Here is a 55,991-nt window from a genome sequence, read left to right on the forward strand (position 1 = left end):
CGACCATTCGCGATGTGGCGCGGGCGGCAGAGGTCTCGATCGGCACCGTCTCCCGCGCGCTGAAAAACCAGCCCGGCCTGTCCGAAGCCACGCGTGCGCGCATCGTCGGGATCGCCCAGCAGCTCGGCTACGATCCCGCCCAGCTGCGGCCGCGCATCCGCCGGCTCACCTTCCTGCTGCACCGCCAGCACAACCGCTTTCCCGCGAGCCCGTTCTTCTCGCACGTGCTGCACGGCGTGGAGGACGCGTGCCGCGAACGCGGCATCGTGCCGACGCTGCTCACGGTCGGCCCGAACGACGACGTGCTGCGCCAGATGCGCCCGCACGCGCCCGACGCGATCGCGGTCGCCGGCTTCATCGAGCCCGAGACGATCGAGGCGCTCGCCGCCACCGGCCGGCCGCTCGTGCTGATCGACCTGTGGGCGCCCGGGCTGCGCTCGGTCAACATCGACAACGCGACGGGCGCGGCGCTCGCGATGCGCCACCTGCTCGCCACCGGCCGCTCGCGGATCGCCTTCATCGGCGGCTCGGCCGCGCACTACAGCATCGCGCAGCGCGCGATCGGCTACCGGCGCGCGTTCTTCGAAGCCGGGCGGCTGTTCGATCCCGCGTACGAAGTGACGATCGACGCGGGGCTCGACCCGGACACGGGCGCGGCGCGTGCGATGGAGCAACTGCTCGACGCGCCCGGCCCGCGGCCCGAAGCCGTGTTCGCATACAACGACGCGGCCGCGCTGGCCGCGCAGCGCGTGTGCATCGCGCGCGGCCTGCGGATTGCGGACGACATCGCGATCGTCGGCTTCGACGACATCCCGGCCGCCGCGCACGCGAACCCGCCGCTCACGACGCTCGCGGTCGACAAGGAAGCGCTCGGCCGCCGCGGCGTCGAGCTGCTGCTCGCCGACGCGCCCGAGCGCACCGAGATTTCCCTGCCCGTCGAGCTGATCGTGCGGGCCAGCAGCCAGCCCGCCGGCTCCCCGGCACTCGATACCGTAACGGCCACCGAATCATGAACATGCCCCCGGTCCAACCCTGCACGGCCGCGCCGGCCGCCCACACGCCCGCCGTACCGTTCGTCGCGAGCTTCCGCGATCCGTCGTTCCTGCTGTCGCACATCGAAGACACGCTGCGCTTCTACGCGACCAACGCATTCGACCCGACCGGCGGCTTCTACCATTACTTCCGCGACGACGGCAGCATCTACAACCGCACGTCGCGCCACCTCGTCAGCACCTGCCGGTTCGTCTTCAACTACGCGATGGCGTACCGCCACTTCGGCGATCCGCGCCACCTGGACTACGCGCGCCACGGGCTGCGCTTCCTGCGCGACGCGCACTGGGACGAAGCGCTGCAGGGCTACGACTGGGAACTCGACTGGCGCGACGGCGGCAAGCGCGCGACGCTCGACGGCACGCGCCACTGCTACGGGCTCGCGTTCGTGCTGCTCGCGGCCGCGCACGCGACGATGGCCGGCATCGACGAAGCGCGCCCGCTGATCGCGGCCACCTACGAGCTCGCCGAGCATCGCTTCTGGGATGCGGCCGCGGGCCTCTACGCGGACGACGCGACGCCGAACTGGATCGTGTCTTCGTATCGCGGCCAGAACGCGAACATGCACATGACGGAAGCGCTGCTCGCCGCCTACGAGGCGACCGGCCACCTCACGTATCTCGATCGCGCGGAAAAGCTCGCCTCGCACATCACGCAGCGCCAGGCCGCGCTGTCGGGCGGCCTCGTGTGGGAGCACTACCATGCGGACTGGTCGGTCGACTGGGACTACAACAAGGAAGACAGCTCGAACATCTTCCGGCCGTGGGGCTTCCAGCCCGGGCACCAGACCGAATGGGCGAAGCTGCTGCTGATCCTCGAGCGGCACCGCCCGCTCGACTGGCTCGCGCCGCGCGCGGCCGAGCTGTTCGACGCGGCGCTCACGCACGCGTGGGACGCCGATCACGGCGGCCTCTGCTACGGCTTCGGCCCCGACTTCACGATCTGCGACCACAACAAGTATTTCTGGGTGCAGGCGGAAACCTTCGCGGCGGCCGCGATGCTCGGCGCGCGCACCGGCAGCGAACGCTTCTGGGACTGGTACGACGAGATCTGGCGCTACAGCTGGGCGCATTTCGTCGATCACCGCTACGGCGCGTGGTACCGGATCCTCACCTGCGACAACCGCAAGTACAGCGACGAGAAGAGCCCGGCCGGCAAGACCGACTATCACACGATGGGCGCCTGCTACGACGTGCTCGCGACCCTCGCGCGCGCGCAACGCAGCGAGCCGACGCAATGAGCGGCGGCACGTTTCCGGCTTTCGTGTCGGCGGGCGACATCCTGACCGACATGGTGCGCGCGGGCGACGCACAGTGGACGTCGGTGCCGGGCGGCGCCGGCTGGAACGTCGCGCGCGCGGTCGCGCGGCTCGGCGTGCCGAGCGCGCTCGCCGGCTCGATCGGCGAAGACTGCTTCTCCGACGTGCTGTGGCACACGAGCGAAGCGGCCGGCCTCGACCTGCGCTTCCTGCAACGGGTCGCGCGGCCGCCGCTGCTCGCGATCGTCCACGAGACGCGCCCGCCCGCGTACTTCTTCATCGGCGAAGCGAGCGCGGATCTCGCGTTCGACCCGGCGCGGCTGCCGGCCGGCTGGACCGAGCACGTGCAATGGGCGCATTTCGGCTGCATCAGTCTCGTGCGCGAACCGCTCGCGGGCACGCTGGCCGCGCTCGCGGCCGACCTGCACGCGCGCGGCGTGAAGATCAGCTTCGATCCGAACGTGCGGAACCTGATGACGGCCGCGTACCGGCCGACGCTGGAGAAGATGGCCGCCCTCGCCGACCTGATCAAGGTGTCCGACGAAGACCTGCGCCATCTGTTCGGCGACGACGGACCCGACGCGATCGCGGCGGTGCGCGCGCTGAACCCGCGGGCGGCCGTACTCGTCACGCGCGGCGCGCAAGCCGCGACGCTCTACGCCGACGGCGACGTGCACGAAGCCAGCCCGCCGCGCGTGGAGGTGGCCGACACCGTCGGCGCGGGCGACGCGTCGATCGGCGGCCTGCTGTTCAGCCTGATGGCCGCGCCGCAGCGCGGCTGGCGCGAGCATCTCGCGTTCGCGGTGACGGCCGGCGCCGCCGCGTGCCGGCACACGGGCGCGCACGCGCCGACGCTCGACGAGGTCGTCGCGCTGCTCGAAGGATGAAGGGACGTTGAAGGAACGACGCCGGCAGTACGGTGGCCGATCGCCGATCGGTCACCGATAAGCGGCGCTGTACATGTTGCGCCGCAGTGCTACGATGAAGTGTCCTTTTCGCGGGAGAGCACGATGGACACGAACACGTTCACCAAAGGCATCTATACGGCCAAGGCGCATACGCACCGCGCGGACAACGGCGAGTTTCAGGGCTACGTGATCCTCGCGCGGGACGACGGCGACGAGACGGAGAACATGCGCTACGACGTTCACACGACGAGTTCGAGCGAGGAAGAAGCGTTCGAGGAGGCGAAGGCGCTTGCGCACCGGATCCTCGGCGAAATCGAGCTGTAACGCGCGAACTGTCATGCGCGCGCCGCGGCCCGGCCGCGCCGTCTTCGGCTCAGAGCAGCCGCGCCACCATCGAGACCAGCATCGTCAGCACCAGCGTCGACATGAACGGGAACGGGTAGCGCCGCCCGCCGAGCGTCAGCGTGACGTCGCCCGGCATCCGCCCGATGCCGAGCTTGCCGAGCCACGGCCAGCAGCGCGTCAGGATCATCACCGCGATGAACGTCGTCAATAGCCAGCGGAGCATGTGCGTTCCATATGAAAACAGGCCCTGGCCCGTCAGAGCGCGTGCGAGCGGTCGCCGCGCGCGAACGCGTCGAGCGTGCCGTCGATCCCGCGCGAAAACGCGATCACCTTGAACAGCTCGCCCATCTCGGCTTCCGAGATCAGCTTCTGCACCGCGTTCGCGGCCGGCAGGAACGCGCGGACGTCGGACGGATCGATCGCGGCCAGCGCGTCGGTGATGCCCGCGTTCAACAGGAAGCGCGCCTGCGACGTGTAGCCGAGCAAGTCGACGCCGGTGGCGACCGCCGCCTCGTAGATGCCGGTGAATTCGACGTGCGCGGTGAGGTCCTGCAGGCCCGGGTAGACGAACGGATCGTCGTGCGCGTGGTGACGGTAGTGGCACATCAGCGTGCCGCGGTCGCGCTGCGGATGGTAGTACTCGTGCGCGGGAAACCCGTAGTCGATGAGCAGCACCGCGCCGCGGCCGAGCATCGTGCAGACGGTGCGCGTGAACGCGAGCGCGGCCTCGTGCGTTTCGGTCAGGTAGCCGTCGCCGACGTCCAGCGCCGCGAGCACCGCCGGCAGGCCGGCCGCGCCGATCGGCCGGTCGTCGAACACGAACGCGTGCCGCGCGTCGAGCGCGACGCCGCGCTCGCGCCACGCGCCATCCGCCTTCGCGAAGAGGCGCACCGGCATCGCATCGAGCACTTCGTTGCCGACCACGACGCCGTCGAACCGCTCGGGCAGCGCGTCGAGCCAGCGCACCTTCGCGGCCAGCGCTGGCACCGCGGCTTCGATCGTGTCGCGCTGCCGTTCGCGCAGTTCGCCGGACAGGTCGACGATCAGGTATTCGTCGAGTTCGGCGCCGAGCGCGTCGAGCGCCGCGAGCAGCCCGGCCGCGAGCTTGCCGGTGCCGGCGCCGAATTCCATCACGCGGCGCGTGCCGCTCGCCGCGAGCGCCTCGGCCACCGGTTGCGCGAGCGTCTGCGCGAACAGCGGCGACAGCTCGGGCGCGGTGACGAAGTCGCTGCCGTCGTCGGCGCGGCGGCCGAACTTGCGCGCGCCGCCGCTGTAATAGCCGAGGCCCGGCGCATACAGCGCGCGTTCCATGAAGCGGTCGAACGACAGCCAGCCGCCGGCCGCCGCGATCTCGTCGCGCAGTTGCGCGGCGAGGGTTTCGGACTGCGCGAGCGCGTCAGGGCCGGGAGCAGGTAAACTAGCGGGTTCGTGAGCTTTCGGGTTCATCCCGGCATTGTAAATGACCGTTTCAGCCGATACCCCACGCGTGGTGCTCGTCACGGGCGCCCTGGGCAGCGCGGCCGACGCCGCGTCGATCGGCCGTGCGCTCGCGACGGGCTTCGCCCGCCGCGGCTGGGACGTCGCGCTGCAGCGCAGCCATGGCGCGCCGCGCGCGGCCGCCGACGCGCTCGTCGCCGAAGTCGCGGCGCTGGGCCGCCGCGCGGCCGTGCTCGACGCCGATCCGGCCCTGGAAGCCGATGCCGCGGCCCTCGTCGCCGCGTGCGGCGAAGCGCTCGGCCGGCCCGCGTGCGCGGTGTTCGTCAGCGCCAGCGCCGGCGCCGACGACGCGCACACGGTGGACGGCGCGTCGCTCGCCGCCGCGCTCGCCCGCAACGTGACGGCGCCGCTCGCGCTGGCCCGCGCGCTCGCCGATGCGACGCCCGACGCCGCACGCGACGACGAAACGCTGCGCGCGTGCGCGATCCACGTGCTGGATCAGGCCCTGTTTCACCCGGCACCGGCGCAGCTGTCGCACGCGCTGATGCAGGCCGCGTTGAACCGCGCGACGTCCGCGCTCGCGCTGGCGCTCGCACCGAAGGTGCGGGTCGCGGCGCTCGTGCGCGGCCACGCGCCGCACGCGGACGACATCGCGGCGGCCGCCTGCTATCTCGCGAGCGCGCCCGGCGTGACGGGCGCGACGCTGACCGTCGACGGCGGCGAGCACCTGGTGCCGCCCGCCGCCGGCCCGAATGAATGAACCGCGCGGGCGCGGCCTGAGCGCCGCCGCCCGCGCCGCTTTGCGTGCGCGCACGCCAATTTGACTGGGACGACCATGTTTTCCGCTCTCCTGCACCCCCGCCTCGCGGATTGCCGCAGGCTCTACCTGCGCGACTACGAGGTGCACATCAACATCGGGGCCTTCGAACACGAGAAGCGCGGCGAGCAACGCGTCGTCATCAACATCGACCTGTTCGTGCCGCTCGCGCTGTCCACCCCCGTCGACGACCGGCTGCATGAAGTCGTCGACTACGACCTGATGAAGCAGAGCGTCGCGCAGAGCCTGGCGCGCGGCCACATCCACCTGCAGGAAACGCTGTGCGATTCGATCGCCGCGCACCTGCTGGCGCACGACACCGTGCGCGCGGTACGTGTCCGTACCGAGAAACCGGACGCCTATCCGGACTGCGACGCCGTCGGCGTCGAAGTCTTTCGCATCAAGGACGAGGAGCGCCAATGAACGCCCCCCACATGAACGACACGGCGGCCGACGCTGCCACGCTGGACGACGCCGCCGCGCCGGCCGGCCGCCCCGCGCTGACACGCCGCGAGCAGAAGGAAGCGTACGAGAACAACAAGCTGTTCAAGCGGATCGTGCGCCAGGTCGGCCAGGCGATCGGCGACTACAACATGATCGAGCAGGGCGACAAGGTGATGGTGTGCCTGTCGGGCGGCAAGGACAGTTACGCGATGCTCGACGTGCTGCTGCGCCTGCGCGAGCGCGCGCCGATCGACTTCGACATCGTCGCGGTGAACCTCGACCAGAAGCAGCCGGGCTTCCCCGAGCACGTGCTGCCCGAATACCTGAAGCAGGTCGGCGTGCCGTTCCACATCGAGAACCAGGACACCTACAGCATCGTCAAGCGGCTCGTGCCGGAAGGCAAGACGACCTGCTCGCTGTGCTCGCGGCTGCGCCGCGGCATCCTGTACCGCGTGGCCGGCGAGCTCGGCGCGACCAAGATCGCGCTCGGCCATCACCGCGACGACATCGTGCAGACGCTGCTGCTGAACATGTTCTACGGCGGCAAGCTGAAGGGAATGCCGCCGAAGCTGCAGTCGGACGACGGCAAGAACATCGTGATCCGCCCGCTCGCGTACGTGAAGGAAACCGATCTCGAGAAATACGCGGAGCTGCGCGAATTCCCGATCATCCCGTGCAACCTGTGCGGCAGCCAGCCGAACCTGAAGCGCGCGGAAATGAAGGCGCTGATCCGCGAATGGGACAAACGCTTCCCGGGCCGCGTCGACAACATGTTCAACGCGCTCGCGAAGGTCGTGCCGTCGCACCTGATGGACACGACGCTGTACCCGTTCCAGTCGCTGCGCGCGACGGGTGAAGCCGATCCGCAAGGCGACATCGCGTTCGACGAGGAACCGTGCGCATCGGGTGACGACGCGGCGGCGCCGGGCGCCGCCCAACCGATCTCGATCGTCCAGTTCGACGACCTGTAAGCAGGGCCGGAACACCCGCCGAAACCGGGGCCGGCGGCCTCGTTTCGGCGTTGTCGCCCCGCTGCGACAGGCCCGGAGCGACAAGGGCCGCATGCTAAAATGGACGGCTTCGAACTCTGACCCACGCGCGCGCCATGAATATCGTGATTTTGGCGGCAGGCACCGGCAAGCGCATGCGTTCCGCGCTGCCGAAAGTGCTTCACCCGCTGGCCGGCAGGCCGCTCCTCTCCCACGTCATCGACACCGCGCGCACGCTGCAGCCGTCCCGGCTCGTCGTCGTCGTCGGCCACGGCGCCGAGCAGGTTCAGGCTGCGGTCGCCGCACCCGACGTCCAGTTCGCGGTGCAGGCAGAACAGCTCGGCACCGGCCACGCGGTGCGCCAGGCGCTGCCGCTCCTCGATCCCGCCCAGCCGACGCTCGTGCTGTACGGCGACGTGCCGCTCACCCGTGCGTCGACGCTGCAGCGTCTCGTCGATGCCGCGCGCGACGGCCGCTACGGCATCCTCACCGTCACGCTCGACGACCCGACCGGCTACGGCCGCATCGTGCGCGACGCGTCCGGCTTCGTCACGCGCATCGTCGAGCAGAAGGATGCGTCGCCGGAAGAGCTGAAGATCGCCGAGATCAACACCGGCATCATCGTCACGCCGACGGCGCAGCTGTCGATGTGGCTCGGCGCGCTGAAGAACGAAAACGCGCAGGGCGAGTACTACCTGACCGACGTCGTCGAACTCGCGATCGAGGCCGGCTTCGAGGTCGTCACGTCGCAGCCCGACGACGAATGGGAAACGCTCGGCGTGAACAGCAAGGCGCAGCTCGCGGAGCTCGAGCGCATTCACCAGCGCAACGTCGCCGACGCGCTGCTCGTCGACGGCGTCACGCTCGCCGATCCGGCGCGCGTCGACGTGCGCGGCACGCTGCGCTGCGGCCGCGACGTGTCGATCGACGTGAACTGCGTGTTCGAAGGCAACGTGACGCTCGCCGACAACGTGACGATCGGCGCGAACTGCGTGATCCGCAACGCGTCGGTCGGCGCGGGCACGCGCATCGACGCGTTCACGCACATCGACGGCGCCGAACTCGGCGCGCACACCGTGATCGGCCCGTACGCGCGGCTGCGCCCCGGCGCGCAGCTCGCGGACGAAGCGCACGTCGGCAACTTCGTCGAGGTGAAGAACGCGGTGATCGGCCACGGCTCGAAAGCGAACCACCTCACGTACATCGGCGACGCCGACATCGGCGCGCGCGTGAACATCGGCGCGGGCACGATCACCTGCAACTACGACGGCGCGAACAAGTTCCGCACCGTGATCGAGGACGACGTGTTCGTCGGCTCCGACACGCAGCTCGTCGCGCCCGTGCGCGTCGGCCGCGGCGTGACGATCGCCGCCGGCACGACGATCTGGAAGGACGTCGCCGAAGGCGTCCTCGCGTTGAACGAGAAGACGCAGACCGCGAAGAGCGGCTACGTCCGCCCGGTCAAGAAGAAGAGCTGAACCTTTTGCGGGCGCCCACGCGGCGCCCGCTTCGACTGACAGGATTGACCATTCATGTGCGGCATTGTCGGCGCAGTTGCGCAGCGTAATATCGTTCCGGTGCTGATCGAAGGATTGCGGCGCCTCGAATACCGTGGCTACGACTCGTGCGGCGTCGCCGTGCTCGAGCCGGGCGCACCGAAGCGCGCGCGCAGCGTCGCGCGCGTCGCCGATCTCGACACGCAGGTGCGCGACACGCACCTCGAAGGCACGACGGGCGTCGCGCACACGCGCTGGGCCACCCACGGCGCGCCCGTCACGCACAACGCGCACCCGATCTTCTCGTCGAACGCGCTCGCGCTCGTGCACAACGGCATCATCGAGAACTTCGAGCCGCTGCGCGACGCGCTGCGCGCGAAGGGCTACGAATTCGTGTCGCAGACCGACACCGAAGTGATCGCGCACCTCGTGCACAGCCTGTACCGCGGCAACCTGTTCGACGCGGTGCGCGAAGCCGTGCAGCAGTTGCACGGCGCGTATGCGATCGCGGTAATCCACAAGGACCAGCCGCACACCGTCGTCGGCGCGCGCCAGGGTTCGCCGCTCGTCGTCGGTCACGGCGACGGCGAGAACTTCCTCGCGTCCGATGCGCTCGCGCTCGCGGGCAGCACCGACCGCTTCACGTTCCTCGAGGAAGGCGACGTGTGCGAGCTGTCGCTCGACGGCGTGACGATCGTCGATCGCCACGGCGCCACCGTGCAGCGCGAAATCCGCGTGGTCAGCGCATACGGCGGCGCGGTCGAGCTCGGCCCCTATCGCCACTTCATGCAGAAGGAAATCTTCGAGCAGCCGCGCGCGATCGGCGACACGGTGCCGCAGACGGAAGCCTTCGACGCGACGCTGTTCGGCGACGCCGCGCCCGCCGCGTTCGCGAACATCGACAGCCTGCTGATCCTCGCGTGCGGCACGAGCTACTACTCGGGCCTCACCGCGAAGTACTGGCTCGAATCGATCGCGAAGATCCCGACCCAGGTCGAGATCGCCAGCGAATACCGCTATCGCGAGTCGGTGCCGAACCCGCGCCAGCTCGTGCTGGTGATCTCGCAGTCGGGCGAGACGGCCGATACGCTGGCCGCGCTCAAGCATGCGCAGTCGCTCGGCCACACGCACACGCTCGCGGTCTGCAACGTCGCGACGAGCGCGATGGTGCGCCTGACCGAAATGCAGTTCCTGACGCACGCGGGCACCGAGATCGGCGTCGCATCGACGAAGGCGTTCACGACCCAGCTCGTCGCGCTGTTCGTGCTGGCCGCGACGCTCGGCAAGCTGCGCGGGCACGTCGATGCCGCGCAGGAAGCGCAGTTCCTGAAGGAGCTGCGCCACCTGCCGGCCGCGCTGAACAGCGTGCTCGCGCTCGAGCCGCAGATCATCGCGTGGTCGGAGGAATTCGCGCGCAAGGAAAACGCGCTGTTCCTCGGCCGCGGGCTGCATTACCCGATCGCGCTCGAAGGCGCGTTGAAGCTGAAGGAAATCTCGTACATCCACGCCGAGGCCTATCCGGCCGGCGAACTGAAGCACGGGCCGCTCGCGCTCGTCACGGAAGCGATGCCGGTCGTCACGGTCGCGCCGAACGACACGCTGCTCGAAAAGCTGAAGTCGAACATGCAGGAAGTGCGTGCGCGCGGCGGCGAGCTGTACGTGTTCGCCGATGCCGACACGCAGATCGTCAACGACGACGGCCTGCACGTGATCCGGATGCCGGAGCACTACGGGCAACTGTCGCCGATCCTGCACGTCGTGCCGCTGCAGCTGCTCGCGTATCACACCGCGTGTGCGCGCGGCACCGACGTCGACAAGCCGCGCAACCTCGCGAAATCGGTGACGGTGGAGTAATACGCGGCGACGGGAGGGCCCCTCGCCGGGCCCTCCTGACCGCTTGCGGATGTGAGGCAGTCCGTTTGGCCAGGTAGAAATATGTACCACGTAGTGGTATATAACCCTGTGCTAACTCGACCGGCTCGACATGTCTGCTTCCGTACGACGCGTCTTCAAGACGAAGTGGTTTCACAAGGCAGCCGGGAAAGCGGGAATCGCCGATGGCGAGCTCTGCCGCGCGGTGCGGGAACTGGTCCGCGGCCAGGGCGTCGATCTCGGCGGCAACGTCTGGAAAAAGCGCCTCGACGGCAATCGGCAGCGCGGGATCGTGCTGGGCAAGGTCGGGCACACGTGGGTGTTCGTGTTCCTGTTCGCGAAATGCGACCGCGACGACATCGACGCATGCGAACTGCGCGCGTTCAGAAAGCTCGCCGCGGACGTAGGTCGACACACCGACGGCGACATCGCGACGCTGGTCGCACTGAAAGAGCTTGTGGAGATTTGCAATGGCTAAGAGTCGATTCAAGAGCGATGCGACGGAGGCGATCCACAGCGCCGCGTCCGGCCTGTATCGTGCGCAACTGATCGACAAGAAGACGATGCGGGAATACGACGATCTCTGCATCGAAGCCGCGCCGCAGTTCGATCCGGAAGCGATCGCCCGCATCCGCAAGTCGGTCAACGTCAGCCAGAGCGTGTTCGCGCTCTACCTGAACACGACGACGTCGACGATCCGCCAATGGGAACAGGGCGACAAGCGGCCGAGCGGCATCGCCGCGCGCATGCTCCAGATCGTCGAGAAACACGGGCTCGAGGTGTTCTCCTGAGCCGGCTTCCCCGAATGCCCCTGCACGGCCCCGACCGGACGCGCCGCAACGAATATGACGGAGAGACAATGGTAAGACTGTTTGGATGCGGATTGCTGGCGCTGACGTTCGCGTCGACGGGCTGGGCCGCCGAGCACTATGTCGAGGTCTGGAACCCGCCCGAGGCAAGGCAGCCGGCAGCGCGTACGCCGGATGCCCGTACGCCGACTGCCCATCCGGGCGCCGACGCGCGCACCGGCAAGAGCGCGGAGAAGCACGCGAGCGCCACGCCGAAAGCCGCCGCGAAACCGCCCAAGCGCCGCGTCGCGCAGGCCGTGAAAGCGGGCTCGCACCGCCCGGCCGCCACCGCGACCGAAACCCGTGCCGCCCCGCGCCCCGTCGCGCAACCCGCGCCCGGGCGTCTCACGGTGATGCAGCCGGCCGCACCGGACGCGACGCGCGCGCTCACCTTCTCCGACATCCCGCGTCAATACACGCCGGACGGCAACGTGCTGCAGGTCGGCACGCACGGCCGCTCCGCGGAGGTGACTCGATAATGGAAGCGCAGACCTACCACGGCTACCAGATCTGGGGCCACGCGATCCTGCAGCAGGACGAGATCATGCAGCCCGAGCGCTTCGCGGCGAGCGGCACGATCACGCAGAACAACCGGCTCGTCGAGGCGTCGGGCGTGCTCGGCGTGTTCGACACCGAAGACGACGCGCGCGATGCCGGGCTCGAATGGGCACGCGCGTGGATCGACAACCACAGCTGACCGAGCGCAGGCGCGTCGCGCACCGCAAATGAAAGAAGGGGCGTCCATGACGCCCCTTCTTTCATTCGAACCCGGAAACCCGGCAACACTCACGCAGCGGCGTGCGGCGGCCTCACCGTCTGCTGCGGCCGGCCGACGAGCCGTGTCAGCACGACGATCGCCACGAGCGTCGCGACGTACGCGGCGATCTGGATGCCCGCCGGCCGCGCGGTATAGCCGATCAGCGTATGCAGCGCCTTGCCGACGATGCTCGATTCCTTGAGCAGCCACGACGTGTCCCAGACCGCATCGCCCCACGACGGCACGAGGCCGGCCGCCAGCAGGAAGCCGACGCACTGGCTCGCCATGCCCGCGGCGAGCAGCACGATCAGCGCGTTGGTGACGGAGAACAGGCGCTTCAACGGAATCTGCAGCAGGCCCGCATACATCGCGTAGCCGAGCCCCGCCCCGCCGAGCACGCCGAGCAGCCCGCCGACGATCATCTGCGGCGTCTGGCCCGGATCGCCCGCCGCGATCCCGTACAGGAACAGCACGGCCTCGGAGCCCTCGCGCAATACCGCGACGCCGACCACGATCGCGAGCCCGGTCAGCGGCCGGCTGCCGGCGGCGACCGCCCGGCCGACCTCGCCCATGTGCAGCGCCATTTCGCGGCCGTGCCGGCTCATCCAGATGCAATGCCACGCGAGCATCAGCGTCGCGACGAACATCACGCCCGCGTTGAAGACTTCCTGGCCCATGCCCGAAGCCCATTGCGAGATCACGTCGGCGAACGCCGCGATCAGGCCGGCGCCGACCACGCCGCCGACCAGCCCGCCGCCCACCCACCAGCCGCGCCGCGGCACGCCCTTCGTGGCGGCCATCACGATCGAGACCACCAGCGCGGCCTCGAGCACTTCACGAAAGACGATCAGGGCGGTAGACAGCATGTCGGTATCGGCTTACTTGACGGTCAGGTGCGTCTTCGACTGCGCTTCGTGATACTCGTCGTGGAACTCGTAGGTCCCCGCCTTCAGCGGCCCGACCAGGATCTCGACCGACTTGCCGGCCGGCACGACCTTCTCGGCCTTGAAGTCGTCGCTTTCGAATTCTGCGGGCGTCGCGTCGAGGTTCTTCACGACGAATTTCACCTTCTTGCCAGCGGGAATCGTCACGCCATCGGGCGAGAACTTGTGGTCCTTCAACGTCAGATTGACGACGTCGTCGGCAGCGAAGGCGGACGTTGCCGAGGCGCCCAGCAGGGCCAGTGCGAAACCGATAGCGAAACGGGTCATGTGCGTAATGATTTGAAATGGTTTGAAATATCGAAGGGAATCGATACTAAGATCGATTCGCATTTTCACCTCGGAGTACCCTTACTCCGCTCAGGGAGATCGTGGGCAGTCGATCCCGCACGCCCGTTGCCACGCAAGGCTCCGCCGGATTTCGCCGATAATGGGCGATCGTCAATCGGGAAAAATTCGGACTGACGCGCGCACGCGAATGGCTATTCGTCAGACCTCAGCATTACAAATGGCTGATGCGATGCACGTCGCCGCATGCAGCGCTTGACCTTCCCACCATGGCAAGCTTCATGCTGAACCTATTCGTCAACCATCAACCCGGGAGAACACGATGGAATTCGAAGTCCAGGACATGACCTGCGGCGGCTGCGCCAACGCCATCACGCGCGCGGTGACGGCCGCCGACCCCGCCGCGAAGCTCGACATCGACGTCGCGGCGAAGATCGTCAAGGTCGACTCGGCGCAAGGCGCCGAGCGCGTGCAGTCGATCATCGAGGCCGCAGGCTTCCATCCCGCGTTGCGCGCCGCGTAACGCGCACCGAAGGCCGCGGGCGCGGCGCCGCACGGCGACGCGCCCGCCCCCGCCCCGGTAGCGCGTCAGCGCAGCCGGATCAGCGTCGACTTCAGTTCGGTGTACTTCTCGAGCGCATGCAGCGACTTGTCGCGGCCGTTGCCCGACTGCTTGTAGCCGCCGAACGGGAAGTTCATGTCGCCGCCCTCGTCATAGCAGTTCACCCACACGGTGCCCGCACGCAGCCGGCGCGACACGTCGTGCGCGGTCGTCAGGTTCGACGTCCACACGGCCGCGGCCAGCCCGTATTCGGTGTCGTTCGCGATCCGCACGGCTTCGTCGACGTCGTCGAACACGATCACCGACAGCACGGGCCCGAAGATTTCCTCGCGCGCGATCTTCGCATCGGGCTTCACCTCGAACACCGTCGGCTCCACGTAGAAGCCGCCCGTTTCCGCGTTCACGCGCGCACCGCCCGTGACGAGCCGGCCTTCGCCGCGCCCCGCTTCGATGTAACCCAGCACGCGCTCGAGCTGGATGCCGTCGACGATCGCGCCCATCGATACCGACGGATCGAGCGGATTGCCCGGCACGTACGCGCGGGCGGCCGCGACGAGCTTCTCGATGAACGCGTCCTTGATGTCGCGATGCACGAGCAGCCGCGAGCCGGCCGTGCACATCTCGCCCATGTTGTAGAAGATCGCGCCGGCCGCCGTCTGCGCCGCGCGGTCGAGATCGGGGCAATCGGGCAGCACGATGTTCGGCGACTTGCCGCCGAGCTCGAGCCACGCGCGCTTCAGGTTCGACTGCGCGGCGTACTGCATGATCAGCTTGCCGACCGCCGTCGAGCCCGTGAACGCGATGCAGTCGACGTCGCGATGCAGCGCGAGCAGCTTGCCCGGTTCGCCCGCGCCCGGCACGACGTTGAATACGCCGGCCGGAATGCCGGCTTCGAACGCGAGCTGCGCGACGCGGATCGCGGTCAGCGGCGATTTCTCCGACGGCTTCAGCACGACGCTGTTGCCGGCCGCGAGCGCGGGGCCGAATTTCCATGCGGCCATCAGGATCGGGAAGTTCCACGGCACGACGGCGGCCACCACGCCGACCGGCTCGCGCGTGACGAGACCGACGAGATGATGATCGGCCGGCGCGACCTCGCCGCCGACCTTGTCGATCGCTTCCGCAAACCATTCGACGCAGTACGCGGCGCCCGGCACGTCGACCGTCGTCGTGTCACCGATCGGCTTGCCCGCGTCGAGCGTCTCGAGCAGCGACAGTTCGTCGAGATGCGCGCGCATCAGCGCGGCCCAGCGCAGCAGCACGGCCTTGCGCTCGCGCGGATTCAAGCCGGCCCACACACCCGCGTCGAACGCGCGGCGGGCAGCCGCGACGGCCGCGTTCACGTCCGCTTCGCCGCAGTCGGCGACCTTCGCCAGCACGCGGCCGTCGATCGGGCTCACGCAGTCGAACGTCTTGCCGCCGTGCGCGTCGCGCGACGCGCCGTCGATGAATGCGCGCCCTTCGATCTCGAGCGACGCCGCCTTGTGTTGCCAGTCAGCCAAAGTCAACTTGTTCATCAGGATGCCTCAATGTTGTGGCATTCGCGATGCGGCACGCCGTGCGCGTGGCACGCTGCCGGCCTGCAGCGAATGCGGTGACGCGCGGTCAGAAGGTCGCCGGCGAATTGGCCGAGACGACCTCGCAGATCAGTTCCGCGCTGGGATTGCGAAAACGATGCGGCAAACGGCTCTCGAAGTAGTAGCCGTCTCCGGGGTCGAGCAGCCACGTCGCACTATCGACTGTCAGCTCGAGCCGGCCCGACACGACGACGCCGCCCTCGTGCCCCGCGTGCACCAGCATCTCGGGCCCCGTGTCGGCCAGCGGCTGGTAGATCTCGCGCAGGATGCACATGTTGCGATCCTTCACGTTCGCACCGACCAGATGAAACGCGAGCGACTCGTTGCCGAGGTTCGGCATCTCGTCGCGACGCGACACGACCGCGCGCGATTCGACGAGCTCGAACGTGAAGAATTCCGCGAGACTCATCGGGATGCATTCCAGCAGCTTCTTCAGCGAGCCGACCGACGGGCTCACGCGGCCCTGTTCGATCAGCGAGATCGTGCCGTTGGTGACGCCGGCGCGCTTCGCGAGTTCGCGCTGCGACAGGCCATGCTTGTTGCGCACGAAACGCAGGCGCTCGGCGACTTCGGTGGACATCGATTCGGTTTCGGACACGATAAGTGCGATGACAAAGTGAAACGACGCGGTGGACTGCCGTTGAATATTCTAATCACTTTATGCCGCACATCAGCGGGGAAAACCCTGAAAGGCGTTCGAAATAATGGACACCGTGTCGATTATTCCTTTTATGAATCTTTTGTTTTCACGCTCGGGAAAGCCCTGATGCAGGACCTTAAAAAAACATTTGACGCCGTTATTGGCTCGTATATGCTGGCTCTCAGGTCAGCGTCATCAGGCTTTCACAGGCATCGAAAAGCGTTATCGCAACGCAACAATTCGGTGCCCCCGAATGTAAATGATGCGGGGCCGGCACCTTGATTATTTTAAACGCCCAGCGCGTCGAAACGATCGGGTGTTCAATACTTTCAACAAACCAGTCGAGTGTAATCGTGAGAGTCCGTGGCCCTCTGGTGAGGTGGGATCGAGGCGATGTGCGAAGTTTGCGCAGCGCCGTTCCCGCTTCCGACGGCAGTTGCGGCTGGCATAGTCCTCGCCTGCTTCACCTGTCGATCTACACCATCCTGTCCCGTCGTTCCGTTCGGCGCCACAACGCCGTTTCCGCACGCGCATTCGTCGCCGTCGATACCGACGAAGTGGCGTCGCTGCTGCCGTAGCGCCTCTCCTTTCTTCACGTCGTTCGTTTTTTCTGTCGATTCGCCAACCGCATCGTCCGTGCGGTGACGGCACGCGTTCGCGCATACGTTGCGCGTCGCGGATCGCGATGAAACGAACGACGGCCTGACCGTCGCGCGCAGCGCGGATCGCCACGCCATCCCGTTGCGCCCATTCACCAGCGGCCGTGCGCCTTGCGCCCGGCTGCGGGGTCGTGTCGCGCCTGCGTTTTGCCGCATCCGGCTCGGTGCACGTCACGTCCCTACGGATTACTGAAGACGTCATGGAAAGGAAACCTCTCGTCGGTATCACCGCCGACCTCACCCAGATCGGCGCACACGCGTCGCATACGGTCGGCGACAAGTACGTCGCCGCGATCGTCGACGGCGCGCATGCGCTCGCGATGGTGCTGCCGGCCCTCGGCGAGCGCCAGTCGAGCGCCGACGTGCTCGACGCGGTCGACGGGCTGCTGTTTACCGGCAGCTACTCGAACGTCGAGCCGCATCTCTATGGCGGCGAACCGAGCGCACCGGGCACGAAGCACGACCCGGCGCGCGACGCGACGGCGCTGCCGCTGCTGCGCGCGGCCATCGTCGCCGGCGTGCCCGTGCTTGCCGTGTGCCGCGGCTTCCAGGAGTTGAACGTCGTCTGCGGCGGCACGCTGCACCAGCGCGTGCATGAAGTGCCCGGCTTCGCCGATCACCGCGAGGACGACGACGCGCCGATGGACACGCAATACGGCCCCGCGCACGTCGTGCGCCTGACGCCCGGCGGCAAGCTGCATGCGCTCGCCGGCGGCCGCGACGAAGTGCACGTGAACTCGCTGCACAAGCAGGGCATCGCGCAGCTCGGCTCCGGCCTCGCCATCGAGGCGGTCGCGCCGGATGGGTTGATCGAGGCCGTGAGCGTCGTCGACGCGCCGGCTTTCGCGCTGGCCGTGCAGTGGCATCCGGAATGGCGGCATGCGCAGGACCCGCTGTCGAGCGCGATCTTCCGCGCGTTCGGCGATGCCTGCCGCGCCCGCCGCGCCGCCCGCACGCGCGCCATGGCCGCCGCCGCGCTCGCCTGAGCGCGCCCACCAGACAACGAGAACAGACATGCAAGACATCGAAGACTTTCTGAAGCAGCACCGGATCACCGAAATCGAAGCGATCATTCCCGACATGGCCGGCATCGCGCGCGGCAAGATCACGCCGCGCAACAAGTTCACGTCCGGCGAATCGATGCGCCTGCCGCAAGCCGTGATGGTGCAGACCGTCACCGGCGACTATCCGGAAGACGGCTCGCTCACCGGCGTGACCGACCCCGACATGGTGTGCGTGCCCGACACGTCGACGATCCGCCTGATCCCGTGGGCCGTGGACCCGACCGCGCAGGTGATCCACGATTGCGTGCACTTCGACGGCTCGCCGGTCGAGATCTCGCCGCGCTACGTGCTGCGCCGCGTGCTCGACCTGTACAAGGCGAAGGGCTGGAAACCGGTCGTGGCGCCGGAGCTCGAGTTCTATCTGGTCGACATGAACAAGGACCCCGACCTGCCGCTGCGCCCGCCGGTCGGTCGCACGGGCCGCCCTGAAACAGGCCGCCAGTCGTATTCGATCGAAGCCGTCAACGAATTCGATCCGCTGTTCGAGGACATCTACGAATACTGCGAAGCGCAGAACCTCGACATCGACACGCTGATCCACGAAGTCGGCGCCGCGCAGATGGAGATCAACTTCATGCACGGCGACGCGCTGTCGCTGGCCGACCAGGTGTTCCTGTTCAAGCGCACGGTGCGCGAGGCCGCGCTGCGTCACAACATGTACGCGACGTTCATGGCCAAGCCGATGGAAGACGAACCGGGCTCGGCGATGCACGTGCACCAGAGCATCGTCGACGAGGAAACGGGCCAGAACCTGTTCACGTCGCCGGAGACCGGCGGCGCGACGTCGATGTTCTACAACTACCTCGCGGGGCTGCAGAAGTACACGCCGGCGCTGATGCCGATCTTCGCGCCGTACATCAATTCGTACCGCCGCCTGTCGCGCTTCATGGCCGCGCCGATCAACGTGCAGTGGGGCTACGACAACCGCACGGTGGGGTTCCGCATTCCGCATTCGGGCCCGGCCGCGCGCCGCATCGAAAACCGCATCCCCGGTGTCGACTGCAATCCGTACCTCGCGCTTGCGGCGACGCTGGCGGCCGGCTATCTCGGCATGACGCAGCGCCTGGAGCCGACCGAGCCGCTGGTGAGCGACGGCTACAGCCTGCCGTACCAGCTGCCGCGCAACCTCGAGGAAGGGCTGACGCTGATGGCCGCGTGCGAGCCGCTCGGCGAGATCCTCGGGCCCAAGTTCCTCAAGGCGTATTTCGCGCTGAAGGAAACCGAATACGAAGCGTTCTTCCGCGTGATCAGCTCGTGGGAACGCCGCCATCTGCTGCTGCACGTGTAAGCGTGCCAACCGCATACGGAATCACGGAGGAAACATGACTTACCGCAACGAATCTGCCTGGGTCCAGCCGGCCGCGCCGAGCGCCGCGGCCGCCGCGCCGCGCGCGACGCAGGCGCGCACGACCGCCGAATACCGCGCGCTCGACGCCGCGCACCACATTCACCCGTTCTCCGACATGGGCGCGCTCAACCGCGCCGGCAGCCGCGTGATCGTGAAGGCCGACGGCGTCTATCTGTGGGACTCGGACGGCAACAAGGTGATCGACGGGATGGCCGGCCTGTGGTGCGTGAACGTCGGCTACGGCCGCAAGGAGCTCGCCGACGCCGCGTATCGCCAGATCCAGGAACTGCCGTTCTACAACACGTTCTTCAAGACCACGCATCCGCCGGTGATCGAGCTTTCCGCGATGCTCGCGGAAGTCACGCCCGCCGGCTTCAACCACTTCTTCTATTGCAACAGCGGCTCGGAAGGCAACGACACCGTGCTGCGTCTCGTGCATCAGTACTGGCGCGTGCAGGGCAAGCCGCAGAAGAAGGTCGTGATCTCGCGCAAGAACGGTTACCACGGTTCGACGATCGCGGGCGGCACGCTCGGCGGGATGGGCTACATGCACGAGCAGATGCCGTCGAAGGTCGAGCACATCGTGCACATCGACCAGCCGTATTTCTTCGGCGAAGCGGCAGCCGGCGAAACGCCTGAAGCGTTCGGCCTCGCACGCGCGCAGCAGCTCGAAGCGAAGATTCTCGAACTCGGCGCGGAGAACGTCGCGGCATTCATCGGCGAGCCGTTCCAGGGCGCGGGCGGCGTGATCTTCCCGCCGTCGACGTACTGGCCGGAGATCCAGCGGATCTGCCGCAAGTACGACATCCTGCTGGTCGCCGACGAAGTGATCGGCGGCTTCGGGCGCACCGGCGAATGGTTCGCGCATCAGCATTTCGGCTTCGAGCCGGACCTGATCACGATGGCGAAGGGCCTGACGTCGGGCTACGTGCCGATGGGTGCGGTCGGCATTCACGAGCGCGTCGCGCGCCCGATCATCGACAACGGCGAATTCAATCACGGCCTCACGTACTCGGGGCACCCGGTGGCGGCGGCCGTCGCGGTCGCGAACCTGAAGCTGCTGCGCGACGAGGGGATCGTCGAGCGGGTGAAGACCGACACCGGCCCGTACTTCCAGGCGCTGATGCGCGAAACCTTCGCGCGTCATCCGATCGTCGGCGAAGTGCACGGCCACGGGATGGTCGCGAGCCTGCAACTGGCCGAAGCGCCGGCCGAACGCCGCCGCTTCGCGAACGGCGGCGACGTCGGCACGATCTGCCGCGACTTCTGCTTCAACGGCAACCTGATCATGCGCGCGACCGGCGACCGGATGCTGCTGTCGCCGCCGCTCGTGATCTCGCGCCAGGAAATCGATGAACTCGTGTCGAAGGCGAAGAAGGCCGTCGATGCCACCGCCCGGCAACTGGGCGTTTCGTAACGGTTTTGCCTACAGGCGTGCGGCGGGCGCCGCACGCCGCCATCACTCAAGGGAATTCCACCATGCGTGCCTGCATTCTTCGCCAAGCCTGTTCCGTCGCCGCCCTCGCCGCCGCGGCCGCGCTCACGTCGGTCGCCAGCCCGTCGGCGCATGCCGACGAGCTGAACGTCTACAACTGGTCCGACTACATCGCGCCGGACACGATCCCGAACTTCCAGAAGCAGACGGGTATTCACGTCAAGTACGACAACTACGACAGCGACGACACGCTCCAGGCGAAGCTGCTCGCCGGCAGTTCGGGCTACGACATCGTCGTGCCGACCTCGAACTACATGGCCAAGCAGATCCAGGCCGGCGTGTACCAGAAGCTCGACAAGTCGAAGATTCCGAACCTCGCGAACCTCGACCCGCTGCTGATGAAGATGATCTCGGATGCCGATCCGGGCAACCAGTACGGCGTGCCCTGGGCGTACGGCACCGACGGCATCGGCTACAACGCGCAGGCGGTGAAGAAGGCGCTCGGCGACAAGGCGCCGGTCGACAGCTGGGCGCTGGTGTTCGACCCGGCCAACATGGAGAAGCTGAAGAGCTGCGGCGTGTCGTTCCTCGACCAGGCCGTCGACGTGTTCGCCGCCACGCTGCAATACATGGGCAAGGACCCGAACAGCAAGAACCCCGGCGACTACCAGGCCGCATTCGAAGTCCTGAAGAAAGTCCGCCCGTACATCACCCAGTTCAACTCGTCCGGCTACATCAACGACCTCGCGAACAACGACGTGTGCGTCGTGCTCGGCTGGTCCGGCGACGTCGGCATCGCGCACCGTCGCTCGGCGGAAGCGAAGCGTTCGTACGACATCAAGTTCTCGAATCCGAAGGAAGGCGGCCTGCTGTGGTTCGACGTGATGGTGATCCCGAAGGATGCGCCGCATCCCGAGAGCGCGCTGAAGTGGATCAACTACATTTCCGATCCGAAGGTCAACGCGGCGATCACCAACACGGTGTTCTACCCGACCGCGAACAAGGCCGCGCATCAATTCGTCACGCCGGCCGTCGCGCAGGACCCGACCGTCTATCCGCCTGAAGACGTGCTGAAGAAGATGGTGCTGATGAAGCCGATGCCGGCCGACATCCTGCGCCTCGAGAACCGTCTGTGGGCCCAGTTGAAGACGGGCCACTGATCGCCATGCATCACGGCGGCGCAGGCATCGCGGTACGCCTGCCCGCCTGAAATTCGCGGACCTCCGTCCGCTCGCGCGCGCCGCGCGCCCTGTTCCATCCGGCACGAGCCGTTGCTCGCGAGTCGCGTTGCGCGCCTCGCGCGGGGACGCTCACGCCTGCAATCCGTGAAGAACGAATGGTGACTCCCATGCAATCGATACCCTCTTCCGCTGCTGCACGCCAGACCCAACCGGCCGCCGCGCCCCGTACGCAAAACGACGCGTTCGTGCGCATCGAAAACGTCGTGAAGAAATTCGGCGACAGCACGGCCGTCGACAACGTGAACCTGACGATCGCGAAGAACGAGCTGTTCGCGCTGCTCGGCAGCTCGGGCTGCGGCAAGTCCACGCTGCTGCGCATGCTCGCCGGGCTGGAAACGGCCACCTCCGGCAAGATCTTCGTCGACGGCGAGGACCTCGCGTCGCTGCCGCCGTACCGCCGCCCGGTCAACATGATGTTCCAGTCGTACGCGCTGTTCCCGCACATGACGGTCGAATCGAACGTCGCGTTCGGCCTGAAACAGGAAGGCACGCCGAAAAACGAGATCAAGGAACGCGTGGCCGACGCGCTCGCGCTCGTGCAGATGAGCAAGTATGCGAAGCGCAAGCCGCACCAGCTGTCCGGCGGCCAGCAGCAGCGCGTCGCGCTGGCCCGCTCGCTGGTGAAGCGCCCGAAGCTGCTGCTGCTCGACGAGCCGATGTCCGCGCTCGACAAGAAGATCCGCCAGAAGACCCAGCTCGAACTCGTGAACATCATCGAGAAGGTCGACGTGACCTGCGTGATGGTCACGCACGACCAGGAAGAGGCGATGACGATGGCGAGCCGCCTCGCGGTGATGAGCGAGGGCAAGATCGTGCAGATCGGCTCGCCCGGCGAAGTCTACGAATACCCGAACAGCCGCTTCTCCGCCGAATTCATCGGCTCGACCAACCTGTTCGAGGGGCGCGTGGTCGAGGACGAGCCCGATCACATCTTCGTCGAAAGCGACGACCTCGAAACGCGCATGTACGTGAGCCACGGCGTGACCGGCCCGCTCGGGATGCCGGTCGGCATCTCGGTGCGCCCGGAGCGCATCCACGTATCGCGCGAGAAGCCGGGCTCGAAGCACAACTGGGCGCGCGGCGTCGTCACCGACATCGCGTACATGGGCAGCTATTCGCTGTACCACGTGCGTCTGCCGAGCGGCAAGACGGTGGTGTCGAACCTGTCGAGCTCGCACCTGATGAACGACGGTGCGCCGGCGTGGAACGACGACGTGTTCGTGTCGTGGTCGCCGGCCAGCGGCGTCGTGCTGACGCAGTGAGGACGCCACGATGAGAACCTCCGCTTCCACTCCTTCCGCGCCGGTGTCGGCCGGCGCCGCGCGCACCGGCGCGGGTCATGCCCGCCGCGGCCGCTTCGCCGCGCTGTCGCGCTTCCTGCCGTCGGGCCGCGGCGTCGCGATCGGCGTGCCGTTCCTGTGGCTGGCCGTGTTCTTCGCGCTGCCGTTCGTGCTGGTGCTGAAGATCAGCTTCGCCGACCAGGTGATGGGCATCCCGCCGTACACGTCGCTCGTCGAGATCAAGGACGGCGTCGTGCACTTCGCGCTGCAGATGTCGCACTACGCGTTCCTGCTGCAGGACGACCTGTACATCGCGACCTATCTCAGCTCGCTGAAGATGGCCGCCGTGTCGACGGTGCTGTGTTTGCTGATCGGCTATCCGATGGCGTACTACATCGCGCGCTCGGAGCCGAACCGCCGCAACGTGCTGATGATGGCCGTGATGCTGCCGTTCTGGACGTCGTTCCTGATCCGCGTGTACGCATGGATCGGCATCCTGAAGGACGACGGCCTGCTGAACCACACGCTGATCGCGCTCGGCATCATCCACACGCCGCTGCGGCTCTACCACAGCGATGCGGGCGTCTATATCGGCATGGTCTATTCGTACCTGCCGTTCATGGTGATGCCGCTCTATGCGCACCTCGTGAAGATGGACCTGACGCTGCTCGAAGCCGCGTACGACCTCGGCGCGAAGCCGTGGGTCGCGTTCACGCGCATCACGCTGCCGCTGTCGAAGAACGGGATCATCGCCGGCAGCCTGCTGGTGTTCATCCCGGCGGTGGGCGAGTACGTGATCCCGGAGCTGCTCGGCGGCGCCGACACGCTGATGATCGGCCGCGTGATGTGGGATGAATTCTTCAACAACATGGACTGGCCGATGGCGTCCGCGGTGACGGTCGCGATGGTGCTGCTGTTGCTCGTGCCGATGGCGCTGTTCCAGTACTACCAGGTCAAGGAACTGGGAGACGCGAAATGATCAAGCCGAGCAAACCGCTGTCGACGGGCGTTCTCGCCTTCGGCTTCCTGTTCCTGTACATCCCGATCATCAGCCTCGTCGTGTACTCGTTCAACGAGTCGAAGCTGGTCACGGTGTGGTCCGGCTTCTCGCTGAAGTGGTACGCGGCGCTGCTGGACGACGACGAGCTGCTGACGGCCGCGTGGCTGTCGCTGAAGATCGGCCTGCTGACGGCCACCGCGTCGGTCGTGATCGGCACGTGGGCCGGCTTCGTGCTCGCGCGCTTCGGCCGCTTCAAGGGCTTCACGCTGTACACGGGGATGATCAACGCGCCGCTGGTGATTCCCGAGGTGATCCAGGGGATCTCGCTGCTCTTGCTGTTCGTCGCGCTCGAGCAGATGTTCGGCTGGCCGAAGGGCCGCGGGATGCTGACGATCTGGATCGGCCACGTGATGCTGTGCGTGTCGTACGTGGCGATCATCGTGCAGTCGCGCGTGAAGGAGATGAACAAGTCGCTCGAGGAAGCCGCGCTCGACCTCGGCGCCACGCCGCTGAAGGTGTTCTTCGTGGTCACGCTGCCGCTGATCTCGCAGGCGCTGCTGTCGGGGTGGCTGCTGTCGTTCACGCTGTCGATCGACGATCTGGTGCTGTCGGCGTTCCTGTCCGGGCCGGGGTCGACGACGCTGCCGCTGGTGGTGTTCTCGCGCGTGCGGCTGGGGCTGAACCCGGAGATGAATGCACTGGCGACGCTGTTCATCACGGCCGTGACGATCGGCGTGATCGTCGTGAACCGGATGATGATCGCGCGCGAGCGTCGCCGGATGGCCGACTTGAAGGCCGCGTTCGCGGCGGCTTGACCGCTCGTCTCCCGCTTCGAGGATAACAAGCACTGCAGACAAGCAAGGCGCGCTGCCCCAGGGGGGGACGCGCGATTCGATCCCGATTTGACAGGCGCACGACTAGGAGAATCCGCAATGAAGAAGAAACTGATCTGCCTGCTGGTGGCCGGCGCGTTGCCGGGCATCGCGCTGGCCGGTTCGACATCCGCCGAAATCAAGGCGCTGCAGGCGCAGGTCGCGGCGCTGCAGAAACAGATGAAGGCGATGCAGGCGCAGCTCGCCGCGAAGCCGGGCGGCGCGGGTGTCGTCGCGGCGTCCGGCGTGAACGGCGGTGCGGCCGGCGGCGACAACGCCGTCGCGGTCGCCGCCGACCCGGGTTCGCCGGATTACGGCCGCGCACGCGCGACGCTGACCAACGACGAGGTCAGCGAAATGAAGCAGCAGATCGCGAACCAGCAGCTGAAGGTCGACTCGCTGACCGACGCGGCCAACACCGGCCCGCTCGCCGGCCTGTCGGTGACCGGCTACATCGATCCGACCTACATCTACAACCGCGCGGCCGGTACGTCGTCGTTCCTGTTCGCGAACCACGAGAACGCGTACAACTACTTCAACAGCACGTTCGGCGATCTCTACCTCGACATCAAGAAGACCTTCGGCGTCGGCCCGATGGCGCCGTCGGCCGAGATCACGTTGATGCCGAACCGCGGCAACGGCATCACGCTGCTGCAGAACTCGCGCGGCTCGATCACCGACAACCTGCTGAACACGGCAGTGATCAACGTGCCGATCACCGCGGAAACGACGCTGGTCGCCGGCCTGATCCCGAGCTTCGGCGGCTACGAAGTGCAGCAGTCGAACCAGATGCTCACGCTCACGCACAACCTGCTGTACGATTTCTCCGATCCGGGCAGCTACGTCGGTATCGGCGCGAACTACACGAAGGGCGCCTGGGCGTGGAAGTTCTTCCTCGGCAACGAGCAGTACCGCACCTACGGTTCGGTCACGCAGACGGGCACCAATGCGCTCGGCGACCCGATCACCACCAGCAACAAGGTGCCGACCTTCACCGCGCGCGCCGACTACACGTGGTCGAGCGCGCTCGATCTCGGTGGGTCGTTCAACATCGGGCGGCAAACGCTGTCGTCTGCTGCTGTAACAGATCCAACGACTGGTCAGCAAATTGGCACTAACTATGGTCCGGGCGGCGCGGCGCCAAGCGCGTACGGCTCGTTCTTCTTCGGCGAACTCGACGCGACCTACACGCTCGCCGACATTCAGTACAACGCCGAAGTCGACTACGGCCGCCAGCAGCATGCGGCGTTCAACGGCGGGCTCGCGCAGTGGTACGGGCTGTCGCTGCTCGCGCACCGCAAGTTCAACGCGCCGGTAGTCGGCCGCATGGGCGTGACGCTGCGCTACGACCTGCTCGCGAACTCGAAGAACGGCGGCGGCGGCGGCGGCATCGCGCTGAACGGCAACGGGATGGACCCGAGCAACGGCTTCGGCGTCGACGCGGACTGCCTGGCGCAGTCGAAGGCCGGCGGCGGCCTGGGCTTCGAGTGCAAGGGCGCGGTGCGCCAGGACGTCGCGCTCGACCTGCTGTTCTATCCGACCCAGCAGATCACCGTGAAGGTCGAATACCGGCACGACTGGGCGAACAACAAGGTGTTCCTGCGCAACGACGGGTCGTACGGCAAGTCCAACGACCTGCTCGCGACGCAGTTCATCTATTCGTTCTGATGCGGCACGCGCGGGGCGCCGTGCCGCACGCACGGCGTCCCGCGCCGTTTTCAGGGTGGCTGCGCGCACTGTGCAGCCTTGTCGAGGGAGTCGGTTTCATGACGCAGTCTTTCACCCGCCGCGCCGACGCGCTCGCGCGCGACTCGTACTACGAAGCAACGGCCACGCGGCCGTTGGCCGACGATCCGGTCCTCGAGGATGCGATCGACGTCGACGTCTGCGTGATCGGCGCCGGTTTCGCGGGCCTGTCGACGGCGCTCGACTGCCGCGCGCGCGGGCTGTCCGTCGCCGTGATCGATGCGCAGCGGCCCGGCTGGGGCGCGTCGGGCCGCAACGGCGGCCAGGCGATCACCGGTTTCGCGAAAGACGAGGTGATCGAGCAGCAGCTCGGCGCCGATGGCGCGCGCGCCGCGTGGTCGCTGTCGCTCGACGGCGTCGCGCTGATCGCCGAGCGCATCGCGCGCTACGGGATCGACTGCGACTTCACGCGCGGCTACCTGACGGTCGCGACGAAGCCGCGCCGCATCGACGACCTGCGTGCGTGGATGAACGCCGCGACGTCGCGCTGGGGCCATCCGTCGCTCGCGTGGCTCGATACCGGCGAGATCCAGGCGCGCATTGCATCGACGCGCTATCTGGCCGGCGTGCACGATCCGCTGTCGGGCCACCTGCATCCGCTCAAGTACTGCCTCGGCCTTGCCGATGCCGCACGCCGCGAAGGCGTCGCGCTGTACGCACACACGCCGGCGCTCGACGTCGTGCGCGGCGCCCGGCCGGTCGTGCGCACGCCATCCGGCGAAGTACGCTGCCGCTTCGTCGTGGCGTGCTGCAACGCGGGCCCCGGTGGCGTGCTGCCGGCCGCGACCGCCGCGCGCATCGCGCCGATCGCGTCCTACATCATCGCGACCGAGCCGCTCGGCCGCGCGCGCGCCGACGCGCTGATCGCCCGACGCGAAGCCGTGTGCGACAACAACTTCTTCCTCGACTACTTCCGGCTGTCGGCCGACCACCGGATGCTGTTCGGCGGCCGTGCGAATTCGGCCGGCGCGTCGCCCGCGGCGCTCGCCGAAGCGATCCGGCAGCGCATGGTCGGCGTGTTCCCGCAGCTCGGCGACGTGCGCGTCGACCACGCGTGGGGCGGCTTCGTCGACGTCACGCGCAACCGCGCGCCGGATTTCGGCGCGATCGATCCGAACTTCTTCTACGTCCAGGGCTTCAGCGGCCACGGCGTCGCGCTCACCGGCATCGCCGGACGCGCGGTCGCCGGCGCGATCGCGGGCGACACGCGCGCGTTCGACCTGTTCGCCCGCCTGCGTCACCGGCGCTTTCCCGGCGGCGATGCATGGCGGCAACCCGCGCTCGAACTCGGGATGCTGTACCACCGCGTGCGCGAGCTGTTCTGAGCCCTTTCACTCCGCTTTCCTGATCATGCAGACATTCGCCAACCAGCCGCACGTCGCGTCGTACTACGCGGCGACCGCCAACGACACGACCCGCCACGCGCCGCTCGCCGGCACGACCGACGCCGACGTGTGCGTGATCGGCGCGGGCCTCACGGGCCTGTCCGCCGCGCTCAACCTCGCCGAGCGCGGCCATTCGGTGACCGTGCTCGAAGCGTCGCGGGTCGGATGGGCGGCGAGCGGCCGCAACGGCGGCCAGTTGATCGGCGGCTTCGCGTGCGACATCGACACGTTCGCGCAGTTCATGCCGGAAGGCGACGTGAAGCGGATCTGGGACATGGGGCTCGAAACGCTGTCGCTCGTGAAGTCGCGCATCGCTCGACACGCCATCGACTGCGCGCTGGTGCCCGGCTACCTGACCGCGGCCAACACCGGGCGCGACGCCGATGCGCTGAAACGCTGGCGCGACGAAGCCGCGAAGCGCTTCGGATACGACCGCTTCCACTTCGTCGAAGCCGACGAACTCGGCGACTACGTGCAGTCGGCGCGCTATTGCGGCGGCCTGTACGACCCCGACAGCGGCCACCTTCATCCGCTCAATTACACACTCGGCCTCGCGCGGGCGGCGACCGACACGGGTGTGCGCATTCACGAGGACAGCTGCGTGACGCGCGTGCGCGACGTGGCGGGCGGCCACGTCGTCGAGACGAGCGGCGGCAACGTGCGCGCGCGCTTCGTCGTGCTCGCCTGCAACACCTACGTCGGCACGCTCGCGCCCGCGCTGTCGAGGAAGATCATGCCGGTCGGCACCTACGTGATCGCGACCGAGCCGCTCGGCGAAGCGCGCGCCGCCGCGCTGATGCCCGCCCGCGCGGCGATCTGCGACAGCCGCTTCGTGCTCGACTATTTCCGGCCGGCGCCCGACACGCGGCTCGTGTGGGGCGGCAAGGTCAGCTATTCGACGCGCGAGCCGCGCGATCTCGCGGCGGCGATGCGCGCCGACATGCTGAAGACGTTCCCGCAGCTCGCGGACGTGAAGGTCGACTATGCGTGGGGCGGTTTCGTCGACATCACGATGAACCGTGCGCCGCATTTCGGCCGCATCACGCCGACCACGTACTTCGCGCAGGGGTTTTCGGGGCACGGCGTGAACACGACCGCGCTCGCGGGCAAGCTGATCGCCGAGGCGATCGACGGCCAGGCGAGCCGCTTCGACCTGTTCGACAAGATCCGGCATCGCGACTTCCCCGGCGGCGAGGCGCTGCGCACGCCGGCGCTGGTGCTCGCGATGAGCTGGTACCGGCTGCTGGATGCGTTCGGCGTGCATTGAGCGCCGCGCGGCATCGCCGCGCAGAAGCAGAACGGCCGCTCGTATCGAGCGGCCGTTCGGTCCGGCAGCAGGATTGGCGTGGCGCCGCCGCGCGTCAGTCGGTACCGTACTTCGGCGAACGCGGCCCGTACAGCAGCCCGTTCGGCGGGCCGGCCGACAACAGCCGGCTGCTCGTCAGCCCGGCCACGTCATGCGCTTCGTCGGTCAGCGAATGCGCGACCTGCTTGACGGCCGCCTGCACGAGCGCCCCGACGATGCCGAACGCATTGACGCTCATATTGTTGCCGACTTCCTTGCCGGTCGCGCGGCCCTCGCCCTGCCACAGCACGTCGCCGTTCTTCAGGTCGACGAGCTTCGCCGACGCGGAAACGATCGTCGTGCTGTCGACCAGCTGGTAGACGGAGCCGTACTGCGTGATCTTCGAATACAGCGCAGCGTCCGCGCCGAAGATCTCGCGCAGCTTCGCCGGCGACGTAGCCTGGATGTCGGTCGCGTTCGTCAGGCCGTTCTGCTTGAACGTCTCGTCCATCACCGCGACGGGCACCACGTAGTAGCCCGACTCGGCGAGCGGCAGCGTCATTTGCGACAGCACGCCGTAAGTCGCGCCGACGTCGGTGGTTTCGTTGACCGGCGGCAGCACGAGGATCGAGCGCGGCTGGCTCTTCTTGAACGCCGTGTAGTCGGGACGTTGCACCGGCTGCGCGCACGCGCTCAGCAGCGCGGCGATCGACAGCGCAAACAGCAGCTTGAATGAAAGTGTCTTGAACATGGCGGGCGTGTCACTGTTTGGCAGGATTCGAATCGGCGTTCTTCTGACCGGCAACGGTCTGGCCCGCGGCCGCCGCATTCGCGGCTTTCGATGCACCGGCCTTCTTCTTCATCAGGAAATCCATATACGCGGCGGATTCCGGGAACAGTTGCTTCTCGGCCTGCAGTTCCTGCTCGGCCTGCTGCTCGTTGCCGACGCTCGCATACAGCATCCCGAGATGCGCATGGAAACCCGGCGGCGGCGTATGGCCCTTCGCGCGGATCTCCTGCAGCGCTTTTTCGAGCGCGTCGATCTGCTGCTGCGGCGCCTGCTGCCCCTTGAAGTATTCGTACACCTGCGGCTGATAGCCGGTCCACTGATACAGCGGCGGCGTGGTCGGCGCCGCGCAGCCCGCGAGCAGCAAGGCGGCCGCCGTCGCCGGCAGCCAGATTCCCCGTTTCATGGTCTTGTCTCTTCTGGTTGGTGAAATGATTCGTGCGCGCCGTATCGCGCGCGGCACTTATTGCGCGGCCTTCAGCACGCCGGCGTCGACCTGGTCGACGAGATGGTTCACGGCTTCCTGGATCGCGAGGTCCAGCACCTTGCCGTTGAGCGTCGAGTCGTAGCCGGCCGTGCCGCCGAAGCCGATCACCTCGCGGTTCGACAGGCTGAACTCGCCCGCGCCCTGGCTCGATGCGATGACTTCCGACGTCGTCGTGTCGACGATGTTCAGGTTGACCTTCGCGTACGCGACCTGCGTCTTGCCGCGGCCGAGAATGCCGAACAGCTGATGATCGCCGACGTCCTTGCGGCCGAACTCGGTCACGTCGCCGGTCACCACGTAGTTCGCGCCCTTCACGGCCTGCGCCTTCTTCATGAAGCCCGCTTCCTGCCTGATCTCGTCGAGGTTCTCGCGATCGAGCACGTTGAAGCGGCGGCTCTGCTGCAGGCGCGTGACGAGGATCGTCTTCGCCTGTCCGCCGAGGCGGTCGATGCCGTCGGAGAAGATGCCGCGCATGTAGCTCGAGCGGTTGTCGAACTTGCCGACGGCGATCGCGACGGGCTTGCCCGCGTACGGCTTCTGCGCGCTGCTGACGGCCGGCACGTCGAGCGTGCGCGACGATTCGGTCGCGCAGCCGGACAGCGCCGCGACGACCGCTGCCGCCACGAGGACGGTGCGTCGTGTCTGAATGTTCACTGCGGGTCTCCTTGCTGGAAAAGAGGGCACTGCGCGGGGCACGCGCACGCGTTCATCGCCGATTCGGCGATCGCGGCAAGTCATGGAGGAACGCGCGCAACGGATGCGTCACGGCGAAAAGCGGATGGGTAATGCGATACGCGCCTGCATCGCGCGCACGGATGATTCCGTTATTCTGATTACTGCGCTGTTGATCGCGCATGGTCGGCCCCGTATATGATTTTTCGCGATCATATCAAGCCTGTTTATCAAGACGGCCTATCTTGATAATAATTGACGATTTTCACGCTTATATCGAATAGGCGATCCATTCACGCGTAAAGCCTTGCAGGCATGGGCTCGCGCGACACGCGATCGATACCCGCCAGTCGTCCGTGTCGATATCGGCGGATTAACGATCGATCCGGCGATACCGACACACGTTAATCCGCCTCTTCGATCCGAACGATCGATATCTCGAAAATACGCCGTTCGGCATACCGGCCGCACGCGCGCGTGCATCGGCGCAAACGCGCGCGTGGTTTCCCGGTTCCTGCTAATCGGCCACCTTCTGCCGCATCGTCACGAATTCCTCGGCCGCGGTCGGATGAATGCCGATCGTGTCGTCGAACTGCGCCTTCGTCGCGCCCGCGCGAATCGCGATCGCGATGCCCTGGATGATCTCGCCCGCCTCGCGGCCGACCATGTGCGCGCCGACCACGCGCTGGCTGTCGCGCACGACGACGAGCTTCATCAGCGTGCGCTCGTCGCGGCCCGACAGCGTGTGGCGCAGCGCCTTGAACGACGTGCGGTAGATGTCGACGTCGCCCAGCGTACGACGCGCATCGGCTTCGGTCAGGCCGACCGTCGCGACCTCCGGCTGGCTGAACACGGCCGACGGCACGTACGCGTGGTCGACCGCCACGCGCGACCCGCCGAACAGCGTGCGCGCGAGCAGCCCGGCGTCGCGCGTCGCGACCGGCGTGAGCTGCGGCCGCGACGTGACGTCGCCGATCGCGTGAATCGACGGCACCGACGTCGCCGAATATGCATCGACGGCAATCGCGCCGCGCGCATCGAGCAGGATGCCCGCCTGCTCGAGCCCGATCCCGTCGACATTCGGCACGCGGCCGGTCGCATAGAGCACCTGATCGTACGGCCCGTGCCGCGCGTCGCCGACCTGCACGAACAGCGTGCCGTCATCTGCGCGCTCGATCGATTCGATCACCGCGCGCGCATGAATCGTGACGCCCTGCTTCGTCATCTCGTCGGTCAGGAATTGACGCACGTCGTCGTCGAAGCCGCGCAGGATTTGTTCGCCGCGATAGAACAGCTCGACGTGGCTGCCGAAACCGTTGAAGATGCCCGCGAACTCGACCGCGATATAGCCGCCGCCGACCACCGCGATGCGTTTGGGCAGCGCCGCGAGCGACAACGCCTCGCGCGACGTGATCGCATGCTCGATGCCGGGCCGCGGCGGCAGCGACGGCCGCGAGCCGGTCGCGATCGCGATGTGGCGCGCGCGGATCGTACGCTCGCCGATCGCGACGGTATGCGCATCGACGAGCGTCGCGCGGCCGGCGTGCATGTCGACGCTCGATTGCCGCAGCAGGTTGATGTAGATGTCGCTCAGCCGGTTGATCTCGCGATCCTTCGCGGCGATCAGCGCGGACCAGTCGAGCGTGCCGGCGCCGAAGGTCCAGCCGAAGCCCTTCGCGTCGTCGACTTCGTGCGGGTAGTGCGACGCGTAGACGAGCAGCTTCTTCGGGATGCAGCCGCGCAGCACGCAGGTGCCGCCGATCTGCTCCTCTTCCGCTATGCCGACGCGTGCGCCGTATGACGCGGACATGCGCGCGAGCCGCACGCCGCCCGAGCCGGCGCCGATGACGAACAGGTCGTAGTCGAAATCCATCGCATTCCCTCATCGCAGTTCGGATGGAGGGACGATAGCAAGATTCGGGAATTCGTGCGGCGCGTGGTGCGTGCCGCGCGCTCAATAAAAAACGGCGAGAGACGAGGCCTCTCGCCGGTCAAACCGGCTGGCGGTTGTGCCATGCGTCACCGATCGACCGCATGCCCGACCTGCCGATTGCGCGGCACCGGCCGGCCCGGGCACGCGAAGGGCGCGCCCGCGGCCCGACCGGCCGCCATGCTCATGCCTGCGACGTGTCGCTGCCGTCCGTCGCCTGCGTATCGTCCGCCTGCTGCGGCTGCTCGTCCTTCTTCTCGAGCATGCCTTCGATCGCCTCCGCGCCCTTGAAACCGGCGACGGCCGCGGCCGCCTTGGTCAGGAGGCCCGCATCCGGATCCAGCTTTTCCGCGCCTTCGACGGCGGCGACTGCGCCGGCGATCTCACCCACGACATTCAGGATACCCATCGTCATCCCCTTTCAAGAAAATCGTGAGCGCATCGTCCCACGAAAGAAACCGGCGGACCGTGTTTGTCATCGCCGGATACACAAGTTACGCACCAGGCCGGCCGCGCTCGCGAAGCGCCACCGGAACGACGCACGCGCACGCCGGACGGCATGCCACGCGCGATGCACGCAGCGTAGCGGAAAGCCCTCGCGCGGACTGTAAAAGTATGTTCTGGATTGCCGACGGATCGCTTACGGCGCGGGACTTCCGCAATGGAGCGGCCGCCGAATAGTCGTGCGTGCGTATGAAGCTCGCATGACGAAAAAAAAGAGGCCCCTCGCGGAGCCTCTTCGATGCGTGTCGGACGAAGCCGGCGCGTGCGTTCCGACGTTCGTCAGAAGATATTGCGCAGGCCGATCGCGATGCCCGTCTGGTTGCTGCGGCCGGGCAGCTCGACGTTCGCCGCGCCGTTCGTCTTGTTGAAGTCGACGGTGCCGTAGATTTCGGTGCGCTTGCTCAGCGCGTACTCGGCGATGCCGACGATCGCGTAGCGGTTGCCGCTCGCGAGCGTGCCGTTCGTGGTCATCGCATTGCGCATGTGGTCGTAGTAGAACGCGCCCGTCAGCGTCAGCGGCGCGCTGACCTGCCAGCTCACGCCCGCGAACGGACCGTCGTCGATGCGGCCCGTGCCCTTCGCGACCGGAATCGACTGCTGCGCGAGCAGGCTGTCGACGAAGCCCGTGTCGTCCTTCGAGCGTAGGTAGCCCGCGTAGATCTTCGCCTTGCTGAACGCGTACACGACGTTCGCGTGGTAGATCGTCTGCTTGCGCGCCGAGTTGTCGCTGTTCTGCTGCGCACCGGCCGCGATGCTGAGCGGGCCCATCACGTACGACAGCGACACGCCCCACGCATTGCCCTTGCCGAGCGAGCCCGGAATCTGGCCCGAGAAGCCGCCGGCGCCGGTCGATTCGTAGTTGGTGCCGGTCGAGTACATCGCCTTCGCCGTCAGGCCATCGAACTTGCCCGTGTACTTGATCTGGTTGTCCGCATACAGTCCGCCGCCGAGTGCGACCGGCAGCCACGCGTTTTCGAGGTAGTTGCCGACCGTCAGAGGATCGTAGGTGTCCGACAGCAGGTCGAACAGCGGCGTCTTCTGGCGGCCGAGGGTCACCGTGCCGTACGGGCTCTGCAGGCCGACGTACGCCGCGCGGTTGAACAGGCGGCCGCTGTCGGCGAACGCGCCGTTCTGCAGGTTCACGCCGCTCTCGAGGTTGAACACGGCCTTCAGGCCGCCGCCCAGGTCTTCCGTGCCGTAGATGCCGAAGCGGCTGTTCGTGATCGCGCCGTTGGTCATCGACAGCAGGCCGTCGTTCTTGGCGTTGGCGTTGGTCAGGTAACGAATGCTGGCGTCGGCGACGCCCCAGAGCGTGACCGAGCTTTGTGCTGCTGCGTACTGGCTGGCGAAGGCCAGCGCCGCGCCCCCTGCGATGACTGCGAGTCGGGTGGTCTGCTTCATGAGCTTTCCCTTTTGTAGGTGTCTCCATTCATGGCCGGCCGCGTGCGCAGCCGGGTGGCGATCGCACACGTTCATGGCGTGCGCGATGTGGGCTGAATCATAAGACCAGTGCGAACGCTGAAAGAAATTGAAATACGCGGCAATCGCGCGATTGTCGTCCGGGAACAACGGTTCCCGCGCCGGGTCTGTCTCGCGCGAGGGCGGGAGGGTGCGCGATGGCGCCGGCGGACACGTGCGGCGCTGTAAGGTTCGGCGATGGTGCGGTGCGGTGCGGTGCGGTGCGGTGCGGTGCGGTGCGGTGCGGTGAAATGGTCGGTGCGATCGTTGCGACCGGCTTGCCGCTTGCCGCTTGCCGCTTGCCGCTTGCCGCTTGCGACTTGCGGCTTGGGGTTGTCCGATTGCCGCCTGCCGTCAGGCCGTTTGCGCCGCCCCGTCGCTGCCGGCGCCCGCGTCGCCGTTACCGTCCCCGCCGCCCGCGCCGCCGTTCCCCGCGCGACGCCACGCCCGCCGCACGATCTCCGCGAACGCGCCGACGAGCAGCAGCACGGCGCCCCACAGCGCGATGTCCGGCACGAGCCGCGTCACGAGGCCGCCGACCACCGCGCCGGCCAGGAAACAGAAACTGATCGTCGCGAGCAGCGCCGAGTCGTGCAGCGCCCCCGCGTCGTAGCGCGGGATCAGCCCGACGAACAGCTTCTGCGCCGCACGCCGCAGGTTGCCGGTCGTCATCACCGACGTGTACGACAGTTCCTCGAGATGGGTGAACGACAGCGTCTGCAGCGTCGCGACGAACGAGATGCCCGGAATCAGCCATGCGCTCGACGCGCCGACGAGACCGCTCGCGGCGACGCCGAGAAACGCGATTTCGACGATCAGGCTCACGAACGCCGTATGCCGCATCCAGCCGCGCCCCGCGGCGAGGCCGAGCAGGTGCGCGACGAACACCGCGAGCACGAAGCCGCCGAGCGGCGGTACGTGATGCAGCGCCGCGGCCCATTCGCCGGCCGACAGGTTGATGCCGAGCAGCGCGACGTTGCCGGTCATCGTGTTCGCGAACACGTGGCCGTGGCCGACGTACGTGTACGCGTCGAGATAGCCGCCGGACAGCGTCAGCAACGCGGCGACAGTGAGATTGCGGCTGGCGCCGTCGAGATCCATCGATCCTCCCGTGAAAAGTCGCGCCAGTATCGCGCACGGGAGGGCGGTTGTGCGCAGCTCACTGCCCGATGCCCGTGAGCCCGATCAGCGCGCCGCCCGCGAGCAGCCACAGCGGATGGATGCGCGTGCGCCACGCCAGCACCGCGCACGCGGCCGTGATGCCCCACTGGATCGCGGTGCGGTTCGACGCCTCGGAAATCAGCACCGCGCTTGCCGCGACGAGCCCGGCCGTCACCGGCATCATCCCCTGCTGCACGTAGCGGCGCCACGGCCGATCGCGAAAGCGCTCCCACGCATGCAGCGCGAGCACGGTGACGATCGACGACGGCCCGAACTTCGCGAGCGACGCGACCAGCAGCCCGGCCCAGCCGGCCACGTGCCAGCCGACCAGCGACACGATCATCATGTTCGGCCCGGGCGCCGCCTGGGCCAGCGCGAACAGCGCGGTGAACTCGTGCGCGCTCATCCAGTGATGCACGTCGACGACCTGCCGCTGCATCTCCGGCAGGATCGTGTTGCCGCCGCCGAACGCGAGCAGCGACAACTGGCTGAAGATCGTCGCGATGGCGATCAGCGTATCGCTCATGGCCGGCCCTCCTGTTGCGAGCGGGGCGCGTCGGGCGCCCCCTGCGTGCCGGGCGCGGCAGCCGGCGCCGGCCGCGGCGTGCTCCCATCGCGGCGGCGCGATGCGAGCCAGATGCTGACGGGCGTCAGCACGAGCATCGTGATCAACAGCGGCATGCGCAGCACCGCGATCGCGACGAACGCGAGCGCCGCGATCGCCGCCGCCGTGCGCGGCGCCCGCAGCAGCGGCTTCGCGACCTTCACGGCCATCGCGACGAGCAGGCCGGCCGCCGCCGCGGCAAGCCCCGCGAACAGGTGCTGCACGCGCGGATCGTTCTGCGTCTTCGCGTACAGCACGCCGAGCGCGACGACGACGAGCGTCGGGCCCGCAATCAGCCCGAGAATGCCGGCGAACGCACCGGCGACGCCGCGAAAGCGCATGCCGACGGCGACCGACAGGTTGATCACGTTGCCGCCCGGCAGGAACTGGCACAGGCCGAGCAGATCGGTGAATTCGTCGGCGGAGAGCCACTTGCGCTCGTCGACGATCGTGCGCCGCGCGAACGGCAACGCGCCACCGAACGACATCAGGCCGAGCGACAGGAAACCGGTGAACAGCTGGGCGAGGCCGACGCTGCGAGGAGACGCGCCAGGCGGCGGGGAAGCGGGCGGCGAGGCGGGCGGAAAGGCGGATTGCATGGGGTCCTCATCAAACGGTGAACCGAGGTTACCGCCGTTCAGGATTCCGGCAAAACGATTTTATCGGCGCGCCCTTGTGATCTAGAATCACAAGCATGGCACGCGATCTCCCACCCTTTTCCGCGCTTCGGGCCTTTGAAGCCGCGGCACGACATGAAAGCTTCAGCGCCGCCGGCGACGAGCTGCATGTGACTCACGGTGCCATCAGCCGGCAGATCGCCGGGTTCGAGGCGTGGCTCGGCAAGCCGGTGTTTCACCGCTACGGCAAGCGCGTGAAGCTCACCGACGAAGGCCGCCGCTACCTGGACACCGTGCGCGCGGCCTTCGACAGCATCGCGCTCGCCACCGAGCAGTTGCGCAACACCGGCGCGGCGCGCGTGCTGCGCATCAACGCGCTGCCGACCTTCGCGATGAAATGGCTGCTGCCGCGCCTGTCGCGGTTCCAGCGCGACGTGCCGAACGTCGAGCTGAAGCTGTCGACGTCGAACGCGCCGCTCGACACGCTGAACGGCTTCGACGTCGCGATCCGCCGCGGCCCCGGCCACTGGCCGAACTGCACGAGCGGCCACTTCCTCGACGAAAGCGTGATTCCGGTGTGCAGCCCGGCGCTGCTCAAGCGGGCGCCGATCACGCGCGCGGACGATCTCGCGCGGCACGTGCTGCTGCATTCGGATACGCGGCCGGAAGGCTGGCGCGACTGGTTCGCGGCGGCCGGCGTGACGATGAAGGGGCGCAAGCGGCAGTCGTTCGATCACTTCTACCTGGCGCTGCAGGCGGCCGTCGACGGGCTCGGCGTCGCGCTCGGCCCGCTGCCGCTGATCGACGACGAGCTCGCGAGCGGGCGCCTGGTGATGCCGCTCGACGGGCCGCGCATCGCGACGCGCAGCTACTGGTGGATCGCGCCGGGCGCGCCGGCCGACGATCCGCTCGTCGCGCAGTTCTGCGCGTGGCTGCAGGGGCAGTCGAATACCGGCGCATGAAGGCGCGCCCGCGGGCGGCATTGCACCGCCCGCTCCCGAATCAGACCACCGGGCCCGGTTCCTTTTCCTTGCGCAGGATCGCGTACAGGATGATCGCGCCGAACGTCGCGGTGCCGATCCCGCCGAGCCCGAAGCCGCCGATCTTCAGCGAGAAGTCGCCGGCGCCGAGCACCAGCGTGACGGCCGCAACGATCAGGTTGCGGTTGTCGGAGAAGTCGACCTTGTTGACGACCCAGATCCGCGCGCCCGTCACCGCGATCAGCCCGAACACCACGATCGACACGCCGCCGAGCACCGGGCCCGGAATCGTCTGGATCACCGCGCCGAACTTCGGCGAGAAGCCCAGCCCGATCGCGATCAGCGCGGCGAGCGCGAACACCAGCGTCGAATAGATCCGCGTGACGGCCATCACGCCGATGTTCTCCGCGTAGGTGGTCACGCCCGTGCCGCCGACGCTGCCCGAGACGATCGTCGCGAGCCCGTCGCCGATGAACGCGCGGCCGACGTAGCGGTCGAGGTTGGTGCCCGTCATCGCGCTGACGGCCTTGATGTGGCCGAGGTTCTCCGCGACCAGGATCACCGCGATCGGCGCGAGCATCAGCATCGCGTGCGGATCGAACACCGGCGCGCGGAAGCTCGGCACGCCGAACCACGCGGCCTGCGCGACGATCGCGAAATCGATTGGCTTGCCGAGGCCCATTCCGTTGGTCGCGATCGCGTAGATCACGTACGCGATCACGAGCCCGACGAGGATCAAGAGGCGCTGCATCATTCCGCGCGCGAACACCGCGACACCGCCGACGCACAGCACCGTGACGAGCGCCATCACCGATTCGAAGGTCGAGCCCGACACGCCCTTGACCGCGATCGGCGCGAGGTTCAGCCCGATCACCGCGACCACCGCGCCGGTCACGACGGGCGGCATCAGCGTCTCGATCCAGCGCGTGCCGATCGCCTGCACCAGCGCGCCGAGCGCGACGTACACGACGCCGCACGCGACGATCCCGCCGAGCGCGACCGGAATGTTCGGGTTCGGGCCGCTGCCGCCATAGCCCGTCACCGCGATCACCAGGCCGATGAACGCGAAGCTCGAGCCGAGGTAGCTCGGCACGCGGCCGCCGACCAGCACGAAGAACAGCAGCGTGCCGATGCCCGACATGAAAATGCACAGGTTCGGGTCGAAGCCCATCAGCAGCGGCGCGAGCACGGTCGAACCGAACATCGCGACGACGTGCTGCACACCCATCGCGATCATCTGCGGCCACGCGAGGCGCTCGTCGGGGCCGACCACGCGCGAGGCCGCGCCGGTCGGCTGGACCCGCCAGCGCGGGAAGTAGGAATCGGACATGGGGAAAGCGCTCCTGTCGGTCGTCGGTCGCCGGCTGCCAGGGATGCGCCGGTCCGGAATCTGGCGCGAGTTTACGGAGCGGAATGGGGGCTGGCAAGCGAGCCGGTATGCGCGGCCGGCCAAACGAGGACGCGGCAGCCCGCATGAGAGAACCGGTGCGCGACCGCGCGGCCCGGTGAAGCGTCCGTCCGCACACGATGCACGGGCGGCGGCGGGCGCCGACAGCGAAGTAAGCGTGCGCTCACCTCGCCGTCGGCGCGTCGTGCATCACGGATTGATGTACTGGAACAGCGACAGGTTCTGCAATTGCGCGTAAGCCTTCTGCGAACCCGTCAGCGCGTTCTGCATCTGCAGGAACTGGCTGATCGTCGCGACCATGTTGGTGCTCGTCAGGTCGGCCAGGTCGCTGCTGACCTGCAGCGTGTTGGTCTGGTTCACGGCCTGCATCGCCTTGATTTCCTGCTCGCGGCCGCCGACCGACGCCTGCACCGTGAGGACGTTCGTCATCATGTTGTTCAGCTTGGTCGTGCCGGTGGTCATCGCGTTCGCGAGCGCGGTCGCCGCGCTCGTGTTGCTGCTGATCGGCACCTTCAGCGCGGCGATCATCGTGTCGAGCGCCGCGAACACGTCGGTGCCGGCCTGCGGCGCGGGCGTGACCGTGAACGTGTCGCCCGGCGCCGGCTTGCCCGACACGGGCACCGACAGGCCGTTGCCGAGCGCGATCCCGGCGCCGTCCGAATACGGTTGCGCGGTCGTCGTGGTCGGCGGCACGACGGTGTTGTCGGTCACCGTGTAGGTCGGCGCGGCGGCCGTGCCGCCGAACGCGATCGTGAACTGGTGCGCGTTGGACGCGGCCGACGGGCTCGTGATCGTCACGCCGCCGATCGTGCCCGTGCCGGTGTTGCTCGCGCCGGCGAGCGGCACCGGCTGGCTGCCGAGCATCGGCACCGACAGGAACACGTTCGCGCCGTTGTCGCCCTGCGCGATCGAGCGCGTGTCGGCGATCTGCACCTGGCGCGAGCCGGTGTCGCCGCTGTAGGTCACGCCGCCGCCCGGCGCGTTCGAGAACGGCGCGGTGGCCGACTGGAAGCCCGCGAACAGGTAGTTGCCCGAGCCGTCCGTCGAATTCGCGAGCGTCAGCAACTGGTCGCGATAACCCTGCAGCTGCGTCGACAACGCCGAACGATCGCTGTCCGACAGCGAACCGTCGCCGGCCTGGATCACGACCGTGTGAATGCTGTTGAGCAGGTTGTTGACGCTGATGAGCGTCTGGTCTTCCTTCTGCAGCGACGACAGCGCAGCGTTCTGGTTCGACGCGTACTGCGACAGCGTCGCCGACGTCATCGACAGCTGCACGGCCTGCGCCGCGCCGAGCGGGTTGTCGGCCGGCGTCGCGAGGCTCACGCCGCTCGAGATCTGCTGGTACAGCTGCGAGAGCTGCGCCTGCTGGTCGCTCATCTGGGCGACGTTCATCTGGTAGAACTGCGCAGTGGAAATCCGCATCGCTTACCCCGAAATCAGTTGAACAGGCCGAGCACGGTCTGGAACAGCGTCGACGCCGTCTGGATCACCTTCGCGTTCGCCTGGTAGAGCTGCTGGTACTGCATCAGGTTGGCCGCTTCCTCGTTCTGGTTCACGCCCGACACCGACTGCTGCGCCTGCGTGATCTGGCCGACCAGCGCGGTCTGCGCGGCGCTCGACGACTTCAGCTGGCTCGCCGTGTTGCCGATGCCGTTCACGTAGTTCGCGTACGCACCCGTCAGCGTGGCCGAGCCGTTGCCGAATGACTTCGAGTTGACGAGCTTCGACAGCGCGAGCGCGTTGCTGCCGTCGTTCGTGCCACCCGTGTTCGGCGCGACCTTGAACGTGTCGCCCACCGCCGGCGTGCCCGACACCGTGACCGTGACGCCCGCCGTCAGCGTGATCGGCGAGCCGGACTGGTACGGCTGCGCGGCGCTGGTCGTCGGCGGCACGGCCGTGTTGTCGGTGACCGTGTAGGTCGGCGCGGCCGTGGTGCCGCCCATCGTGATCGTGTAGTTGTGCGCGTTGGCCGCGGCCGTCGCGCTCGTGACCGACAGCCCGCCGATCGTGCCGTTGCCGGTGTTGGTCGTCGTGGCCGACGGCACGTACGGCGCGGCCGCCGCGATCGCGGAGCCGTTCGACGTCGTGAGGCCGAAGCCGTTCAGCGCGCCGCGCGTCGGCTGCACGGTGAACTTGTCGCCGGCGCTCATCGAGCCGGACGAGAACGAGAAGTTCAGGCCGCCGATCGAGGCCGGCATCGACGTCGACGTACCGACCACCGTGCCGGTCGCACGGTCGGTCAGCGTGTAGTTCGTGCCGTCGTATGCCAGCGTGTAGTCGCTGGTGGTCGGCTGCGCGGCGTTCGCGAACGACACGGACAGCGCCGCGTTGCCGGTATTGCCCTGGTTCGCGTAGGTGATCGGCGCGCCGGTCGAAAACAGGTTGCCGCCGACCTTGCCCGACAGGTCGATGCCGAGCGCGTTCTGCGCGTTGACCTGCGCGGCGAAGCTGGTCGCGATCGCGCCGAGCTGCGCTTCGGCCGGATCGAGCGTCTGGCTGCGGAACGCGAGCAGGCCGCCCAGCGTGCCGCCCGACAGCGACGCGTCGGACAGGAACTGGTTCGGCCCCTGCGGGTTCGCGCCGGCGATGCCCTGCGACACGACGGTCAGCTCGCTCGGATCGGACGGCGACGTGACGGTCGCGAGCTGATAGCTCTTGTCCGCGACGACGAGCGGCGTGCCGCCCGACATGAACACGCTGTAGCCGTCGCTGTTGCGCACCACCTGCACGCCCGCGAGATTCGACAGGTTCGACACTGCGAGGTCGCGCTGGTCCATCAGCTGGTTCGGCGGCTGGCCCTGGCTGCTCGCCGCCGCGATCTGCTGGTTCAGTTGCGCGATCTGCGCGGTGTACGCGTTGATCTGCGTGACGGTGCTGGTGAGCTGCGTGTTCACGCTCTGGCGCAGCGCGTCGTACTGCTGGCCGGCCGCCGTGATCTGGTTCGCGAGCGTCTGCGCATTGCTCATCGCGGTCTGCCGCACCGACGAGTCGGACGCGCTGTTCGCGACGTTCTGCATCCCGGTGAAGTAGCTCGTGATCGCGGTCGAGATGCCGGCCGTCGGGCTGCCGATGTAGTTGTTCAGCTGCGTGACGAGCGAGTACCACGTCGACAGCGCGCCGCCCTGCGTCTGCGCGCCGTTCAGCTGGTCGCTCAGGTACTGGCTGTACTGCCGCTGCACGGTGACGGTATTCACGCCCTGGGGCATGTAGCCGCTGCTGGTGTACTGCCCGCTTGCCTCGGCATAGACGGGGCGCTCGACCGAATAGCCGGGCGTCGCGGCGTTGCTGATGTTCTGGCCGGTCGTCGTGAGGCCCCAGAGCGCGGCATTCAGGCCGCTGACACCGAGGTTCATGAGTGAGTTGGACATGCGCGATCCTGATGAGCCGGCCGCGCTGCGGCCGCCGGGTTGCGTGACTCCCGGTATAACGGCCGCGGATCGAAAAAATTGAGGAAAAAATGCACGCGCGGCGCACGGGCGTGCGTCGCCGTTCGAAGCGGCCGGCGAGGAGCGCCGGCGGCGCTGCGCGGGCGGCCCGGACGGGGCCCGCGCCGGGTGCGCGTCAGGCCCGCGCGAGCGAGCGGCGCTTCATTTCGAGCTGGGTGATCAGCCGCTGCAGCGTGTTCTCCGCGCTGCCCGGCAGCGACATGTAGCGGAAGCCGAGCTGGTAGCGGCGCGACCCGTTCGGCATCTGCGTCGAACGTTGCGACACCAGCTGCAGGTCGAGCGACAGCTTGCCGTGGCCGGTCAGCTCGAGCTCGACGTCCGGCAACAGCGTGCCGACCTCGAGCGCCTCGACGCGCTCGTCGGCCGTGCGCAGCCCCACGCCGCCGAGCGACAGGTTGTGCACCTCGAACAGGAAGCTTTCGCCGTCCGGCAGCTTGCCGCGGCACAGGAACGGATCGACGATCGGCGCGTCCACGCGGAAATATTCGCGGCGCTGGATGCAGACCAGCACGTCGGGGAAATCGGCGACGAACGCGGGCAGCCCCTCGTAGCGCGTCTCGCGCGGCGTGCCCGTGGTGAATTCGACGCGCACGCCCTCCGGCGAAGCCGCGAACGTGCAGTGCGACGCGCCGAGGATGCCGGCGTTCTGCTCGGACAGCGCGCCCCAGTCGAACGTGAACGTCCGCGCGCCGACGTCGACCTCGAGCAGACGCGTGACGAGCTGGCCACCCGGGTACTGCACGGTCAGGAAATCGCCGCGATTCACCAGGTTGCGCAGCTGCACGCCGATTTCCAGCGGATTGCGGCGGGCATAGTCGGGCCCGGAGTGGCCTGCATCCAGGCTGGGGTCCGTCGACGTTTCGATATTCATGGCTAGCCGGTCTTTCTTGTCATGGGCGCCCGGGGCAACCGGTGCGCAATAAAACCGGGCCAGAACGGGGGCCCGGTCGCAGGTCTCTCACACTTAGCGGCAGTGCTGACCGAAAGTTTAGATCGAAACGGCGATTTATTTCGCGCAAACGTTGAAACCGCGCGCGGCGGGCTGCCGGGCGCGGTCCGAAAGGGGGACGAACCGATGACGGGCGGGCCCGTCAGCCGATCTGCTGCATGATCGAGATCAGCTTCTTCGCGTAATTCGGGTCGGTTGCGTAACCGGCCTTCTGCATGCCGTGCGCGAAGCCCTCGACGCTGCGGCTCGCACTCAGCACGCCCGCGTAGCGCGGGTTGTTCTTCAGCAGGTTCGCGTAATCGGTCATCGCGTGCTCGTACGAGTCGTACGCGCGGAACTTCGCGACCACGCGGCGCGGTGTGCCGTTCACGTATTCGGTGGTCAGCGCCGACACGGTGCGGCCGGTCCAGCCCTTGTTCGCCTTGATGCCGAACACGTTGTAGCTGGTCGAGCCGTCCGCCGCGCGGATCTCGCGCTTGCCCCAGCCCGATTCGAGCGCGGCCTGGCCGACGATGAAGCGCGCCGGGATGCCGGTCGTCGCGCTGGCCGCCTGCGCCGGGGCCGCGAGCCGGTCGACGAACGCGTCCGCGTCCTGCACGCCGCTCGCGCCCTTGACCGGCGGCGTCAGCGCGCTGCCGGCCGAATAGCCGCGCGCACCGGCGAGCCCGCCGTTGTTCGCCGCGTTCGCATAGGCCTTCGCCATCGCGTTCATCGCGGCGAGGCTGCCTTCGTTGCCGGCCGTGCCGAGGCCGCCGGCGCCCATGCCGCCCGCGCCCACATCCGCTGCCGTATCGCTGCCCGCGCCGGCGCCCGCATTGCGCAGCAACTGCTTCATCAGCGCGTCGGCGACGCCGATCCCGCGCGTCGACATCTGCTGCGCGAGCTGCTGGTCGAGCATCGACGTGTACATCTTCGACGTATGCGAATCGAACAGCCCGCCGTCGGGCGACGCGTCGCGCATGCTCTTGAGCATCATCTGCGTGAACATCGCGTCGAACTGGCCGGCCACCGCCTTCGCGCCGGCCTGCGGCGACTGCTTCGCCTGCGCCCGCAGCGCGTCGAAACCCTGCACGTCGAGCGCGAAGCGCTGCGTGAGGTCGTTTGCGTTCGGAAGGTTCGCCGCCATTTAGATCACCTCCAGGTCGGCGCGCAGCGCGCCGGCCGCCTTCATCGCCTGCAGGATCGACATCAGGTCCGCGGGCGTCGCGCCGAGCGTGTTCAGCGCCTTCACGACGTCGGCGAGATTCGCGCCGGCCGTCACCATCTTCAGCGCGCCGTTGTCCTGCTTCAACTGGATCTGCGACTGCTGCGCGACCACCGTCTGCCCGTTCGAGAACGGCCCCGGCTGCGACACCACCGGCTGCGTGTTGACGACGACCGACAGGTTGCCGTGCGCGACCGCGCAGCTCTGCAGCGTGACCATCTGGTTCATCACGATCGAGCCGGTGCGCGCGTTCAGGATCACCTTCGCGGCGGCCTTGTCCGGGCTCACGTCGAGGTTCTGCAGCCGCGCCATGAACGCGACCTGCTGCGCCGAATCGGCCGGCGCCGCGAGCTGGATCGTGCGACCGTCGAGCGCCGTCGCGGTGCCCGGGCCGAAACTCGAGTTGACCGCGGACACGATGCGCTGCGCGGTGCCGTAGTCCATGTCGTTCAGTTGCAGTTGCAGCACGCCGTTCATCTGCGCGATCGCGTTCGGCACCGCGCGCTCGACGATCGCGCCGCCGACGATCCGGCCGGCCGCGAGCTGGTTCACCTGCACGCGGCTGCCGTTCGCGCTGGCGCCCGCGCCGCCGACCGCCATGTTGCCCTGCGCGAGCGCGTACACCTGGCCGTCCGCGCCCTTCAGCGGCGTGAGCAGCAGCGTGCCGCCGCGCAGGCTCTTCGCGTTGCCGAGCGACGACACGGTCACGTCGAGCGCCTCGCCGGGCCGCGCGAACGGCGGCAGCGTGGCCGTCACCATCACGGCCGCGACGTTCTTCAGTTGCATGTTGTTCAGCGACGACGGGCCGCCGTTGGCCGAACCGTTGTTGATCGAGATGCCGAGGTTCGCGAGCATGTTCGCGAGCGTCTGCGTGGTGAACGGCGTCTGCATCGTCTGGTCGCCCGTGCCGTCGAGGCCGACGACGAGGCCATAGCCGATCAGCGGGTTGTCGCGCACGCCCTGGATCTGCGCGAGATCCTTCAGGCGTTCCGCGTGCGCCGGCGCAGTGCCGAGCACGCACGCGGCGACCACCGCCGCGAACGCGACGGCGAGCCGCGCGGCCGCGTGCGCGCGGGCCGACAGGCGGTGGAACAGGGTCGTCTGCATCGTCATCACCACGGCGCGATGTTGAGGAAGAAGCGCTGCAGCCAGCCCATCGTCTCGGCTTCGTTGATGTAGCCCTTCGACGAGTATTCGATCTTCGCGTCGGCGACCTGCGTCGAGTAGACCGAGTTCGCACCCGAGATCGTGTTCGGATTGACGACCCCCGAGAAACGCACGAATTCGTTGCCCTGATTGATCAGCATCTGCTTCTCGCCGCTGACCACGAGGTTGCCGTTCGGCAGCACGTTGGTGACGGTCACCGTGATCGTGCCGTTGAACGTGTTCGCCGCGCTCGCGCCGCCGGTGGCCGCGAACTTGTTCGCGCCGGTCGCCGACAGGTTCGCCTTCGCGAACAGCCCGCCGAGGAAGCCGGCCGTCGGCACGTTGAAATCGGTGTTGCCCTGCCGGTTCGTGTTCGCGCCCGACGACTTGGTCGCGTTGATGTTCTCCGCGATCATGATCGTCAGGATGTCGCCGATGTTGCGCGGGCGCTGATCCTCGAACAGCGGCCGCCCCGCGTAGCCGGGGTTGTAGATCGAGCCGGGCGCCTGCATCGACATCGGCATCGGCGGCTGCGCCGTCATCGGCTGCTGGATGATCGGATCGCGCGGAATCTGCGCGCAACCGGCGAGCGCCGCCACCGCGACCGCGCAGGCGGCGCGGACGGTGGCTGACGAGGGGAGGCGAACCTGCTTCATGGCTGCGACGGGACGTTCCGGTTAGCTCTTCATCTGCGTGACGGTCTGCAGCATCTGGTCGGACGTCGTCACGGCCTTGCTGTTGATCTCGTAGGCACGCTGCGTCTGGATCATGTTGACGAGTTCCTGCACGACGTTCACGTTCGACGCTTCGACGTAGCCCTGGTTGAGCACGCCCGCGCCGTTCAGCCCCGGCTGCGACACGTTCGGCGCGCCCGACGACGTCGTTTCCGCGAACAGGTTCTCGCCCTTCGCCTCGAGGCCGGTCGGGTTGATGAAGGTCGCGATCTGGAGCGAGCCGATCTGCACCGCGTTGCTCGAACCCGGCTGCGTGACCGACACGACGCCGTCCTTGCCGATCGTCAGCGACTGCGCGTTCTGCGGCACGGTGATCGCCGGCAGCACCTGGTAGCCGCTCGACGTCACGAGCTGGCCCTGCGCGTTGGTCTGGAACGAGCCGTCGCGCGTGTACGCGTTGGTGCCGTCCGGCATCAGCACCTGGAAGAAGCCCGCGCCGTTGATCGCGACGTCCTTCGAGTTGCCGGTCTGCGTGAGGCCGCCCTGCGTGTACAGGCGCTCGGTCGCGACCTGCTGCACGCCGGTGCCGAGCTGCAGGCCCGACGGCAGCTCGGTCTGCTGCGTCGAGTTCGCGCCGGGCTGGCGGATGGTCTGGTACAGCAGATCCTCGAACACCGCGCGCGACGCCTTGAAGCCGTTCGTGCTGGTGTTCGCGAGGTTGTTCGAAATCACGTCCATCTGCGCCTGCTGCGCATTCATGCCGGTGGCAGCGATGTAGAGCGAACGATTCATTTGTCGATTCTCCTGCGTGGGCTGGCGCGGGCGCTCAGCTGAAATTGAGCAACTGGTTCGCCGTCTGCTCGTTCTGGTCGGCCGTCTGGATCAGCTTCGACTGCAGCTGGAATGCGCGCGCGTTGTCGATCATCGCGACCATCGCGGTCACCGGGTTCACGTTGCTGCCTTCGAGCGAATTCGGCGTGACGACCACGTTCGGGTCGACGTCGGCCGGATTGCCGTCGGCGGTGCGGAACAACCCGTCGTTGCCGCGCGTGAGCGTGGCCGCATCGGGATTGACGAGCTTCATCTGGTCGACGATCGCGACCGCGGTCGGCGGGTCGCCCGGCATCAGCGCGGACACCGTGCCGTCCTTGCCGATCGTCACTTCCGCGTTCGGCGGCACCGAGATCGGGCCGCCGTTGCCGATCACCGGCAGGTTGCTCGCGTTGACGAGCTGGCCGTTCTCGTCGACGTGCAGGTTGCCGGCGCGCGTGTACGCCTCGCTGCCGTCGGCCGTCTGCACCGACAGCCAGCCCGGGCCCTGCACGGCGACGTCCAGCGGATTGCCGGTGCGCGTGATCGGACCCGGCGCGTAATCGGCGCCGGGCGTCGACGCGAGCACGTAGGTGCGCGTCGTCGTCGGGTCGATGTTGCTGCCGTCGCCGAAATTCATCGGCACCGCGCGATACGTCGCGAGCTGCGCGCGAAAGCCGGTCGTCGACGCATTCGCGAGGTTGTTCGCGACGATCGCCTGCTGGTCGAGCGACTGCGACGCGCCCGTCATCGCCGTATAGATCAGTCGGTCCATGGCTGCCGGTTATCCGCGCTTACAGGTTGATGAGCGTCTGGTCGACGGTCTGCTGCGTCTTGATCGTCTGCGCGTTCGCCTGGTAGTTGCGCTGCGCGGTGATCAGGTTGACGAGCTGCGACGTCAGGTCGACGTTCGAGTTCTCGAGCGCGCTGCCCTGCAGCGTGCCGTGGTTCGTGCTGCCCGGCGCCGACACCTGCGGCACGCCCGACGCGGCCGATTCCGCATACTGGTTGCCGCCGAGGTTCACCAGCCCGTTCGGGTTGTTGAAGTTCGCGAGCGCGATCTGGCCGAGCACGGCGGTCTGGCCGTTCGAATAGTTGCCGGTCAGCTTGCCGTCGGTGCCGATCGAATAGGTGGTGAGCGTGCCGCTCGCGTAGCCGTCCTGCGCGAGGTTGTTCACGCCGTCCTTGCCGCCGTACTGCGTCGTGCCGGTCAGGTCGAGCGTGAGATTCTGCGGCGTCGCCGAGCCGTCGGTGTTCGGCACGGTGAACTGGAACTGGCCGAGCGACGCGGTCGGCGTGGCCGGCGTGCCGGTCGTCGTGCTCTTGATCGCGCCCGACGTATCGAACGTGATCGTGCCGAGATCGTTCGTCGCGCCGCCCTGCACGCCCGCGTAAGCTTCCCACGTGCCGGCCGACGACTTCACGAAGTACATGTTGACCGCCTGCGAACCGCCGAGCGAGTCGTACACCTGGATCGACGTCGAGTAGTTGTACGTCGTGGTGTCGGCCGCGTTGAACGGCGTCTTGGCCGGCACCGTGTCCTGCGAGTTCAGGTTGAACTGGCCGGTGATCTTGGTCGTCGCGGTCGGCGCGATGTTGGTGGTCGGCGCCTGCAGCGGCACGGTCTGCGCGGTGTTGAGCACGCCGTTCTTGTCGGCCATGTAACCCATCAGGTTCATGCCCTGCGCGTTGACGATGTAGCCGTTCTTGTCGCGCTGGAACGTGCCGTCGCGCGAGTACGTCGTCACGCCGTTGTTCGACATCTGGAAGAAGCCGTTGCCGTTGATCGCGACGTCGAGCGACGAGTTCGTCGTGTTGATCGTGCCCTGGCCGAACTGCTGCTGCACCGAGTTCAGCGTCGTGCCGATGCCGATCTGCGTGTTGACCGACGTCGCGACCGAGTTCGCGTACATGTCGGCGAACTGCGCGGTGCTCGACTTGAAGCCGACCGTGTTCGCGTTCGCGATGTTGTTGCCGATCACGTCGAGCGCGTTCGATGCGCCCGAGAGACCGCTCAGACCCTGTTGATAACCCATTTCGTTCTCCGTTACGGGAAAGCTCGATCAGTTGGTGGTGGTGTCGCCGGACGAGGACGACTTCGTGTTCGGGAAGATCGACGCAACCTGGGTGAGCCCCACCGTCGTGCCGTTCGACAGCACGAGCCCCGCGGTGCCGTCCGCCTGCTTGACCACGCTCTGCACCTGCGCGGCCGCGAGCGTCGTGGCCGCCTGCGGCGTGCCGGCGCTGTTGGTGTACGACGCGCTGACCGTATACGTGCCGTCCGGCAGCGCGTTGCCGGCCGCGTCGGTCGGGGTCCAGTTGAACGGCACGGTGCCGGCCGACTGCGCGCCCGCGTTGATCGTGTTCACGACGGCGCCCGCCGAGTTCTTCACGGTGATCGTCAGGTTCGACACCGAGCTCGCGAGCGACACGCCGAACGGCGACGCCGCGCCGCTCTTCACCGCGACCGAGTTGCCCGGCGCGAGCACGTTCGTGCCGATCAGCAGCGCGGCCTGCGTCTGCTGGCCGGCCGCGAGCTGCGTCGACAGCGACGTGAGCGACGTGTTCAGTTGCGCGATGCCGCTCACCGTGTTGATCTGTGCGAGCTGCGACGTCATCTGCGAGCTGTCCACCGGGCTGGTCGGGTCCTGGTTCTGCAGTTGCGTGACGAGCAGCTTCAGGAACGTCGCCTGCAGGTCGCTCGCCGACGTGCCGTTGGTCGACGACACGTTGTTGGTGTTCATCGTGTCGGTCGGCAGCGTCGACACGCTGGTGCCGTTGCTGCCGATCGTCGTGTTGGAGGAAGTCATCCTGTTGGCCTTCTGTCGGAACTGTCGGTGTCGGGTCGGTCAGGTCGGCGGCGCGCGGCTTACGAGCCGATCGTCAGCGTCTTGAGCATCAGCGTCTTCGCGGTGTTCAGCGTCTCGACGTTGGCCTGGTACGAGCGCGACGCCGAGATCATGTTCACCATCTCCTGTACCGGGTCGACGTTCGGCATCTGCACGTAGCCGTTCGCGTCGGCGGCCGGGTTCGCCGGGTCGTAGGTCGATTTCATCGGCGACGGGTCGTCCATTACCTTGGTCACGCGCACGCCGCCCACGCCCTGGCCGGACGCGGTACGCGCGCCGCCCAGCGGGTCGGTCGCGAACACGACCTGCTTGGCCTTGTACGGCTTGCCGTCGGGGCCGGTCGCGCTGTCGGCGTTCGCGAGGTTCGACGCGGTGACGTTCAGGCGCTGCGATTGCGCGGACAGCGCCGAACCGGCGACGCCGAAGATGTTCATCAACGAAGGCATGGAGGCTCCTTGTGTTCGAGTCCGGATTCGGAAGCGGCGCTTACGAGTTCGTTACGAGTTCGTCGTGATCGCGGCGATCATCGCCTTGATCTGCTGGGTCATCACGGTCATCCCGGTTTCGTAGTGCAGCGCGTTATTCGCGAACTGCACGCGCTCGACGTCGAGATCGACCGTGTTGCCGTCGAGCGACGGCTGCAGCGGCATCCGGTATTGCGCGCGGCCGTAGTCGTCCGCCGGGCCGCCGGTCGGGATCAGCTTCGCGGTGCCGGCCATGTGGCCCGCCGCCGTCGACACCATCGACATGCCGCTCGTCACGCCGGCCGGCTGCGTCATCGGCAGTTGCGCGGCGTTGCTGGGCGCCAGGCCGCCGCTCGTCTGCTTCAGCGAACGCGCGAGCGTCGACGCGAAATCGACGTCGCGGGCCTGGTAGCCGGGCGTGTCGGCGTTCGCGATGTTCGACGACAGCAGTTCCTGCCGGTAGGCGCGCACGTCGAGCGCCTGTCGGCCGAACGCGAATTCCGCATCGAGTTTGTCCAGCATGTGTGCGTCTCTCCGTATGAAGCGCTGCACGCCCCTCGCACCGGATGGCGACCCGAGAGGCTTTTTTCCATGACAGCGATGGTAGGCGCGGGACGCAACCGGCAATCGGACGAATAACGCGGCAAAGGCCCCCTCTATTCATCGTTTGCGCGACGCCCCGGCTCCCTAGAATGCGAAGCGGATCAACGGATCGAGGACACGGCGATGACGGGCGACGCACTTCGCGACAGGAACGGGCGGCTCACGCACGTCCGGCGCGCGTTCGCGCTCGCCGCGGCGCTGTGGATCGCCGCGCCTGCCGCCCATGCGGACGACGGGATGATCGTGATTCCCGGGCGCGGCGAGACGGCCGAAACCGCGCTCGCGCACGCCAATGCGGCGAGCGGCGGGCAGTTCGGCGGGAATGCGGGCGTCGCTTCGGCTTCGGCCTCAGGCCTGCAGCGCGCGGTTGGCGGGGCGAGCGCCGCGACCGGCAGCGACTACGCCGCGCAACCGGCCAGCCAGATGGTCGTGACGAGCGTTCCGCCGCCGGCCGCTGCGCCGGCTCCCGCAACGGTCCCCGTCTACGCAGCCGCCCGCGCGAACGCCGGGTACGGCGCGACGCCGCGCCCGGCCGACCCGGCCGCGATCGCGATGGTCGTCGCCGGCACCGCCGAGCCTGCATCGAATCCCGCGCGGCCGGCGCCGCAAGCGGCCGCAGCCGCCCGCCTGGCGGCGGCTCGTGCCGCATCAGCCGCAACGGCGCCGCGCACGGCGGCCGCTTCGGCCCGCCCGGCTCCGGCTACCGTCGCGGCCCAACCCACGGTCCAACCCGCGACGCCGCCCGGCCAGCAAGACCCCGAAACGATCCGGCGCGCGGCGCTCGCGTTCCTGCAGCAGCAGATCGCCGGCCTGCCCGGCAAGACCACCGCGACGGTCACGACCGCCTTTCCGCGCGGACTCGCCGCGTGCACGACGCTCGAACCGTTCCTGCCGACCGGCGCGCGCCTGTGGGGCCGCACGACGGTCGGCGTGCGCTGCGCGGGCGAGCGGCCGTGGACCGTCTACCTGCAGGCGAAGGTCGCCGTGCAGGCCACCTATTACGTCGCCGCGCGCCAGATCGCGCCCGGCGAGCCGCTCTCCGCGGCCGACCTGGTCGCACGCGACGGCGACCTGACGGTCATGCCGCTCGCGGTGATCACCGATCCGGCGCAGGCGATCGGCGCGACCGCGCTCGCGCGCATCTCGGCCGGGCTGCCGCTGCGGCAGGACATGCTGAAGAGCGCGGCGTCGGTGTCGGCCGGCCAGACGGTACGGGTCGTCGCGGCCGGCCCCGGCTTCACGATTTCGGCCGAAGGCAGCGTGCTCGCGAATGCGGCGCCGGGCCAGTCGGTGCGGGTGCGGATGGCGGCCGGGCAGATCGTCACGGCGATCGTCAAGGACGCCGGCACCGTGGAAATTCCGCTGTAGGGACGGATCTGCCGCAAGAATGTAAAGAATTGTTTATTCGGAGCATTTCGGGCTCGCGATGCTAAAGTTCGGGCCGACCCGGCCGTTATCTGGGTCAAACCGTACAGGAAACCCATCGTGAAGATCGATTCCACTCCGAAACCGAGCCCCCTCGCGCCGACCGGCAACGGCGCGGCCCGTGCGCCGTCCGGCACGGCCCAGTCGTCCGCGCAGGCAGCCGATGCAGGATCGAGCGGCGGCGACACGACCGTGAACCTGTCGGGTCTGTCCGGCCAGTTGCGTTCGGTCTCCGCGTCGGGCGACGCCGATATCGACACGGGCCTGGTCCAGTCGATCAAGGACGCGCTGAACAACGGCACGCTGACGATCGACGCGAACAAGATTGCCGACGGCGTATTGAACACCGCCCGCGAACTGCTGCAGCAGCAGCGCCCGCAGGGCAGCTAATCCCGGCCTCGTGGCCGGTTCACCCGGTTTGCCGGCGTGCGGCCATCCCGCGCACCGGCGTGACGAGCATGACGCGATGAGAGAAGAGCTGCTGGCCACGGTCAACGACGAACACGCGACGGTCGAAGCGTTCGCGTCCCTGCTCGTCTACGAGGAAAAGGCGCTGACGACGGCCGAGCCGCTCGAGATGCTGCCCGGGATCGTCGAGAAGAAAAGCGCACTGATCGACCGGCTCGCGCAGCTCGAACGCACGCGCGACACGCAGCTTTCCGCGCTCGGCTTTCCGGCCGGCAAGAAAGGCATGGACCAGGCGGCCGAGCGCGACGCGCGCCTCGCGAGCCGCTGGCAACTGCTGCAACAGGCCGCCGAACGCGCGCGCCAGGCCAACGCGAACAACGGGATGCTGATCCGGATCCGGATGGACTACAACGAGCGCGCGCTCGCGGTGCTGCGCTCGGCGCCCGCGCCGGCCGGCGTGTACGGCCCCGACGGGCGCGTGTCGGCGCTCACACGCTGACCGGCTGACGGCGCGCCGCGCGGCCGCCCGGCGGCCGCGTCGCTGCTTCCCCCTTCGTTACAACAGCGGACACGCAGTGACTTGCGTGCCGCGTTCCACGCACAGCCGCTCGTAGTCGCGCAGGTACGCGCGCTCGGCGTCGTCCAGCAGATCCAGATCGATCAGATCCCAGTCGTAGCCGACCGTCACGATGTTCTCGAACGTCACGGTGTCCGGCTGCGCGTCGTCCGCCCGCACGATCACGATGTTCTCGATCCGCACGCCGCCCTTGCCCGGCAGGTAGATGCCCGGCTCGACCGAAATCACCGCATTCGGCACCAGCCCGTACGTCGCGCCCGGCGCGAACCGCACGCCACCCTCGTGCACGTGAATCCCGACGCCGTGCCCGGTGCCGTGGCCGAAATCGTGGCCGTGGTCGCGACACACCTGCCGCACCAGCGCATCGACGTCGCCGCCCGTCGCGGTGGCCGGAAAGCGGGTGACGAGCCCCTTGATGCAGGCCTTCAGCGCGACCGTGTAGATCTCGCGCTGCCACGGCTGCGCGACCGTGTCCGGCCGCGTGCGGCGCAGCACGACGCGCGTGCAGTCCGTCGCGAAGCCGGCTTCGTAGTACGCGCCGCTGTCGAGCAGCACGAGTTCGCCTTCGGTCAGCTCGACGTCGGCGCTCGCCGCCGTGTAATGCGCGAACGCGCTGTTCGCGCCGTTCGCCGCGATCGACGGAAACGACAGCGCGACCGCCGAACGTGCGCCGTACGCGTCGTTGATCCTGCGCGCAAGGTCGTACTCGGTGTGGCGTACGCCCGGCTCGCCGGACTTCGCCCAACGCATCGTCTCGGCGATCGCCGCGCAGCTGCGCGCGAACGCGTCGCGGAACTGGCCGAGCACCGCCGGCGTCTTGCTCGCCCGCATCGCCTCGACCGGGTTGAAATCGGCATGCCGCGCGTGCGGCCACACCCGCTTCACCGCGTCGACGAGCGCGCAGTTCACCGATTCGAAGCCGTAGCACACGTGCTCGACGGCGAACTGCGCGAGGAAGCGCTCGAGCGCCGCGACGTCGCGCCGGATCACCTGCAGCGCCGGATACGAATCGAGCGCGACCTCGCAGCGGTCGCAGCCTTCCGGGAGGAACAGCGCCACCCGCCCGCCGACCGCGAACAGGAAGCCGAGGTGCGACGACGCATTCGGGATGTGATAGCCGCGGCTGTTCAGCAGATACGCGAGATCGTCCGACGCGCAGGTGAAGAACGCCGTCTTGCCGTCGGCCGCGCCGGTATGCGCGGCGAGCCGGCGGTTCAGCGCATCGAGGTTCTGCACGACGCTCAGGCCGGTCATCGCTGCCGGGATCTCGAAGATCGGCCG

General features: G+C 67.9%; 58 protein-coding genes (1 of these 58 running past the window's edge). 29 read left to right on the plus strand and 29 right to left on the minus strand.

Annotated features, from left to right (window positions below; translation table 11 throughout):
* The 4 genes from H3O04_RS07385 to H3O04_RS07400 all read left to right on the plus strand — a co-directional run.
* On the plus strand, positions 1-1,013 hold a 1,013-nt coding region (locus H3O04_RS07385; protein ID WP_202587428.1), incomplete at its 5' end, for a LacI family DNA-binding transcriptional regulator.
* The gene (locus H3O04_RS07390) at positions 1,010-2,290 is read left to right on the plus strand and encodes an AGE family epimerase/isomerase (RefSeq protein WP_202587429.1); all 1,281 of its coding nucleotides are present in this window, start codon (positions 1,010-1,012) and stop codon (positions 2,288-2,290) included. The genes H3O04_RS07385 and H3O04_RS07390, both read left to right, overlap by 4 nt.
* The gene (locus H3O04_RS07395; protein WP_202587430.1) at positions 2,287-3,195 is read left to right on the plus strand and encodes a carbohydrate kinase family protein; all 909 of its coding nucleotides are present in this window, start codon (positions 2,287-2,289) and stop codon (positions 3,193-3,195) included. The genes H3O04_RS07390 and H3O04_RS07395 overlap by 4 nt, the downstream gene beginning before the upstream one ends.
* A 123-nt stretch (positions 3,196-3,318) precedes the next feature.
* Positions 3,319-3,540 carry a hypothetical protein gene (locus H3O04_RS07400; RefSeq protein ID WP_006484657.1) on the plus strand — a complete coding sequence of 74 codons (222 nt, stop codon included), beginning with the start codon at positions 3,319-3,321 and terminating at the stop codon, positions 3,538-3,540.
* Positions 3,541-3,589: 49 nt separating this feature from the next.
* Here H3O04_RS07400 and H3O04_RS07405 read toward each other — a convergent pair whose 3' ends face one another.
* Both H3O04_RS07405 and H3O04_RS07410 read right to left on the minus strand, forming a co-directional pair.
* A complete protein-coding gene (locus tag H3O04_RS07405) occupies positions 3,590-3,784 on the minus strand; it encodes a DUF2905 domain-containing protein (RefSeq protein ID WP_011546377.1) in 195 nt (64 codons plus the stop codon).
* Between the two features lie 32 nt (positions 3,785-3,816).
* A complete protein-coding gene (locus H3O04_RS07410; protein ID WP_202587431.1) occupies positions 3,817-5,007 on the minus strand; it encodes a class I SAM-dependent methyltransferase in 1,191 nt (396 codons plus the stop codon).
* Between the two features lie 13 nt (positions 5,008-5,020).
* Here H3O04_RS07410 and H3O04_RS07415 point away from each other — a divergent pair, with 13 nt between their 5' ends.
* The 9 genes from H3O04_RS07415 to H3O04_RS07455 all read left to right on the plus strand — a co-directional run bounded on the left by H3O04_RS07415 (position 5,021) and on the right by H3O04_RS07455 (position 12,161).
* A complete protein-coding gene (locus H3O04_RS07415) occupies positions 5,021-5,758 on the plus strand; it encodes an SDR family oxidoreductase (RefSeq protein WP_202587432.1) in 738 nt (245 codons plus the stop codon).
* A gap of 75 nt (positions 5,759-5,833) precedes the next feature.
* A complete protein-coding gene (locus H3O04_RS07420) occupies positions 5,834-6,238 on the plus strand; it encodes a dihydroneopterin aldolase (RefSeq protein WP_011546380.1) in 405 nt (134 codons plus the stop codon).
* Entirely contained in the window at positions 6,235-7,230 is a 996-nt protein-coding gene (gene ttcA / locus H3O04_RS07425) for a tRNA 2-thiocytidine(32) synthetase TtcA (RefSeq protein WP_011694429.1), read from the plus strand. The genes H3O04_RS07420 and ttcA overlap by 4 nt, the downstream gene beginning before the upstream one ends.
* Positions 7,231-7,364: 134 nt before the next feature.
* Entirely contained in the window at positions 7,365-8,726 is a 1,362-nt protein-coding gene (gene glmU, locus H3O04_RS07430; RefSeq protein WP_006477599.1) for a bifunctional UDP-N-acetylglucosamine diphosphorylase/glucosamine-1-phosphate N-acetyltransferase GlmU, read from the plus strand.
* Positions 8,727-8,780: 54 nt separating this feature from the next.
* Positions 8,781-10,598 (plus strand): glutamine--fructose-6-phosphate transaminase (isomerizing), encoded by a 1,818-nt coding sequence (gene glmS / locus H3O04_RS07435; protein WP_202587433.1) that lies wholly within the window; start codon positions 8,781-8,783, stop codon positions 10,596-10,598.
* 130 nt (positions 10,599-10,728) lie between these two features.
* Positions 10,729-11,094 (plus strand): type II toxin-antitoxin system RelE/ParE family toxin, encoded by a 366-nt coding sequence (locus H3O04_RS07440; protein WP_202587434.1) that lies wholly within the window; start codon positions 10,729-10,731, stop codon positions 11,092-11,094.
* Positions 11,087-11,407, plus strand: a complete 321-nt coding sequence (locus tag H3O04_RS07445; protein ID WP_006477596.1) for a helix-turn-helix domain-containing protein — start codon at positions 11,087-11,089, stop codon at positions 11,405-11,407. Before H3O04_RS07440 ends, H3O04_RS07445 begins: the two co-directional genes overlap by 8 nt.
* 68 nt (positions 11,408-11,475) lie before the next feature.
* Positions 11,476-11,943: a hypothetical protein gene (locus H3O04_RS07450; RefSeq protein WP_012329368.1), complete on the plus strand. Its 468-nt coding sequence runs from the start codon at positions 11,476-11,478 to the stop codon at positions 11,941-11,943.
* Entirely contained in the window at positions 11,943-12,161 is a 219-nt protein-coding gene (locus H3O04_RS07455) for a hypothetical protein (RefSeq protein WP_006477594.1), read from the plus strand. The genes H3O04_RS07450 and H3O04_RS07455 overlap by 1 nt, the downstream gene beginning before the upstream one ends.
* A gap of 89 nt (positions 12,162-12,250) precedes the next feature.
* Here the strand turns inward: H3O04_RS07455 and H3O04_RS07460 are convergent, their stop codons facing one another.
* A complete protein-coding gene (locus H3O04_RS07460; RefSeq protein WP_069233252.1) occupies positions 12,251-13,087 on the minus strand; it encodes an FTR1 family iron permease in 837 nt (278 codons plus the stop codon).
* Positions 13,088-13,099: 12 nt separating this feature from the next.
* Positions 13,100-13,432 carry a cupredoxin domain-containing protein gene (locus H3O04_RS07465; RefSeq protein ID WP_006488047.1) on the minus strand — a complete coding sequence of 111 codons (333 nt, stop codon included), beginning with the start codon at positions 13,430-13,432 and terminating at the stop codon, positions 13,100-13,102.
* Positions 13,433-13,772: 340 nt separating this feature from the next.
* On the opposite strand from H3O04_RS07465, the gene H3O04_RS07470 reads away from it, so the two are divergent.
* Positions 13,773-13,973 (plus strand): heavy-metal-associated domain-containing protein, encoded by a 201-nt coding sequence (locus H3O04_RS07470; RefSeq protein ID WP_074802089.1) that lies wholly within the window; start codon positions 13,773-13,775, stop codon positions 13,971-13,973.
* Between the two features lie 65 nt (positions 13,974-14,038).
* On the opposite strand, the gene H3O04_RS07475 is transcribed toward H3O04_RS07470, so the two are convergent.
* On the minus strand, positions 14,039-15,529 hold the full coding sequence (locus H3O04_RS07475) for an aldehyde dehydrogenase (protein WP_011546389.1): 1,491 nt from the start codon (positions 15,527-15,529) through the stop codon (positions 14,039-14,041).
* Between the two features lie 88 nt (positions 15,530-15,617).
* Positions 15,618-16,169, minus strand: coding sequence for a cupin domain-containing protein (locus H3O04_RS07480; protein WP_011546390.1), 552 nt, complete (start codon positions 16,167-16,169; stop codon positions 15,618-15,620).
* Positions 16,170-16,624: 455 nt separating this feature from the next.
* Between H3O04_RS07480 and H3O04_RS36035 the strand changes: the two genes are divergently transcribed.
* The 11 genes from H3O04_RS36035 (at position 16,625) to H3O04_RS07530 (ending at position 29,526) form a co-directional block, all read left to right on the plus strand.
* Positions 16,625-16,807 (plus strand): hypothetical protein, encoded by a 183-nt coding sequence (locus tag H3O04_RS36035; RefSeq protein WP_006488040.1) that lies wholly within the window; start codon positions 16,625-16,627, stop codon positions 16,805-16,807.
* Between the two features lie 281 nt (positions 16,808-17,088).
* Positions 17,089-17,874: a gamma-glutamyl-gamma-aminobutyrate hydrolase family protein gene (locus tag H3O04_RS07485; RefSeq protein WP_202587435.1), complete on the plus strand. Its 786-nt coding sequence runs from the start codon at positions 17,089-17,091 to the stop codon at positions 17,872-17,874.
* A gap of 28 nt (positions 17,875-17,902) precedes the next feature.
* Positions 17,903-19,240, plus strand: coding sequence for a glutamine synthetase family protein (locus tag H3O04_RS07490; RefSeq protein ID WP_012329373.1), 1,338 nt, complete (start codon positions 17,903-17,905; stop codon positions 19,238-19,240).
* Positions 19,241-19,274: 34 nt separating this feature from the next.
* Positions 19,275-20,717: an aspartate aminotransferase family protein gene (locus H3O04_RS07495; protein WP_054928129.1), complete on the plus strand. Its 1,443-nt coding sequence runs from the start codon at positions 19,275-19,277 to the stop codon at positions 20,715-20,717.
* A 62-nt stretch (positions 20,718-20,779) separates the two neighbouring features.
* Positions 20,780-21,895, plus strand: a complete 1,116-nt coding sequence (locus H3O04_RS07500; RefSeq protein WP_011546394.1) for a polyamine ABC transporter substrate-binding protein — start codon at positions 20,780-20,782, stop codon at positions 21,893-21,895.
* A gap of 188 nt (positions 21,896-22,083) precedes the next feature.
* Positions 22,084-23,238, plus strand: a complete 1,155-nt coding sequence (locus H3O04_RS07505) for an ABC transporter ATP-binding protein (RefSeq protein WP_011546395.1) — start codon at positions 22,084-22,086, stop codon at positions 23,236-23,238.
* A gap of 10 nt (positions 23,239-23,248) precedes the next feature.
* A complete protein-coding gene (locus H3O04_RS07510) occupies positions 23,249-24,235 on the plus strand; it encodes an ABC transporter permease subunit (protein ID WP_202587436.1) in 987 nt (328 codons plus the stop codon).
* Positions 24,232-25,071, plus strand: coding sequence for an ABC transporter permease subunit (locus tag H3O04_RS07515; RefSeq protein WP_006477582.1), 840 nt, complete (start codon positions 24,232-24,234; stop codon positions 25,069-25,071). Before H3O04_RS07510 ends, H3O04_RS07515 begins: the two co-directional genes overlap by 4 nt.
* 117 nt (positions 25,072-25,188) lie before the next feature.
* On the plus strand, positions 25,189-26,796 hold the full coding sequence (locus H3O04_RS07520) for a DUF3138 family protein (protein WP_202587437.1): 1,608 nt from the start codon (positions 25,189-25,191) through the stop codon (positions 26,794-26,796).
* A gap of 98 nt (positions 26,797-26,894) precedes the next feature.
* Complete coding sequence (locus H3O04_RS07525) at positions 26,895-28,199, plus strand: NAD(P)/FAD-dependent oxidoreductase (RefSeq protein ID WP_202587438.1); 1,305 nt, start codon at positions 26,895-26,897, stop codon at positions 28,197-28,199.
* A 25-nt stretch (positions 28,200-28,224) separates the two neighbouring features.
* The gene (locus H3O04_RS07530) at positions 28,225-29,526 is read left to right on the plus strand and encodes an NAD(P)/FAD-dependent oxidoreductase (protein ID WP_202587439.1); all 1,302 of its coding nucleotides are present in this window, start codon (positions 28,225-28,227) and stop codon (positions 29,524-29,526) included.
* A 94-nt stretch (positions 29,527-29,620) separates the two neighbouring features.
* Here H3O04_RS07530 and H3O04_RS07535 read toward each other — a convergent pair whose 3' ends face one another.
* From H3O04_RS07535 to H3O04_RS07575, 9 genes are all read right to left on the minus strand, one after another.
* Positions 29,621-30,295, minus strand: a complete 675-nt coding sequence (locus H3O04_RS07535; RefSeq protein ID WP_011546399.1) for a DUF799 domain-containing protein — start codon at positions 30,293-30,295, stop codon at positions 29,621-29,623.
* A gap of 10 nt (positions 30,296-30,305) precedes the next feature.
* Positions 30,306-30,737, minus strand: a complete 432-nt coding sequence (locus H3O04_RS07540) for a DUF4810 domain-containing protein (RefSeq protein WP_041489255.1) — start codon at positions 30,735-30,737, stop codon at positions 30,306-30,308.
* A gap of 57 nt (positions 30,738-30,794) precedes the next feature.
* A complete protein-coding gene (locus H3O04_RS07545; RefSeq protein WP_202587453.1) occupies positions 30,795-31,466 on the minus strand; it encodes a CsgG/HfaB family protein in 672 nt (223 codons plus the stop codon).
* A 541-nt stretch (positions 31,467-32,007) separates the two neighbouring features.
* Positions 32,008-33,363, minus strand: coding sequence for a glutathione-disulfide reductase (gene gor / locus H3O04_RS07550; RefSeq protein ID WP_202587440.1), 1,356 nt, complete (start codon positions 33,361-33,363; stop codon positions 32,008-32,010).
* A gap of 241 nt (positions 33,364-33,604) precedes the next feature.
* On the minus strand, positions 33,605-33,829 hold the full coding sequence (locus H3O04_RS07555; RefSeq protein ID WP_011546403.1) for a hypothetical protein: 225 nt from the start codon (positions 33,827-33,829) through the stop codon (positions 33,605-33,607).
* Positions 33,830-34,203: 374 nt separating this feature from the next.
* On the minus strand, positions 34,204-35,325 hold the full coding sequence (locus H3O04_RS07560) for a porin (protein ID WP_202587441.1): 1,122 nt from the start codon (positions 35,323-35,325) through the stop codon (positions 34,204-34,206).
* 411 nt (positions 35,326-35,736) lie between these two features.
* Complete coding sequence (locus H3O04_RS07565) at positions 35,737-36,483, minus strand: YoaK family protein (protein ID WP_011694431.1); 747 nt, start codon at positions 36,481-36,483, stop codon at positions 35,737-35,739.
* 58 nt (positions 36,484-36,541) lie between these two features.
* A complete protein-coding gene (locus H3O04_RS07570) occupies positions 36,542-37,069 on the minus strand; it encodes a chromate transporter (RefSeq protein ID WP_006477572.1) in 528 nt (175 codons plus the stop codon).
* On the minus strand, positions 37,066-37,746 hold the full coding sequence (locus tag H3O04_RS07575; RefSeq protein ID WP_202587442.1) for a chromate transporter: 681 nt from the start codon (positions 37,744-37,746) through the stop codon (positions 37,066-37,068). Before H3O04_RS07575 ends, H3O04_RS07570 begins: the two co-directional genes overlap by 4 nt.
* A gap of 95 nt (positions 37,747-37,841) precedes the next feature.
* Here H3O04_RS07575 and H3O04_RS07580 point away from each other — a divergent pair, with 95 nt between their 5' ends.
* Positions 37,842-38,726: a transcriptional regulator GcvA gene (locus H3O04_RS07580; protein WP_012329385.1), complete on the plus strand. Its 885-nt coding sequence runs from the start codon at positions 37,842-37,844 to the stop codon at positions 38,724-38,726.
* A 40-nt stretch (positions 38,727-38,766) separates the two neighbouring features.
* Here H3O04_RS07580 and H3O04_RS07585 read toward each other — a convergent pair whose 3' ends face one another.
* The 13 genes from H3O04_RS07585 to flgB form a co-directional block, all read right to left on the minus strand.
* Entirely contained in the window at positions 38,767-40,074 is a 1,308-nt protein-coding gene (locus tag H3O04_RS07585) for a solute carrier family 23 protein (protein WP_202587443.1), read from the minus strand.
* Positions 40,075-40,341: 267 nt separating this feature from the next.
* Positions 40,342-41,577 carry a flagellar hook-associated protein FlgL gene (gene flgL, locus H3O04_RS07590; RefSeq protein ID WP_202587444.1) on the minus strand — a complete coding sequence of 412 codons (1,236 nt, stop codon included), beginning with the start codon at positions 41,575-41,577 and terminating at the stop codon, positions 40,342-40,344.
* Positions 41,578-41,591: 14 nt separating this feature from the next.
* The gene (flgK, locus tag H3O04_RS07595) at positions 41,592-43,523 is read right to left on the minus strand and encodes a flagellar hook-associated protein FlgK (protein ID WP_202587445.1); all 1,932 of its coding nucleotides are present in this window, start codon (positions 43,521-43,523) and stop codon (positions 41,592-41,594) included.
* Positions 43,524-43,716: 193 nt separating this feature from the next.
* Positions 43,717-44,472: a flagellar brake protein gene (locus H3O04_RS07600; RefSeq protein WP_006477567.1), complete on the minus strand. Its 756-nt coding sequence runs from the start codon at positions 44,470-44,472 to the stop codon at positions 43,717-43,719.
* A gap of 220 nt (positions 44,473-44,692) precedes the next feature.
* Positions 44,693-45,676, minus strand: a complete 984-nt coding sequence (gene flgJ, locus H3O04_RS07605; RefSeq protein ID WP_053524192.1) for a flagellar assembly peptidoglycan hydrolase FlgJ — start codon at positions 45,674-45,676, stop codon at positions 44,693-44,695.
* Positions 45,677-46,861, minus strand: coding sequence for a flagellar basal body P-ring protein FlgI (locus H3O04_RS07610; RefSeq protein WP_202587446.1), 1,185 nt, complete (start codon positions 46,859-46,861; stop codon positions 45,677-45,679).
* Between the two features lie 5 nt (positions 46,862-46,866).
* On the minus strand, positions 46,867-47,556 hold the full coding sequence (gene flgH, locus H3O04_RS07615) for a flagellar basal body L-ring protein FlgH (RefSeq protein WP_011546413.1): 690 nt from the start codon (positions 47,554-47,556) through the stop codon (positions 46,867-46,869).
* Positions 47,557-47,577: 21 nt separating this feature from the next.
* Positions 47,578-48,366, minus strand: a complete 789-nt coding sequence (gene flgG / locus H3O04_RS07620; RefSeq protein WP_006477564.1) for a flagellar basal-body rod protein FlgG — start codon at positions 48,364-48,366, stop codon at positions 47,578-47,580.
* 34 nt (positions 48,367-48,400) lie between these two features.
* Complete coding sequence (flgF, locus tag H3O04_RS07625; RefSeq protein WP_006477563.1) at positions 48,401-49,159, minus strand: flagellar basal-body rod protein FlgF; 759 nt, start codon at positions 49,157-49,159, stop codon at positions 48,401-48,403.
* Positions 49,160-49,178: 19 nt separating this feature from the next.
* Entirely contained in the window at positions 49,179-50,420 is a 1,242-nt protein-coding gene (gene flgE, locus H3O04_RS07630) for a flagellar hook protein FlgE (protein ID WP_069233267.1), read from the minus strand.
* A gap of 27 nt (positions 50,421-50,447) precedes the next feature.
* Positions 50,448-51,194, minus strand: a complete 747-nt coding sequence (gene flgD / locus H3O04_RS07635; protein WP_006477561.1) for a flagellar hook assembly protein FlgD — start codon at positions 51,192-51,194, stop codon at positions 50,448-50,450.
* A 59-nt stretch (positions 51,195-51,253) separates the two neighbouring features.
* The gene (gene flgC / locus H3O04_RS07640) at positions 51,254-51,679 is read right to left on the minus strand and encodes a flagellar basal body rod protein FlgC (protein ID WP_006477560.1); all 426 of its coding nucleotides are present in this window, start codon (positions 51,677-51,679) and stop codon (positions 51,254-51,256) included.
* A 51-nt stretch (positions 51,680-51,730) separates the two neighbouring features.
* The gene (flgB, locus tag H3O04_RS07645; RefSeq protein WP_027807823.1) at positions 51,731-52,219 is read right to left on the minus strand and encodes a flagellar basal body rod protein FlgB; all 489 of its coding nucleotides are present in this window, start codon (positions 52,217-52,219) and stop codon (positions 51,731-51,733) included.
* Positions 52,220-52,423: 204 nt separating this feature from the next.
* Here flgB and flgA point away from each other — a divergent pair, with 204 nt between their 5' ends.
* The 3 genes from flgA (at position 52,424) to H3O04_RS07660 (ending at position 54,632) form a co-directional block, all read left to right on the plus strand.
* Positions 52,424-53,668: a flagellar basal body P-ring formation chaperone FlgA gene (gene flgA / locus H3O04_RS07650; protein WP_202587447.1), complete on the plus strand. Its 1,245-nt coding sequence runs from the start codon at positions 52,424-52,426 to the stop codon at positions 53,666-53,668.
* Between the two features lie 117 nt (positions 53,669-53,785).
* A complete protein-coding gene (flgM, locus tag H3O04_RS07655; protein ID WP_011546419.1) occupies positions 53,786-54,115 on the plus strand; it encodes a flagellar biosynthesis anti-sigma factor FlgM in 330 nt (109 codons plus the stop codon).
* A 76-nt stretch (positions 54,116-54,191) separates the two neighbouring features.
* On the plus strand, positions 54,192-54,632 hold the full coding sequence (locus tag H3O04_RS07660; RefSeq protein ID WP_006477557.1) for a flagella synthesis protein FlgN: 441 nt from the start codon (positions 54,192-54,194) through the stop codon (positions 54,630-54,632).
* 57 nt (positions 54,633-54,689) lie between these two features.
* Here H3O04_RS07660 and H3O04_RS07665 read toward each other — a convergent pair whose 3' ends face one another.
* A protein-coding gene (locus H3O04_RS07665; RefSeq protein WP_202587448.1) for a M24 family metallopeptidase crosses the window boundary here: on the minus strand, positions 54,690-55,991 show its 3' portion. The gene runs 549 nt beyond the window's last position; 1,302 of the gene's 1,851 nt are visible here — the last part of the coding sequence; its start codon lies beyond the right edge, outside the window; its stop codon occupies positions 54,690-54,692.

It is taken from the genome of Burkholderia sp. KCJ3K979 (assembly GCF_016759955.1).
GTDB classification, from domain to species: Bacteria; Pseudomonadota; Gammaproteobacteria; order Burkholderiales; family Burkholderiaceae; genus Burkholderia; species Burkholderia orbicola.

Coding starts and splice junctions, on each gene's coding strand:
- flgF (WP_006477563.1), bottom strand. CDS start 49,159: ATGGACCGACTGATCTATACGGCGATGACGGGCGCGTCGCAGTCGCTC.
- flgE (WP_069233267.1), bottom strand. CDS start 50,420: ATGGGTTATCAACAGGGTCTGAGCGGTCTCTCGGGCGCATCGAACGCG.
- H3O04_RS07485 (WP_202587435.1), top strand. CDS start 17,089: ATGGAAAGGAAACCTCTCGTCGGTATCACCGCCGACCTCACCCAGATC.
- flgB (WP_027807823.1), bottom strand. CDS start 52,219: ATGCTGGACAAACTCGATGCGGAATTCGCGTTCGGCCGACAGGCGCTC.
- H3O04_RS07420 (WP_011546380.1), top strand. CDS start 5,834: ATGTTTTCCGCTCTCCTGCACCCCCGCCTCGCGGATTGCCGCAGGCTC.
- H3O04_RS07405 (WP_011546377.1), bottom strand. CDS start 3,784: ATGCTCCGCTGGCTATTGACGACGTTCATCGCGGTGATGATCCTGACG.
- H3O04_RS07470 (WP_074802089.1), top strand. CDS start 13,773: ATGGAATTCGAAGTCCAGGACATGACCTGCGGCGGCTGCGCCAACGCC.
- H3O04_RS07660 (WP_006477557.1), top strand. CDS start 54,192: ATGAGAGAAGAGCTGCTGGCCACGGTCAACGACGAACACGCGACGGTC.
- flgL (WP_202587444.1), bottom strand. CDS start 41,577: ATGCGGATTTCCACTGCGCAGTTCTACCAGATGAACGTCGCCCAGATG.
- H3O04_RS07460 (WP_069233252.1), bottom strand. CDS start 13,087: ATGCTGTCTACCGCCCTGATCGTCTTTCGTGAAGTGCTCGAGGCCGCG.
- H3O04_RS07570 (WP_006477572.1), bottom strand. CDS start 37,069: ATGAGCGATACGCTGATCGCCATCGCGACGATCTTCAGCCAGTTGTCG.
- H3O04_RS07580 (WP_012329385.1), top strand. CDS start 37,842: ATGGCACGCGATCTCCCACCCTTTTCCGCGCTTCGGGCCTTTGAAGCC.
- glmS (WP_202587433.1), top strand. CDS start 8,781: ATGTGCGGCATTGTCGGCGCAGTTGCGCAGCGTAATATCGTTCCGGTG.
- H3O04_RS07600 (WP_006477567.1), bottom strand. CDS start 44,472: ATGAATATCGAAACGTCGACGGACCCCAGCCTGGATGCAGGCCACTCC.
- flgA (WP_202587447.1), top strand. CDS start 52,424: ATGACGGGCGACGCACTTCGCGACAGGAACGGGCGGCTCACGCACGTC.
- H3O04_RS07515 (WP_006477582.1), top strand. CDS start 24,232: ATGATCAAGCCGAGCAAACCGCTGTCGACGGGCGTTCTCGCCTTCGGC.
- ttcA (WP_011694429.1), top strand. CDS start 6,235: ATGAACGCCCCCCACATGAACGACACGGCGGCCGACGCTGCCACGCTG.
- H3O04_RS07575 (WP_202587442.1), bottom strand. CDS start 37,746: ATGCAATCCGCCTTTCCGCCCGCCTCGCCGCCCGCTTCCCCGCCGCCT.
- H3O04_RS07530 (WP_202587439.1), top strand. CDS start 28,225: ATGCAGACATTCGCCAACCAGCCGCACGTCGCGTCGTACTACGCGGCG.
- H3O04_RS07560 (WP_202587441.1), bottom strand. CDS start 35,325: ATGAAGCAGACCACCCGACTCGCAGTCATCGCAGGGGGCGCGGCGCTG.
- flgC (WP_006477560.1), bottom strand. CDS start 51,679: ATGCCTTCGTTGATGAACATCTTCGGCGTCGCCGGTTCGGCGCTGTCC.
- H3O04_RS07465 (WP_006488047.1), bottom strand. CDS start 13,432: ATGACCCGTTTCGCTATCGGTTTCGCACTGGCCCTGCTGGGCGCCTCG.
- H3O04_RS07395 (WP_202587430.1), top strand. CDS start 2,287: ATGAGCGGCGGCACGTTTCCGGCTTTCGTGTCGGCGGGCGACATCCTG.
- H3O04_RS07610 (WP_202587446.1), bottom strand. CDS start 46,861: ATGCAGACGACCCTGTTCCACCGCCTGTCGGCCCGCGCGCACGCGGCC.
- H3O04_RS07535 (WP_011546399.1), bottom strand. CDS start 30,295: ATGTTCAAGACACTTTCATTCAAGCTGCTGTTTGCGCTGTCGATCGCC.
- H3O04_RS07450 (WP_012329368.1), top strand. CDS start 11,476: ATGGTAAGACTGTTTGGATGCGGATTGCTGGCGCTGACGTTCGCGTCG.
- H3O04_RS07415 (WP_202587432.1), top strand. CDS start 5,021: ATGACCGTTTCAGCCGATACCCCACGCGTGGTGCTCGTCACGGGCGCC.
- H3O04_RS07400 (WP_006484657.1), top strand. CDS start 3,319: ATGGACACGAACACGTTCACCAAAGGCATCTATACGGCCAAGGCGCAT.
- H3O04_RS07455 (WP_006477594.1), top strand. CDS start 11,943: ATGGAAGCGCAGACCTACCACGGCTACCAGATCTGGGGCCACGCGATC.
- H3O04_RS07410 (WP_202587431.1), bottom strand. CDS start 5,007: ATGAACCCGAAAGCTCACGAACCCGCTAGTTTACCTGCTCCCGGCCCT.
- flgH (WP_011546413.1), bottom strand. CDS start 47,556: ATGAAGCAGGTTCGCCTCCCCTCGTCAGCCACCGTCCGCGCCGCCTGC.
- flgJ (WP_053524192.1), bottom strand. CDS start 45,676: ATGGCGGCGAACCTTCCGAACGCAAACGACCTCACGCAGCGCTTCGCG.
- H3O04_RS07500 (WP_011546394.1), top strand. CDS start 20,780: ATGCGTGCCTGCATTCTTCGCCAAGCCTGTTCCGTCGCCGCCCTCGCC.
- H3O04_RS07490 (WP_012329373.1), top strand. CDS start 17,903: ATGCAAGACATCGAAGACTTTCTGAAGCAGCACCGGATCACCGAAATC.
- gor (WP_202587440.1), bottom strand. CDS start 33,363: ATGGATTTCGACTACGACCTGTTCGTCATCGGCGCCGGCTCGGGCGGC.
- H3O04_RS07510 (WP_202587436.1), top strand. CDS start 23,249: ATGAGAACCTCCGCTTCCACTCCTTCCGCGCCGGTGTCGGCCGGCGCC.
- H3O04_RS07505 (WP_011546395.1), top strand. CDS start 22,084: ATGCAATCGATACCCTCTTCCGCTGCTGCACGCCAGACCCAACCGGCC.
- H3O04_RS07390 (WP_202587429.1), top strand. CDS start 1,010: ATGAACATGCCCCCGGTCCAACCCTGCACGGCCGCGCCGGCCGCCCAC.
- flgK (WP_202587445.1), bottom strand. CDS start 43,523: ATGTCCAACTCACTCATGAACCTCGGTGTCAGCGGCCTGAATGCCGCG.
- H3O04_RS07440 (WP_202587434.1), top strand. CDS start 10,729: ATGTCTGCTTCCGTACGACGCGTCTTCAAGACGAAGTGGTTTCACAAG.
- H3O04_RS07520 (WP_202587437.1), top strand. CDS start 25,189: ATGAAGAAGAAACTGATCTGCCTGCTGGTGGCCGGCGCGTTGCCGGGC.
- H3O04_RS07445 (WP_006477596.1), top strand. CDS start 11,087: ATGGCTAAGAGTCGATTCAAGAGCGATGCGACGGAGGCGATCCACAGC.
- H3O04_RS07565 (WP_011694431.1), bottom strand. CDS start 36,483: ATGGATCTCGACGGCGCCAGCCGCAATCTCACTGTCGCCGCGTTGCTG.
- H3O04_RS07480 (WP_011546390.1), bottom strand. CDS start 16,169: ATGTCCACCGAAGTCGCCGAGCGCCTGCGTTTCGTGCGCAACAAGCAT.
- flgG (WP_006477564.1), bottom strand. CDS start 48,366: ATGAATCGTTCGCTCTACATCGCTGCCACCGGCATGAATGCGCAGCAG.
- H3O04_RS07540 (WP_041489255.1), bottom strand. CDS start 30,737: ATGAAACGGGGAATCTGGCTGCCGGCGACGGCGGCCGCCTTGCTGCTC.
- H3O04_RS07525 (WP_202587438.1), top strand. CDS start 26,895: ATGACGCAGTCTTTCACCCGCCGCGCCGACGCGCTCGCGCGCGACTCG.
- H3O04_RS07495 (WP_054928129.1), top strand. CDS start 19,275: ATGACTTACCGCAACGAATCTGCCTGGGTCCAGCCGGCCGCGCCGAGC.
- glmU (WP_006477599.1), top strand. CDS start 7,365: ATGAATATCGTGATTTTGGCGGCAGGCACCGGCAAGCGCATGCGTTCC.
- H3O04_RS07555 (WP_011546403.1), bottom strand. CDS start 33,829: ATGGGTATCCTGAATGTCGTGGGTGAGATCGCCGGCGCAGTCGCCGCC.
- H3O04_RS07585 (WP_202587443.1), bottom strand. CDS start 40,074: ATGTCCGATTCCTACTTCCCGCGCTGGCGGGTCCAGCCGACCGGCGCG.
- flgD (WP_006477561.1), bottom strand. CDS start 51,194: ATGACTTCCTCCAACACGACGATCGGCAGCAACGGCACCAGCGTGTCG.
- H3O04_RS07475 (WP_011546389.1), bottom strand. CDS start 15,529: ATGAACAAGTTGACTTTGGCTGACTGGCAACACAAGGCGGCGTCGCTC.